Consider the following 56,770-nt stretch of genomic DNA (forward strand, 5'->3'; position numbering starts at 1 on the left):
GCCCCGCACCCGATATCCCGAAGGGAACGCCTGTGCGCGCCCATCACCGCGTTGCGCCCCTTTGCCATAGCATAGGCACGGCATGCTATGGCGCAGTCGCGCGCCTTGTGCTGGGCGCGCACAGGCGTTCTGAATACGGCAAATACCCAGGGCAGGACACTGAACTCTAGGAGGATCCGCTGCGACCGGAACGCAGTCGATGGCGACGCCGCAGGGCCATGATCGGTCCGGACAAGGCGTACGCCAGAAAGCCCAGGAACAGCACGCGCGGCGGATCGAGCATGATCAGTACAAACGCAACCACCACGAACAGAATGTAGCGAAACGGCACGCGGTCGCCGATATTGAAATCCTTGAAGCTGTTGTAGCGCACGTTCGAGACCATCAGCCCCCCGGCGCCCACGGTGAACAGGAACACCGGAATCACCAGATCGCCGCCGGGGATGCCGAAGTCGGCCCCGACCCAGACGAACCCCACCAACAACCCCGCCGCCGCCGGGCTCGGCAGGCCGAGAAAGACTTTCTTCTCCAGCGCGCTGCCGCGGGTGATATTGAACCGCGCCAGGCGCAAGGCCGCCGCGGCGGTATAGAAAAACGCGGCCAGCCAGCCCAGCTTGCCGGCGACATTGCTGTAGGCGGCCAGCGTGTGGAGGCTGTACATGTAGGCCAGCAGGCCGGAGGCGAGCCCGAACGACACCAGATCGGCGAGGCTGTCGTACTGAATGCCGAAATCGGACTCGGCGTTGGTCAGCCGGGCCACGCGTCCATCCAGCATATCGGTGAGCATGGCCACGAATATGGCAATGCCCGCCACCGCGAACCGATCCTGCGTGGCCGCGATGATGGAATAGAATCCGGCAAACAGCGTGCCGGTCGTGAACAGGTTCGGCAACAGATAGATGCCGCGCTTGCGGCGGCTGCCAGGTTCGCTGGGGGATTCAGACATAGGCGCTAGTCTAGCGTATCGGCCGCCGGTCTCGCTCGGCCGAAATGGGCAAACCGATCAGGCGGCGCCGTCCAGCCGGGCCCGACAGCTGCCGTTCTTCTTGTGCACGAGCTTCGCCAATACGCAGGCCCCGGCACGCACATGATCGCCGAGCTCAACTTCCATGCGGCAATTCACGGGCAGGAACAATTCCACTCGCTGTGCCAGCCGACGCTTGCCGCAGCAGCGCCCCTGGCCCACCCGCTCGCCATAGCTGTTCCGGCACGGGCGTTCGCCCAGCAGGCTGCCGCGCCGGATCGCCATGACCAGTTCATCGCCCTCGTCGGTGCGGATCATCGAGGCCACGCCGCCGAGCCGCTCGACGGTTTCCCCGGCCAGCTCCAGCACCGTGCCCTCCACTGGCGAGCGCAGCAGATAGGCGCCGAACGGATTCACCCGAATGGCCACCTTGACCGCCTCGCGATCAAGATAGGGGTCGTAGCATTCACGCCGGTGAATGACGGTGCCATCCACCGGCGCAACCACCGACAGCGGTTCCGCCGGCGCATGCCGCGGCGAATCCCGGAAAAACAGCACGCAAATCGCCATGAGTACCAGCACCGGCAGTGCCACCCACACGCCGATGGCCGCATTGACGATCAGAAACACGATCGCCAGCACGAACAGCGCAGCCCAGCCTTCCGGGACTATCTGAAACAGCGTTTTGCGCTGCATACCGATCGCTCGCTTGAACTCGCGTTCGGGGCGGACACGTAATCAGTTACGTGTCTTGTCGACGATCTTGTCCTTGGCGATCCAAGGCATCATGCCGCGCAGCTTCTCGCCCACCTGCTCCAGTTCCGAGGCGGCGGCGTTGCGCCGGCCGGCCTTGAGCATGGGGCTGCCGGCCTGGTGCTCGGCCATGAACTCGCGCGCGAAGCTGCCGTTCTGGATCTCGGTGAGCATCTTGCGCATCTCGGCTCGGGTTTCGTCGGTGATCAGACGCGGGCCGCGCGAGATATCGCCGTATTCGGCGGTGTTGGAGATCGAGTAGCGCATGTTCGCGATGCCCCCCTCGTAGATCAGGTCCACGATCAGCTTGACCTCGTGCAGGCACTCGAAATACGCCATCTCCGGCTCGTAGCCGGCCTCGGTCAGCGTTTCGAAACCGGCCTGGATCAACGATACCAGACCACCGCAGAGCACGGACTGCTCGCCGAACAGGTCGGTTTCGGTCTCGGCCTGGAAGGTGGTCTCGATCACGCCGGCACGGCCGCCGCCGTTGGCCACGGAATAGGCCAGTGCCACGTCCTTGGCCTGGCCGGAGGCATCCTGGTAGACCGCGATCAGGCTCGGCACACCCCCGCCGTTCTCATAGGTCGTCCGTACCAGATGGCCCGGGCCTTTCGGCGCGATCATGATCACGTCGAGATCGGCACGCGGTTCGATCAGCTGGTAATGAATATTGAAGCCGTGCGCGAAACCGAGGGTCGCACCCTGCTTGATGTTCGGCTCGATGAGGTCGTTGTACAGAGACAGCTGGTGTTCATCCGGTGTGAGGATCATCACCACATCGGCCGAGGCGGTGGCCTCTTCGATGCTGGCCACGGCCAGGCCGGCGTCGGTGGCCTTCTTGGCCGAGGACGAACCCTCGCGCAGGCCGACCACGACGTCCACGCCCGAATCCTTGAGATTGTTGGCGTGGGCATGGCCCTGCGAACCATAACCGATGATCGCAACCTTCTTGCCCTGAATCAGGGACAGGTCGCCATCCTTGTCGTAATACACGGTCATGCTCACGGTTTTTCTCCTGCTGATGGTGTCGGCTCGGCTGGCGGGAGGTGCCAGCCGTTTCATTACAAATTCGCGGTATCGTTGCCGCCCGGCGTATCAGGACGCCGCGGCTTGCTCGTCTTCGGTGTGATAGCTCAGCCCGCCGCTGCCCGGCGTCATGGTCACGGCCCCACTGCGCGCCAGCTCGACCAGCATGCCGGCGTCCTCCAGTACCGCCACGAACCGATTGAGTTCGTCGCCACTGCCCAGAAAGCGCAACAACGTCAGGCCTTCCTCCTCGCTGATCACGCGCACATCGAACCCGGCGGCCATGGTCTCGACCGGCGTCGCGGCTGCGCCGCGCTGGATCTTGATCAATGCCAACTCGTATTCCAGATGCTCATCGCCGGTCATGTCCAGCACGTCGATCACATCGACCAGCTTGAGCAGCTGGCGGTTGATCTGCTCGACGACGTTTTCCGTGCCCCAGGTCACCAGCGTCAGGCGCGACATGGTCGGGTCCTCGGTGGGACCGACGTTGAGTGTTTCGATATTGAAGCCGCGCTGCGAGAACAGCCCGGCCACGCGTACGAGAGCCCCAGCCTCGTTGGCCATGAGGACGGATATCACATGTCGCATCGTGATCACCTCGCACGCACTGATTGGCAAAGCGCGCAAAATACGCCGATCCCCGGGGTGAAGCAAATCGATTGGCGCAACCGCAGGGGGAAAGCCGTACTTTCGGTTACAATCAGGGTTTTTCCACGTCGTTCGGAAAACTGCCATGACTGAACTGCACACCGCCCCCGCAACCCGCACGCCCCATCCGTTGACCGGCCGCGTCATGACCGGCGCCGAGGTGCTCGTGCAGGTGCTGGCCGACGAGGGCGTGGATACGGTATTCGGCTATTCCGGCGGCGCCATTCTGCCGACCTACGATGCCATCTTCCGCTTTAACGAAGAGCATCACGATCTGATGCCCTTGATTGTACCCGCCAACGAACAGGGCGCGGGCTTCATGGCCGCCGGTTACGCGCGCGCCTCGGGCAAGGTCGGCGTGGCGCTGGTGACTTCCGGCCCGGGCGCGACCAACGCGGTCACGCCGGTGCGCGACTCGATGGCCGATTCCGTGCCCATGGTGCTGATCTGCGGCCAGGTCGCACGCGCGGCCATCGGCACCGATGCGTTCCAGGAAGCGCCGGTCACCAACATCATGAGCTCGGCTGCCAAGCATGTGTTCATGGTCACCGACCCGGACAAGCTGGAAGCCACCGTGCGCACGGCGTTCGAGATCGCGCGCTCCGGCCGCCCGGGCCCGGTCGTGATCGATGTGCCCAAGGACGTACAGAACGCCGATTGCCGCTTCGCCGGATCCGGCGTGCTGCCGGTGCCGGGCTATCGCCAGCGCATGCGCGATCTGCGTTCGAACAAGCTCTCCGACGAAAAATGCGCCGAGTTCTTCCGCCTGCTGGGTGAATCCAAGCGCCCGCTGATCTATGCCGGCGGCGGCGTGATCAACTCCGACTCCGCCAACGAGTTGCGCGCCCTGGCCCAGGCCTATGGCATCCCCGTGGTCACCACGCTGATGGGTATCGGCGCCTTCGATACCACCGATGTCCTGTCGCTGCACATGCTGGGCATGCATGGCACGGCCTTCGCCAACTATGCAGTCGAGGACTGCGATTTCCTGATCGCGGTGGGCGCGCGCTTCGACGATCGCGTGGCCGGGCGCCCGGATGATTTCGCGCCCGAAGCCAAGGCGATCGCGCACTTCGATGCCGATGCCTCGGAAATCAACAAGGTCAAGCAGGTCGACTGGCATCACGTCGGCCTGTTCGCACCGAGCCTGGCCCGGGTACTGACCTATGGCCGCGAGCACGGCTTTGCCAACGATCTGGCCGACTGGCATCAGCATATCGCCGCGCTCAAGCACGACTATGCGATGAACTACGATCGCGACAGCACGCTGATCCAACCCTATGCCGTGATCGAAGAGATCAACCGGCACACCGATGGTCGGGCCGTGATCGCGACGGGCGTCGGCCAGCACCAGATGTGGGCCGCGCAGTATTTCGATTTCCGCGAGCCGCGCCTGTGGCTGACCTCCGGCTCGATGGGCACCATGGGCTTCGGCCTGCCGGCGGCCATCGGCGCGGCCTGTGCACGCCGCGACAAGCTGGTGATCGATATCGACGGCGACAGCTCGATCCGCATGAACATCGGCGAGCTGGAGACCGCGACCACTTACAACCTGCCGATCAAGGTCGTGGTGCTCAATAATGTCGGCGACGGCATGGTGAAACAGTGGCAGAAGCTGTTCTTCAAGGGCCGCCTGTCCGCCTCGGATAAATCCTTGCACAAGAAGAACTTCATCAAGGCGGCCGAGGCCGACGGCTTCGAGTTCGCCCGCCGCGTAACCGACCCGGCCGAGCTGCCGGCTACCGTCGCCGCCTTCCTCGACTTCAAGGGCCCGGCGTTCCTGGAAGTCATGGTCGATCCGGATGCCGGCGTCTACCCGATGGTCGGCCCGGGCAAGACCTACAAGCAGATGATCACCGGCGACTTCATCAACAATCGCTACAGCGACGATGCCGGCGATACCGACGTCGGGCCATCCGAGATGTTCTGATCGGTTCGCCGCGCTGACGTGAAAAGACCGGCCCTGAAAGGCCGGTCTTTTTTGGGCGTGCGCGTTCACGGCAGAAGATCGGGCCAAAAAGCATTGTCCGCAGATCGACGCAGATTCACGCAGATTCACGCAGATCAGGGACGACGGATTCGAGCGGCGGGGCCGTCGTCGTCATGTCGCCGGGCTTTCGATTCTCAGCCGGCCGACAGGACGGCGTTTGATCTTACCCCCCAATCCGCCCGCTCGCTCAAAACCCATTTGATTTCATTTGCGTCAATCCGCGTTCATTTGCGGACTGATTCCGTGGATATGCCGATCAACGTTTTTCGTACTGCTTGTTGCCGAACATGTTTTCCATGGCCTCGCTGTCCTGGCTGAGATCCGTGTGGTGATCGGCCAGCACCTGCAGACCTTTCTTCACGTTCTCGCGGTCGCCGATCATCTCGAACCAGCGCCGGACGTTCGGATAGTCGTCGATGTTCACGCCCTGGGTTTCGGCGGGTCGCAGCCACGGCCAGGTGGCGATATCGGCAATCGAGTAGTCGTTGCCGGCCAGGAACCTGGTGTCGCGCAGCCGCCGGTCCATCACGCCGTACAGCCGATTGGCCTCGTTCTCGTAACGCTTGACCGCGTATTCGATCTTCTCGGGCGCGTATCTGTTGAAGTGATGCGCCTGGCCCAGCATCGGCCCGATGCTGCCCATCTGGAACATCAGCCACTGGATCGCGTCATAGCGCTTGACCGGATCCTTCGGCAGCAGACGGTCAGCCTTGTCGGCGAGATACATCAGGATGGCACCGGATTCGAACAGCGCATACGGCTTGCCGTTCGGGCCATCCTGATCGACGATCGCCGGGATCTTGTTGTTCGGGCTGATCTTGAGAAACGCGTCGGCGAACTGGTCGCCCTTGCCGATATTGATCGGATGCGCGGTGTACGCCGCACCGATCTCCTCGAGCATGATGTGAACCTTGTGCCCATTGGGCGTGGTCCAGGTATACAGATCGATCATGGATGTCTTCCTCGGAGGACCGTAGCGATCCCCCTTGTAAAAAAGCGTCACACGCCAAAGGTTGTGAACATCGACACGGATTCAAGCCGCCGCACGATCGTCGGCTTGTCGACTCATTGAAGGAGCAATCATGCATGTATTGGTCGTAGGCGCCCACGGCAAGATCGGCCGTCGCTTCATCCATGCCGTCGACGGCAGCGGACACACCGCCCGCGCCATGATCCGAGACAGCGGCCAGATGGACGAAATGAAGGCCATCGGCGCCACCGATGTCGTGGTGGCCGATCTCGAGGGCGATTGCAGCGCGGCGCTGGCCGGCTGCGATGCTGTGGTTTTCACTGCGGGTTCCGGCGGCCACACCCCGCCGGAGAAGACCGAGGACGTCGATCGTAACGGCGCCATCTCCATCATCGACCAGGCCGTATCGGCCGGCGTACGCCGATTCGTGATGGTGTCGTCGATGAACGCCGACACCCCGGAGAAAGGCGCGGAGAAGATGCAGCACTACTTCCGGGCCAAGGGCGCGGCCGACAATCACCTGCGCTCGACCGACCTGGAATACACCATCGTGCGCCCGGGCAAGCTCACCGAGGACGACGGTACCGGCCACGTGGATATTGCCAAGGATCTCGGCCGCTACGGCGAGATCCCGCGCGACGATGTGGCGCGCGTGTTGCTGATGACGCTGGATTCGCCCAACACCATCGGCCAGCACTTCGAAGTGCTGTCGGGCGATACGCCCATCGACAAGGCCCTGCTCGGTGTCTAGCGCCACCCATCCCACGGCGCCGCGCGACACGCGGCTGGCCTTCGACGCGGACGCCGCCGTGGCGCATCTGGCGGCGGCGGATCCGGTGCTCGGCGCGCTCATGCAGCGCGCCGGGCCGTATCGGCCGAGCACGAACGCCGCGCCGGACGTGTTTCATTCGCTGGTGCGCGCCATCGTGTACCAGCAGCTTTCCGGCAAGGCCGCCGGCACCATCCACGCCCGCCTGCTCGCGGCGTTGAACCACGGCGACGCGCCGGGCGCGGCCGCGATCCAGGCGACCGACGACGCCACGCTGCGCAGCGCCGGCCTGTCGGCCAACAAGCTTGCCGGCCTGCGCGCCCTGGCCGCGGCCCAGCTTGCCGGCGAACTGCCGGACGAGGCGCGCATCGACGAATACGACGATGCCGAACTGATCCAGCGCTATGCCGCGATCCGCGGCATCGGCCGCTGGACGGTCGAAATGCTGTTGATGTTTCATCTGGGCCGGCCCGACGTGATGCCGATCCACGATCTGGGCGTGCGCAAGGGCTACGCCCTGACCTACGGGCTCGACGATCTGCCCAAACCGAAGGCGCTGGAAGCCGCCGGTGAAATCTGGCGGCCCTATCGCTCAGTGGCCTGCTGGTACATGTGGCGCGCACTGGAGGCCGAGGGCGCCACGCCGCAGCCTCAGTAGGATCGCGTTCTACGCGGCCGCACCGGCGGCGCGCAGGAATGCCTCGACCCAATCGAAGGCATTGTGGCCCCGGATGATCTCGCGCATGGCCTGCATGCGCCGACGCCGTTCGGCGACCCGCATGCGGCAGGCCGCGTGGATACACTCGGCGGTCGAAACCACGTCATGCGGGTTGACCAGCAACGCATGCTCGCCGAGTTCGGCCGCCGCGCCGGCGAACTCGCTGAGGATCAGCACGCCGTTGCCGTCGCGCTTGGCCGCGCAGAATTCCTTGGCCACCAGATTCATGCCGTCCTTGAGTGGGATGACCAGCGCGATATCGGCCACTTGACTGATCGGCACCGTGCCGATACGCAGCTATCGTTGATGGCGCGCCAGGCCCGGGGCGCCGATCCGGATATCGATACCGCGCTCTCCAGCCTCGGTCTCGACATGCTCGAATGGCTACCCAGATATCGACCCGGCACGAAAATAGATGATTTTTCGGGTTGATACCGCGAGCATGCGATCGCATGCTCGCCGCGGCCACTGGCCGCGAAGCCGGATTAATAGCGCAGCGCCGGCGCATCACGGGGGTCCAGCGCCGATACCCGGCCGTCGGCGGCCGGATGGGCCCGCCAGCCGTTGTCTCCGGCTCCTGCCAACGACACGGGCAGCCGATTCGATACCATAATCAGACGATCACCACCGACTTGGCTGACTGCGTTGGACTCGCTATCTTGGCTCGCCATGACAAACCTGCCCGCCCCGGACGAAAGCTGGGCCCTGTTCCTGGATGTTGACGGCACCCTGATTGATACAGCGGGCCACCCGGACTCCGTTCAACCCTCGCACCGCCTCGGGGAAATCCTCGGCCGCACCGCCGACGCGCTGGACGGCGCCCTGGCATTGATTTCCGGCCGGCCGATCGCCGAGATCGACCGGCTCACCGAACGCGTCGCGCCGGCGGCTTCGGGCCTGCACGGGCTCGAACTGCGGACGCCTGCCGCCGGCTATGAAGGCCCGCAGGTCGACGTCGAAGATCTGCGCGCCGCGCGCGACCGGCTACAGCGGCTCGCCGCCGGGCACCCTGCGCTGTATTTCGAGGACAAGCAGGCCACGCTCGCCCTGCACTATCACAAGGCCGACAACACGACCCGCGGCGAGGCCGAACGCGCCGTGCGCGAAATCGTGGCCGAGGCCGACGGCGCATTGTCCCTGCTGGCGGGCAAGGCCGTGTATGAGATCAAGCCGGCACGCGGCGATAAGGGCCGCGCCCTGCAACGCTTGATGAGCGACCCGCCCTTCGCCGGGCGCTGCCCGGTGTATGTCGGCGACGATGTCACCGACGAAGCGGCGTTCGTGGCCGTGAATTCGCTCGGGGGCGTATCGGTACGGGTGGGCGGCCCCGGCTCGAGCGCGGCACGGTATCGGCTGGACAGCGTAGACGAGGTACTGGAATGGCTCGAGCAGATCGCCACCACGCTGAAGACCCCGAGCCCGCGGCCGACCTGAATCTGGGCCTGACCGACAACGGCCGGATCGCGGCTCCGGTGGGTGCGCGGGCTCGCATCGTCTGGGGCTGTTTCCCCGATTTCCAGGGCGGCCCATTGTTCAGCCGGTTGCTCGACGACCGGGAACGCGGCTACTCGGCGATCGACATCGACGATTGCGTTGCGATAGAACGCGAATATCTGCGCAATACCGCCATCCTGCGGACCACTGGCGGCGCGGTCCAAATCGGCCATCGGGCGTACGGACGAGGCCCGGCGCCTGTTCGACAACATGCTCGAACATCGCAGCGATCCCGGCATGCTGTCCGAGGGTATGGATCCCCAGACCGGCGAACTGTGGGGCAACTATCCATAGACCTACAGCGTGGCCGGCATCACCAACGCCGCGCTGCATTTGTCGCGGCGCTGGGAGGAAGTGTTCTGAGTGGCCGCAGCCGGACGCCCCACGACGCCCGGCCCCGCGGCTCGGCGACGTCAGCGATTGCGCACCAGCAACAACTTGCCCAGGTGGCTGCCCGACTCCATCGCCGCATGGGCTTCGTTCGCCTGTGCGAAATCGAAGGTCTGGTCGATCATCGGCCGCAACCGACCGAGCTCGAACAGCGGCCGCAGCCGGTCGTCGAACATACGCGCCATCGCGATGCGGCGCTCCAGCGGCAGGCTGCGCATGGTCATCGCCACCAGCGACAGTCGACGCATAAGTAGCGTGGCCATGTTCAACTCGGTCTTGGCGCCGCCCATGATGCCGATCTGAACCTGGCGCCCTTCGTCACGCAGCGCGGCCAGATTATCCTCGAGCACCGCCGCGCCCACGAAGTCGAGTACCACATGCGCCCCGCCGGTCTGGTTGTGCACCCGTTCGGCCACGCCATCGACACCGTCGACGGCGCCCAGGTCGAAAGCCGTGCCCAGCCCGAGCGACTTGAACCGCGTGGCCAACTCATCGAGCCGTTCCTGAGCACGACTGGTCGCGATCGAACGACTGCCCAGGGCCGCGATCAACTGCAACGCGGCCACGCCGACGCCGGAGGTGGCCCCACGCACCAGCGCCCACTGGCCGGGCGCCAGCCCACCCTCGAGAAACAAGCCGCGGTAGGCCGTGAGAAACGCCTCGGGAACCGCGGCCGCCGAGGCATGATCGTAGTGCGCGGGCGGCATCATGGTTTCACGCTCGTGCACCACGACCTGTTCGGCGTAAGCGCCACCGCCAATCAGCCCCATGACCGGATCACCCACCTTGCGCGTGGTCACGCGCTTGCCCACGGCGGCCACCTCGCCCGCGTACTCCAGCCCCGGACGAAGCGGATCGAACCCCGCGGGCGGCGGATAGGCCCCCCGACGCTGCATGATGTCGGCACGATTGATGCCGATGGCCCGGATATCGACCAGCACCTCGTCTGGCCCGGGCTTGGGTGACTTTATATCCGCCAGGACCAGCTTCCGCGAGTCGTCCTTGTCGTCGATCAACCATGCGCGCATAGCGTTATTGCCTCGATGGATCAGTGAACATGCCCGCTCCGCGACAACCTGCCTGCGATGCCGCCGCGCCGGAGGAGCACAATACACATCCCGCGCCGCGCGGTGAACGGCTTGTTGACACACCCTCGGCAGCTCGCGGATAGATCGGGCCGGTTGCCGCAGGCACACGGCCGCGACGAAGCACCGTTCCAAGGGCGCCCCTCCGGAGCGCAAGCGATGATTCCACAAGGGCAAAGTTGTTGCCGTTGCCCGACCCACGGCGCGCGGCATGAAACGGCAACCGACCATAACGCGGGCTGAATGCTCACCGCGGATATCGCCCTTCTACCACCCGACGATTACGTTAAACTGCCCATCGAAATTCTTTGCAGAACGCCCGCCAGGGAGGATCGCATGTACAAGACCATCACCCTGTTCAGCGCACTTGTTCTGGCCGTCTCCATGATCGGCGGCTGCGCCAACTGGAAAAACTCCGATACCGGCACGCTGCTCGGCGGCGCGGCGGGCGGCGCCCTGGGCTCGCAGATCGGCAGTGGCACCGGGACCACCATCGCCACAGTGGTTGGCACGCTCGCCGGCGCGGCGCTCGGCAACAAGGTCGGCCAGCACTTCGACCAGAAGGATCGCCGGCAATTCGGCACTGCCCTCGAATCGAATCAGACCGGCAAGACCACGAGCTGGCACGATCCGAACAGCAACCAAAGCTACTCGGTGACGCCCACCCGCACCTATAAGCAGGGCAACCAGCCCTGCCGCGACTTCACCATGGACGCGAATATCAATGGCCAGCCGAAGAAGGTTACCGGCACCGCCTGCCGCCAACCGAATGGCACATGGAAGGTCGTGAACTCGTAACGGCGGCGATCACCATCGTATGATTCGAAAGCCGGGCCGGGTGCCCGGCTTTTTCATGTCCGAGGAGAATGCTGCATGCCCGAACGCCCTGCGCGCGATGCCTATGCGTGGTTCTGCGACATACCCACGCGCTGGATGGACAACGACATCTACGGCCACGTCAACAACGTCACCTATTACTCGTATTTCGATACCGCCGCCAATCGTTATCTGATCGAAGCCGGCGGCCTGGATATCCACGCCGATCCCGTAGTCGGCTTCGTGGTGTCGTCGAACTGTCGCTACCACGCGCCGATCGCCTTCCCCGAGGCGCTCGAGGTCGGGTTGCGTGTCGACCGGCTCGGCAACCGCTCAGTGACCTACGGACTCGCGATTTTCGCCGCCGGCGCCGAGACCGCCAGCGCCGACGGCGAATTCGTGCATGTATTCGTCGACCGGGCCAGTGGCCGCTCGACCGCCATGCCCGACAAGCTCGCTCGTGCGCTCGGCGAGCTCTGTCGGTAATACGGCTGCGGGGCCACGCTGTTCATTCGAACCACGGGGCAACACAGACGCTGGTTTCGCACTGATGTGCGAAACCGAGCCCGACCCTCGGCGCTTAAATCGACACATCTATTCCGAACCACACGCCAGGAATCAGTCGCCGAAACGAACCACCAGTCCAGTGACGCCCTGAGAAGGCAGTCCGAAATGGCCCACCACAGAAATCCGGCCTGCCCAACCCCTTCCATGTCGTCACAGCATTAACAACCTCAGTCGGCCGCGAAGCGCGCGATACAAAAAGCCGGACAGGTTCACCCGGCCCGGCTCGTCATTCACAAGCGTCGCAAACGGCTTCAGCCAATCGGCGGAATGATCCGCTCGGCCGCCAGCCGATCAAACAGATCCAGGAACGACGCCCGCGTCTCGCGGTGCGCGTAAAAACCAAAGTCCCGGCACTTGTTCACGTCGTTGACGCATTCCTGCGTCCGGCCGAGATCGCCATCGGTATGCCACCAGGAGGCCAGCCGGGTCACGTCCGGCTCGATCAGGTCGTAGCGCTCGGCGATTTCGCGCCAGGTGCTCTCGATGCCGGCCATCTGCTGTTCGAGCGGCTGCGGCGTTTGCGGGCAGTCCGCCACTTCGAGGCCGAAGTGTTCGCCGATCTCGGTCCACATCCGGCGCCAGCGAAAGGTATCGCCATTGACGGTATTGAACGCCTGATTGGCCGCCCCCGGCGCGAGTGCGGCCCATTCCATCTGGCGGGCCAGCAACAGCGCATCGGTCATGTCGGTGAGATAGTGCCACTGTTCGGTCGAGCCCGGGAAGGTAAAGGTGCGACCGGTCTCGCGGCAGATCGAGGCATAAACGGCCAGCGTCGTGCCCATGTTCATGATGTTGCCGGGCGCATAGCCGACCACCGTATGCGGCCGGTGCACGTTCCAGGCGATGCCGTAGCGTTCGGCCACGTCACGCATGATGTCTTCGAGGGTGTAGTAGAAGTTCGGGCCCGGTACACGCTCGGCCGACTCGCGGAACGGCGTCTCGACCTGCCCGCTGCCATAGGCTTCGAAGGAACCGAGATACTGCTTGGTACCCGTGACCAGCGAGACATGCGTCAGGCGCTCGGGATCGAGCGCGGCGAACAGGTTGTTCATCATTGCGCCGTTGGCCTTGACGTTCTCGTCCTCCGAGTCGCGCTGGGTCCATGTGCAATAGAACACGTGCGTGATGGGCAGCCCCTTCAATGCTTCGGCACTGGCGGCTTCATCCAGCAGATCGGCCGATACGGGTACCACGCCCGGCGTCTTGGACGGACGGCGCGACAGACCGTAGACGGTCCAGCCGCTGGCCACCAGATACTGGGCGAGATTGCCGCCGGTGATGCCGGTGGCGCCGACGACGAGTGCGTTTCCCTTGCGCATAAACGTTGTTCCCGGCGGGCACGCCGCCGTGCTGGAAATGACACCGGCTATTGTGATCGACTGAGTGCTTGCAACAAGCGCGAACATCGCAAATATTTATTGCATGAAACGCAACCTCGACCTGAATGCGCTACGTACGTTCCGGTTGGTGGTCGACAGCGGCGGTTTTACCGCGGCCGCCCGTCGCAGTCACCGTGCCGTGTCGTCGGTTTCACGCCAGATCGCGGCGCTCGAGTACGGCCTCGGCCAGCCGCTGTTCCATCGTCACACGCGAGCGGTCGAACTCACCGAGGCCGGCGCCCGCTATATCGAGACGATCCGCCCGATGCTGGATCAGCTCGATGCGGCGACCGAAACCGTGTTCGAGCATGGCGACGAACCCGCCGGCGTGCTGGCGATCAACGCCCCGGTGGCGTTCGGCGAGCGCCAGGTGGTGCCGCTGGTGCACGGATTCACCCAGCGCCATGCCACGATCAAGGCCGAGCTGCGGCTGACCGATACGTTCGTCGACCCAATCAAGGCCGCCAGCGATATCACCTTCCGCGTCGGCCCTCTGTCCAACGCCGGCCTGGTTGCCCGGCCGCTCGCGCCGATGCAGTACCTGGTGGCCGCCGCCCCGCGCTATCTCGAGCGCCGCGGCGCGCCCCGGCGACCGGCCGAACTGCTCGATCACGACTGCCTGTTGTATCAGGGCGAATACGGCCGCCAGCGCTGGTACTGGCGCGAGACTGGCACGGCGCGCTTCAATCGCCTGGATGTCGACGGCCCGCTCTACAGCGACGATGCCACCAGCCTGCGCGCCGCCGCCAGCCTCGGCCTGGGGCTGGTCCTGTTTCCCAGCTGGCTGATCGAGACCGAATTACGCAGCGGTGCCCTGGTGCCCGTCCTGCCCGGCTGGCAATGGGAAGTGGCCGCCGAAACCCGCTCGATTCACATGCTGTACGCGCAGCCTCGGTTCTGTCCGCCCAAGGTCCGGGCCTTCGTCGACTACGTGCTGGAGACCATCGGCGACCCGCCGCGCTGGGACCGCTGGGCGGCGCCGGATTGAATCCTCCGGCCGCCGCCGGCCGTATAGCCACCTGTTAAGCTTGTTCACTCACCGATACAAGGACGCCCATGTCCGCCCTCGCCGTCTTCGGTACCGGTCTGCTGACCGCCGTCGCACTGCTCTTCATCGTCTGGCTCATTCAGTTGTTCACCCGCAACGCCGGCCTGGTGGACGTAGTCTGGTCGGCCGCCCTCGGCCTGATCGCGCTGGAATACGCACTGGCCGGCGACGCGCCGGTCGTCGCCCGCCTGCTCATGGCCGTACTCGCCATCACCTGGTCGTTCCGGCTGGCCGGTTATCTCGCGGCTCGCATGAAAGGGCAGCCGGAGGATTCGCGCTATACCGCGGCACGCGAATCCTGGGGCGCCCGGGCCGATCTTTACATGCTCGGGTTTTTCCTGTTGCAGGCCGTGATCGCGGCCGTGTTGTCGATTCCCCTGCTCGTCATCGCCTACATGGACGCTGGCCCGTCGGTTGTCGCCGGCGCGCTGGCTGTCGTCGTGTGGTTCGTGTCGGTGGTCGGCGAAGGCACGGCCGACGCCCAGCTCAAGGCCTTCAAGAGCAAGCCCGAAAACCGGGGCAAGGTCTGCCGCGAGGGCCTGTGGTACTACTCGCGTCACCCGAATTATTTCTTCGAATCCCTGCACTGGGTGAGCTACGTCGTGCTGGCGATCGGCGCCGGCTGGTGGTGGGCGACGTGGATCGGGCCGGTGCTGATGGCGGTCCTGCTGCTCAAGATCTCGGGCATCCCGACGGTCGAAGGAAAGGATGCATCCCAAAAGCGTGAAGGCCACGATGAGTACCTGCGCACCACGAACGCGTTCATCCCCTGGCCGCCCAGGAAATAGAATCCACCCGCCAACACGCCAAGCGACAAGGAGCCGAGCGATTGGATAGTCTGCCCATTGAGGCCTGCGAACGCGGGCTCGTCCCGGATTTCATCGCCCGCGCCGGCATGCGCCGCCTGATCGGCCAGCGACTGGCGACACCGGAAGCGAAAAACGCCGACAAGCGCCACGCAGCCATGCGCGCGTTTCTCGAACGCGCGAACTCGGGGCCGATCGCCCAGCACACCGCCGACGCGAATGCCCAGCACTACGAACTGCCGCCCGCGTTTTTCGAACAGGTCCTGGGCACGCACCTGAAATACAGCGGCTGCCTGTTCGAGCCCGGTATCGACGATCTCGATACGGCCGAACACGCCATGCTGGCGCTGACCGCCGACCGGGCGCGGGTGCGCGATGGTCATCGCATCCTCGATCTCGGCTGCGGCTGGGGCTCGTTCTCGCTCTGGGCGGCGCGGCGTTTTCCCCATGCCAGCGTTCGCGCGGTGTCCAACTCGAACACCCAGCGCGAATGGATCGCGGCGCGCGCGGCCGAGCGCGGGCTCGACAATCTCGTGGTCGAAACCTGCGATATCAATCACTTCGACCCGGGCGAACAGGTGTTCGACCGGATCGTGTCGATCGAGATGTTCGAACACATGCGCAACTACCGCGCGCTGTTCGCCCGATGTGCGCGCTGGCTGGACGACCACGGCCGCCTGTTCGTGCATGTCTTCGCGCACAAGCATCTGGCCTATCGTTTCACCGACGACTCGGCCAGCGACTGGATGGCGCGTTACTTCTTCACCGGCGGCGTCATGCCGAGCGAGCACCTGTTCGCCCACTTCCAGCAGGACCTGCTGTTACGCGACAGCTGGTGGTTGTCCGGCGCGCATTATCGCGATACCGCCAATGCCTGGCTGGCCCGCATGGATGCCAACCGCGATTCGATAATGGCCGTGATGCGTGAAACCTACGGCGACGCCGATGCCGAACGCTGGTTCAACCGCTGGCGCATGTTCTTCATGGCCGTGGCGGAATTGTTCGGTTATCGCGGTGGCAACGAATGGGGCGTCGGCCATTATCTGTTCACGCCGCGTCGGGCACTGGACGACGTGCGTACGTAAGCGATGCGCGGATAACAACCAAGGAGCGCCCCATGCGCCGATCGCTTTATCTGACTTCGAGCGCCTTGCTGGCCATTACCCTGGTCTGGGCCGCGGCGGCAGCGCCCGCACTGGCGCAACCCCACGCCGACCGCGTCAACGTCAACGACAACGGCCTGACCTGCTTCAACGGCTACGCCTACACCCGCAAGGGCGGCGACTACCGTTACACCGAGCACCACGAAGTCAGGCGTAGCCACGGCCGGATCACGACCTGGAACGTGACCTATATCGGCACGCACGGGCAGGTCATCGCCAGGAAACACATGAATTTCTCGGCCAACCCGACCGTGCCCACCTATCGCATGGTGATGCCAAAATCCGGCTACGCGGAAGGCATCCGGCACCACAATGGCCGCTGGACGATGTTCAAGCGCGAATCAGCCGATGCAAAGACCCAGACCAAGGCGTTCACCATCGACGAACCGATGGCCGCCGATTCCGGATTCAATCCGCTGGTGCAGCAGCACTTCGACGACCTGAACAGCGGCCAGACGTTCACCTTCAATTTCGTGGTCGCCGGGCGCCAGTCGGTGCTCGACCTCAAGGCCTACAAGACCGGCAACACCACCTTCGAGGGTCGGCCGGCGGTGAACTTCAAGGTCGAGCTGAACATGTTTCTGATCGGCAATTTCGTGCCCTCGCTCAAGCTGACCTACGATCCCAGGACCGAGCGCCTGCTGGAATACCGCGGCATCGGCAATATGCACAACGACCAGGGCAAGGTTTATCCGGTGCGCGTGCGCTACGACAGGCAGATGCCGGCGGTGGCGAAGGCGCACGGCGCGCCGGCCGCGCGTTGCGGGTCGACGGCCGCCAGCGCCTCCTGAGTCGTCAGCCGGGCGCCCAAGAAAAAAAGCCGCCCGGAGAAACCGGACGGCTTTTTCGTAACACGCGATGGCGGGCCGCGTCAGCCGTAGCGTGCGAACTCCGGCTGGCGTTCCAGCCAGGGCCGCATGCGCGCGAACGCTTCCTCGATCTTGTCCATGGAAGTGGAGTAGGAAATGCGCAGCAGATTGGACGAGCCTTCGCCGAAGGCATCGCCCGGAATCACGCAGACACCGGTTTCCTCCAGCATGCGCATGGCGAGCTTGCCGGCATCCACACCGGTCGGCAGCGACGGCGCGATATAGAACGCGCCCTGTGGCCAGTAGCCGGTCAGGCCGGGCATGTCGCTCACCAGATCGACCACGCGGTCGCGACGACGCGCGTATTCGGTGACCATTTCCGTAATGCAGGACTGGTCCCCGTAGAGCGCGGCCACACCCGCCCACTGTGCCGGCGTACTCGCCACCGTGGTCGTGAACATGTGATAACGGCGCAGCGTGCGAATGGTGTTCTGGTCGGCCACGATCCAGCCCACGCGCAGCCCGGGCATGGCGTAGGTCTTGGAGAAACTCGAGACCACAGCCACGCCGTCGAGATCGATCGCGCAGGACAGCACACTCGGGTAGTCGATATCGTCGAGAATGAGGTTGTCGTACACCTCGTCCGAGAGGATCTCCACGCCGCGGTAGGCCGCTTCCTGGCACAACCACTCGATGGTCTCGCGCGGATAGACCGTGCCGGTCGGGTTCGACGGCGAATTGAGGATGATGGCGTGCGTGTTCGGCCCGATCATGTCGATGATCCGCTGGGGATCGATCTGATGGCCTTCGCTGGCCTTGGTCGGCACCGTGCGCACCTGGCCACCGTTCATGCGGATCAGCGGTGCGTACAGCAAAAACGTCGGGTCGGCGATGATGAACTCGCGCCCGGGCGCCGCCATGGCGGTGATCATCAGATAGATGCCTTCCGTCGCCCCCGTGGTGACCAGGAAGTTGTCCTCGTCGAGCGTGCTGCGGTACTTGGCGTTGTAGTACTCCTTCAACGCCGTGAGCAGCTCCGGCAGGCCCGCATCCATGGTGTAGCCGGTCTGGCCGTTCTGCAGCGCATGGATATGCGCGTCGATGATGTGCTGCGGAGTCGGAAAGTCCGGCTGGCCGATCGACAGATGCACCACGTCGTCCAGCTCCGCGGCCCGGTTGACCATGCGCCGGATGCCCGAAATCGGGATCGCGTGCATGGCCGGATTCCAGACCATCCGATCGCGGACATAACGCTTGCCGGGTTCCGGCGGCAGAACCTGCTCGCTGGATTCCAGATTCACAGCCATGACAACCTCTTGGTGGCGACTACCAGGGACATTCCCGGGGGATATCGATTCGAGCGTAGGCACCCCCACAGCCCCGGTCAAGCGGTGTTTTCACCACGAGTGACAAACCGTGTTGACGCGTGCTCCGGGCGCTGGGTACCGTGGCTTGACTATTCACCGAATCCGCGTCGCTCGCGGCGATCACAACATGGCAGACAACCGGGCCGATTCGAGCCGCGGCGCGCATGATTCCGCCGCCCTGCGCATCACGGTATTGAGCGATGCGCCCGATGGCCCGCCCGGTGTCGAGCGTCTGCGCGAGCACGCGGACGTGGCCCTCGCGCACGACGAGGCCAGTCTGCGTGCCGCCCTGCCCGGCAGCCGTATCCTGGTGGTCACCGATTTCCGCACCGACGCGCTCGAAGCCGCCTGGGATACCGCCGACCGCCTGGAATGGATCCACGCCACCAGCGCCGGCGTCGACCAGCTCATGTTCGATGCGCTGGTGGCGTCCGAGATCCCGGTCACCAACGCCCAGGGCATCTTCGACCGCAACATCGCCGAATATGTGCTCGCGCAGATTCTGATGTTCGCCAAGGACAGTGCGAACAACCTGCGCTACCAGCAGCAGCACCGCTGGGTGCATCGCGATACCGAAACCATCGAGACCAAACGCGTGCTGGTGGTCGGCGCCGGCTCCATCGGCCACAGTATCGGTCGCCTGTGCCGGGCCGCCGGCATGCAGGTGTCGGGGGTGGCACGGCGCGCGAAGGACGGTAACGAGGTGTTCGACCGGATCCACGCCCAGGACGATCTCGACGCCCTGCTGCCCAATGCCGATTATGTCGTGGTCGCCGCGCCGCTGACCGAATCCACCGAAGGCCTGTTCGATGCGCCGCGCTTCGCCGCCATGGCGCATCATGCGCGCTTCATCAACATCGGCCGGGGCCCGATCGTGGTCACCGAAGACCTGGTCGCCGCACTCGTGGCTGGAGAAATCGCCGGCGCCGCGCTCGATGTATTCGAGACCGAACCGCTGCCCGCCGACCATCCGCTTTGGGATATGGACAACGTCCTCATTTCCGCGCACATGGCGGGTGATTTCATCGGCTGGCGTGAAGCGCTGATGGATCAGTTCCTGGACAATCTCGAACGCTGGCGTGCGGGCGAGTCGCTGTTCAATCAGGTGAGTAAGCGCCATGGTTATGCCCCGGGCGGCGGCTGATGCGCGCCGACGACTGAAAACGATTGAAAACGGGCCGTGCGTCCCCGATCTTCGAGGCACGAAAGAATGCGGCGGGCTGATCGCCGACCCCTGACCAAGCAAAGGACTGCAAATGATCGAATCGTATCTGCTCAAACATGTCGCGGGTTACATCGACGGCCAGTGGGTCGAGGCCGACTCGAAAGAAACCGCCGAAGTGCTCAACCCGGCCAACGGCAAACGGCTTGCCGACGTGCCGTACATGGTGGCCGATGAAACCCAGCGCGCGATCGCCGCGGCCAAGGCCGCCCTGCCCAACGTGCCCGACGTGGCCACGCGCCGCGAATGGCTCGAGGACATGCGCGACGCGCTGATCGCCGAAAAGGAAGAGATCGGCCGCATCCTGTGTCTGGAGCACGGCAAGCCGTGGAAGGAAGCCCAGGGCGAAGTCGAATACGCCGCCAGCTTCTTCGACTACCACGCCGGCATGATGGAACAGGCCCTGGCGCCGGAAGTCCTGCCCGAAAAAGCCAAGAACTGCACCTGGACGGTCCACAAGCGCGCCATCGGCGTGGCCGGCCTGATCACGCCCTGGAACTTCCCCATCGGCATGATCGCCAAGAAGATCGCCCCGGCGATTGCTGCCGGCTGCCCGACGGTGACCAAGCCGGCCACCGAAACGCCGCTGACCATGATCGCCATGTTCCAGCTCATGCACGAACGGCTCGACCTGCCCCGCGGCATGGTCAACCTCGTGATGGGCAGCTCCAAGGACATCGGCGGCGAACTGATGAGCTCGCCTGACGTACCCATGATCTCGTTCACCGGCTCCACCGGCGTCGGCCAGCTGCTGATCGAACAGTCCAAGGACTGGGTCAAGAAACTCGGCCTCGAGCTGGGCGGCAACGCGCCGTTCATCGTGCTCGACGACGCCGACCTGGACTCGGCGGCCGATCACCTCATCGCCAACAAATTCCGCGGCGGCGGCCAGACCTGTGTCTGCGCCAACCGCATCTACGTGCAATCGTCGGTCTACGACGCGTTCTCGAAAAAAGTCATCGACCGCGTCAAGGCGCTCAAGGTCGGCGACGGCATGGACGAAGACGTCGACGTCGGACCGCTGATCAATGCCGCCGGCTTCGACAAGGTCAAGGACCACGTGCAGGATGCGCTGGCCAAGGGCGCCCAGCTGGAAGTGGGCAAGAACCCGGACGAACTGGACTCCGGCAAGAGCCTGTTCTACGCACCGACGGTGATCACCCAGGTCACGCACGACATGAAGTGCTGCACCGACGAAACCTTCGGCCCGCTGGTGCCGCTGATCAAGTTCGACACCGATGACGAAGCGCTCAAGCTCGCCAACCAGACCGAGTTCGGCCTGGCCTCCTACGTCTTCGGCAAGGACGCGAGGCGCGCCCACAAGATCATCGCCCACCTGCACTTCGGCCACTGCGGGCACAACACCGGCACCGGCCCGGCAGCGCACGCGCCGTTCGGCGGCATGCTGCAGTCGGGCATCGGCCGTGAAGGCGGTCATGATGGTCTGATGGAGTACGTGGAGTTGCAGACGGTGCCGAGCGCCGACTGATCGGCTTCGACGCTTCACGAGTACTGAGAGGCGGCCTTCGGGCCGCTTTTTTTGTGTTTGTTGTTCGGGGTTTTCTGGTCGGGTTTACTAAGACCGGTCGGAAAACGGCGTCGTGATTTCAGGCGATTACACCTCTACGGCGTACTGAATCAGCTATTCCGAATGCATCTGGCTTGGGGTTTCGCACTGATGTGCGACTCCCTTTCGTTTGCTTGTCCAAACGAAAGGAAGCAAAGGAAACGACACCCGCATCGGCGCCGGCTACGCCGGTACACTCCGATGCTCGCGACGACGGGATGCGGCAAAAACTCGGACGGCTTTGGCCGTCCTCAAACATCTTGCCGCACCGGCGCCGTGCGCCGGACACCCGTCGCCGCTGCGCGTCTCCGTCGCCTCAGACGGGCCCGAATACAGACCCCACCCCGCATACCTCGCACGCCGCATCTGTATTCGGGCTCCCTTGAGCGCAGCCATGCAGGTCGGATTAGCGAAGCGTAATCCGACGGGCAAGCTCAAGCCTGATTCCGTACGCATGGCAGTCGCGCTCGTATTCCGCCCCGTTAAGCGGCGCGACCATCGGACTGCACCGGCGTAGCCGGCGCCGTGTCCGAGTGCCCTTTTATTGATTCCTTCGTGTGGGCACGCAAACGAAGAACCCCACACCGAAGCGCAGCGCGAAACCAAACGCGCCCCACCCCGTGACCAGAAACAAACACCGCCCCTACGGACCGCCCCACCAATAACCAATCCGGCACACCGCACAACCAACAGCGCGAACCCGAATCCCAGGCCCGTCATCAAGGCAACATCCCAACCGCCGAAACGCCCACGCCTCAGCGTTTCGCCACGCAATTAAAACCCGGGCCCAATCACCCCATTGCAGCCCCAAACACCCAAAGCGTATGTTGCCTACACGCGTTTCATTCAGCGGCCAGGCAAGGCCGCCAAATCCACCTCGGCAACGGACCCGCCCTGTGAAAGCCTACTTCGACGAAACCCAGAACCAGCACCACCCCAAGAGCTATCTCACCCGCGGCGCCATGCGCTCGCCGCAGGAAGTGCCGGCGCGTATTCCGCCCCTGCTGGCCGCGCTGAAAGGCCTGGGCGTCGAGCTCGATACGCCGCGCGACCACGGCATGAACCCCATTTCGGCCGTCCACGACATGGGCTATCTCCGCTATCTGGAATCCGCCCACCGCCGCTGGCCGGAAGACTGGGGCGAGGAAGTGATGTCCAACATCTACGTGCGCGAAGGCAACCCGATGAAGGGCATCCTCGCGGAGACCGCCTTCTACATCGCCGACGGCAGCTCGCCCATCGGCCCGAATACCTGGAAGGCCGCCTACACCAGCGCCCAGTGCGCCCTGTCCGCCGCCGACGATATCGCCGCCGGCCAGAAAGCCGCCTACGCTGTGTGCCGCCCGCCGGGCCACCACGCCCGCCCGGACGCCGCCGGCGGCTTCTGCTTCCTGAACAACGCCGCCATCGCCGCCAATTACCTGCGCGAAACCTACGACAAGGTCGCCGTGCTCGATCCCGACATGCACCACGGCCAGGGCGTGCAGGAAATCTTCTGGGAACGCGACGACGTGCTCTACGTCTCCATCCACGGCGATCCCACCAACTTCTATCCCGTCGTCAGCGGCTACGAAGAAGAACGCGGCGCCGGCCGCGGCTACGGCTTCAACCTCAACCTGCCCATGCCGCACGGTTCCAGCGAGCGCTTCTTCTTCGAAAAATTCGACCAAGCCCTCACCGCTATCCGCCTGTTCGAGGCCGACGTCATCGTTGTTGCTCTGGGCTTCGATACCTACTACGAAGACCCGCAGGCCAAGGTGTCCGTCACCTCCGAAGGCTTCCAGAAGATGGGCGCGCTGCTGGCGGCGACCGGCAAACCGATTTGTGTGATCCAGGAAGGCGGATACGACGTCGACCATTTGCAGGTCAATGCGACGCATTTCTTTACCGGGCTGCTGAAGGGCGGATAAACCCGCCGGGTCGTTCGCGCCGGGGCCGCCGGCAGGAAGCGGCGTTCCCGCCCGCCCCGGCGGCTCCGGTCCGACAGCGGCTTGCGCGGGCATTTCGGCATGACAGGCGCGTACCACTTACACTCCCTTTGGGGGTGTCTTAAACTGACTGCTGGTGTCATGGCGGTCATGGCGGGACTGCCGTGAGGCTGATGGAGTCATCAAACCAGGCCCGCCGCCCCAACGAGCCAGGGGATATCCAGAGTCGGAAACCAAGAATACGATGCGCCGTTCACGCTTTTCCGCTTTCGAGCTCATGTTGCTGCGAACGCATCGCCAGTGGGATACGGCGTCGCTGCTGTTGCTGGCATGGGTGTTCGTCAACAAGCGCATCGCGCTGGAAGAGGACCGGCGCTATCTGGAAGGGTTGGCCGGCAGCTACCGGCATACGGACGATCTCGATACCTTGCTGGCGATCGCCTCGAGTGGCGATTCCGCCGCTATCCAGCTCGCCGCCGAAGTATTGCGTGCCGAAGGCCACGATACGCCGTTGCACCCCCTGCTGCGCCAGGCGATCGGCCTCGCCACCAGCGCCGGCGAGCTCAGCCCGCGCAACCATCATATTCTGCGTTTTCTGGCCGACCTGTCGGCGGCCACGTCCGCGGTCTTCGCACAAATCTTCCAGGAAGTCACGGGCAGCGCCCTGACATCACCGGGCGACCCCAGCTGCGCGGCATATTGGCAAACCGGTGACGCCGAAGCCACAGCGGCGCGGCGGCCGGCCTGGCAGAACTGGCGTCGGCGCCGCCGCCGTCAGGTCGTCCGCGCCCGGCGACGCTGGCGGGCGCACCGCCGGGCCCGGGAACAAACCAGGGCGCGCGCCCGCCAGGCAGAGGCACAGGCGCGTCAGGAGCGGGCGCGGCAGCAACAGGCCCGCCAGGAAGACGCCCGGCGCGAGGAGCACTCGCATCGACGGCAGGAGGAGGAGCAGCACCGCCAGCAACAGCGCGACGAAGCCAGCGCGGCCGCCCGGCCCAACCACCGCATCCGCCTGGCCCTGAAAGTCCTTGAGCTGGACGAGACGGCCTCGCCGCCGGAAATCAAGCGCGCCTATCGCCGCCTGGCGCAACGCCACCACCCGGACCGCTTCCACGGCCAGGGCGAGCTGCGCATGGCGATCGCCTCGCGGCGTTTCCTGCGCATCAAGGATGCCTACGAATATCTTATGAGGCCGGTCTGACCCCGCTATGCGCGATCTCTACCGTCGTCTGGGCATTCCGGCAAACGCGGCCCGACGGGCCATCGCCCGCAGCGCCGCGCGCTGCGACAACCGCGCGCTCCAGACCGACGCCCGGCGCGTCCTGGGCGACCCGGCCCGACGCCAGCAATACGATGACCTGCACCGCCTGCTCGGCGAACTCGGCCGCCTGCGGGCCAACCTCGGCATGACCCACACCCCACATTGGCAAGGCGACGTGGCCAACGATTTCTCGGTGCCCGCCGAGCGCGCGCCCGCACGACTGAAACGGCTCGACGCCAAGCTGGCTGCCCTCCTGCGCCGGCATCAACGGCGCCGACAACGAACACTCGCCAGGGCGCTCGCCATCGCCCTGGCTCTGGCCGCGGCCTACGCCGCCGGCCGGCTGCTCAGCTGAGGAAACGGCCACAGGCCTCGCCTGCCTCGGCGGCAACTGACTTCGGCGTAATGTCCATGTCCAATACAGGCCAGGTTCGAAGGTTCTACGAAGTGTTATGGGACGCGCATGATAAATCTGCGATCCCATCCGTGCTCCATGAGTCATTTACGTTCCGTGGCTCGCTTGGCCAGGAAAAGAAAGGCCACGATGGCTTTGCGCAGTACGTCGACATGGTCCACGAAGCGCTGGGCGATTATCGCTGTATCACTCAACAACTTGTTTCCGAGGACAACAAGGTCTTCGCGAAAATGCTGTTTACCGGCATACATAAAGGCGATTTCATGGGCTTTTCGCCGACCGGTAAGCGAGTCGAGTGGCACGGCTGTGCGCTGTTTACATTCACTGGCCATCTAATCAGTGACGTTTGGGTTCTCGGCGACCTCAAGAATCTGGAATTGCAGTTAGAGCGGAATGCAATATAAAGGCGCCCTGCCGCGGACCGCCTAAAGCGCTGCCGCACTTTGCCTTCCCTCCACACGCTGCGCCGCTCCGATGTACTCGACCGTCGGCACGCTGCAAAGCGTTCGCCTTGACGTACGTACCCGAAGGCGTACAGTTGATGAAAGCCGAACACGCAAGAGGTGTGTCATGACCGGAATCACAGCAACTGAGGCGCGTAGCAACCTTTATCGGTTGATAGATGAGACCGCCGAATCCCACGAACCAATCGTCATCATGGGTAAGCGGAACAGAGCCGTTTTGGTATCCGAAGATGACTGGTCGGCCATTCAGGAAACGCTTTACCTGCTCTCCGTGCCCGGTATGCGCGAGTCTATTCGTGAGGGGATGAATACCCCCGTGGATGGATGCGATGCGGAGCTCGACTGGTGACATGGAAGCTGGTTTACACCAAGCAAGCACAGAAAGACGCAAGGAAACTTGCCTCCAGCGCCCTCAAGCCAAAGGCCCAGGAATTACTGACACTGATCGCGGAAGACCCCTACCGCAAGCCGCCTCCGTTCGAAAAGCTCATTGGCGATCTTGCTGGGGCTTATTCACGCCGCATCAACATTCAGCATCGCCTGGTATACCAAGTGCTCGAAAACGAGCGAGTGGTCAAAGTGCTCCGGCTCTGGAGCCACTACGAGTAAATCCATAACCCGTCACGGTTGCCGGACGATTTCCGCGCAGCGTCACGTTCGGCGAAACGGAGTTTGTCTCGATGAGTACGTTTGAGCCCTACGTAAAACGGCCGGTGAGATTCATTCGGCAACTCGACGCTTATGATTGGCGTTTGAAGGTCTATGGGCTTTCCGTCGTATCGGATGAGCTTATCGATACGGTGATCCAAGCCATTCCCGGCTATCTTCCAAGCCCGGCCGTAAACCGACATCGCTATGGCGTCGGTTTTTTAATTATCCACCGTAGTACCTTGCGTAACTGGTTTCTCTTGGACTGGTGGGAGCACGGGGACATTCTTTTTCACAAGTTGTTTTCTTCGCCATGGGATGAGCCGAAATCAATCTCTGCTGAGCAAGAAATGCCGGCCTTAGCTTGTGTTCACGAACTCCGCGTCATTGATTTTGAGAGTAAGGCCTGGATCAAGGCGCTTCTTCGAGAAAACCCACAGCCGAGTTTAGCGGAGTATATGAATTACAGATTCGATAATGACGCTGAAGCCTAGCAAATTCGGTCATACGCTCGCGCCGGTATGCGCCCCTCTCTAAGCCCCGTTTACATGAATCCGGGAGCTGTCGCCGGCGCGAGGCCGCGACCGCGATAGAGCGATAAGCCGCTGGTTTGCGCCGGGCTCTAAAGCACGATGGTGCGCTTGCCACTGATCATGACCCGATCTTCCAGGTGGTGTCGCAGGCCACGGGCGAGCACCGCCTTTTCGATATCCTTGCCGTAGCGGATCAGATCGCGCACGGAGTCGGTATGGTCCACGCGGGTGACATCCTGATCGATGATCGGCCCGTCATCCAGTTTGGCGGTGACGTAATGGCAGGTGGCGCCGACCTGCTTCACACCCCGTCGATAGGCCTGCAGATACGGGGCGGCGCCGACGAAGCTGGGTAGAAAGCTGTGGTGGATGTTCAGCACCCGCCCGCGCAGGCGCTCGCAGAGCGAGGCGGGCAGGATCTGCATGAAGCGCGCGAGAACCATCACTTCGCCTTCGGCCTCTTCGAACAACCGCTCGATTTCGGCGAAACCGGCCGCCTTGTCGGACTTGTCGATCGGCACGTGGTGGAATGGAATATCGTGCCATTCGGTCAGCCCGCGCGCATCCTCGTGGTTGGAAATTACACAGGGGATGTCGATGTCCAACTCACCCGACTGCCAACGCTCCAGCAAATCGTAGAGGCAATGCATCTGCCGCGATACCAGGATCACCACGCGCTTTCTGACCGCGCTATCGCTGATATGCCAGTCCATGTCCATTTCCCGCGCGAGCGATGCAAAGCGCCGCTGCAGTGCGTCCAGCTGGAACGGCAGTGAGTCGGCCCGCACTTCGACCCGCATGAAGAAGCGACCGGACTCCTCGTCGGAATGCTGGCTGGAGCGCAGAATCCAGCCGCCATGCTCGGCAATGAAGGTGGCAACACGCGCGACAATGCCGGTGCTATCCGGGCAGGAAAAACGCAAGGTATAAAAACGACTACGACTCATAACACATTACGCTCGAAACAGGATTATCTTGAAAGAAGCCCGGATACGGCCGACCTGGAATAACCCCGGCCCACGAGCCTCGCCCGCCGGCCACGCATTCGGGTCTTGCGCTGCGAAGCTCGACAGTCCGATCCTCGACTGTATGCAACCCGCAGGATCGCCGTCACCAAGCGCAGCCGATCGGCGTTGTGGATTCGCGCGCCAGTCCTGCGGTCGGGATGAACCGTATCGCATAAGTCAAAACACATACCATACCCTGCGAGAGACGCATGCCCCCTGCTTCGCTCGGCTGTTGTGTTGATGCGGCGGAGCCCACCGGCATGACCGAGGCTCGACTGTGGCCCGCGCGCTTTAGGCCGGCCAGGCACCCACGGCCAGAACGATCGGGAAGGCGCGTGTGGTTCCATCGTCCAACGTGCGTTCCATATGGTGGGTGGTGGTGAACTGAACGTCGGTGAATCCCGCCGCCCTCGCTGTTGTGCGCACCATTCTCGACAAACGCCGCGATTACCTCGCGAACATGCGCACGTTTGGACGCGCGGCATTGTATTGCTCGCTCGATTATAGGTTAACGCTATTGATTTTATTCTAATAATAGATTTAATCTTGCGCCGAATTCACGCCAGAATACGACCTTCGTTTTAGTCCGTTCGCATTACAGGAGTGGATATGTCGCTGATCAATACGTTCGTCAAACCCTTCAAGGCTACCGCTTACCATAACGGTGAATTCGTCGAGGTCACTGAGGAGACGTTGCAAGGGCATTGGTCTGTGCTGTGCTTCTACCCCGCCGACTTCACGTTCGTGTGCCCGACCGAACTGGAGGACCTGGCGGACCTGTACGAGGAGTTTTCCTCGCGCGGCGTGGAGGTCTACGGCATCTCCTGCGATACCCACTTCGCGCACAAGGCCTGGCACGACACCTCGGATGCCATCAGCAAGGTGCAGTACCCACTGATCGGCGACCCGACGGGCACCCTCGCCCGCAACTTCCAGGTGATGGTCGAGGATCAAGGCGTGGCCCTGCGCGGGACCTTCCTGATCAACCCCGAGGGCCAGATCAAGCTGTTCGAGGTCAACGACGAAGGCATTGGCCGCGACGCCAACGAGATGCTGCGCAAGGTGCGCGCCGCGCAGTACGTGGCCGCCCACCCGGACGAGGTCTGCCCGGCCAAGTGGAAGGAAGGCGAAGAAACGCTGAACCCATCGCTGGATCTGGTCGGCAAGATCTGACCAGTCGATAGCGAACCCTTTCCGGTTCCCCGCGGCCGGCCCGGCGTGGCCGGTCGCTTTCGCAGTAATGGAGCGACCCTTTCATGCTGGATGACAACATCAAGCAACAGTTGACCGCGCACTTCGACAAGATCGCGCACGACATCGAAATCGTGGCATCGGTCGATGACGGCAAGGGCTCGGCCGACATGTTGTCGATGCTCGAGGAGCTCGCGGCTCTGTCGCCGAAGATCGCCCTGCACGAATCGCGCGATGACGACGAGCGCAAACCCTCGTTCAACGTCCGTCGCGCCGGCAGCGACATGCATATCCGCTTTGCCGGCATTCCCACCGGCCACGAATTCACCTCGCTGGTGCTGGCCCTGCTCCAGGCCGGCGGTCATCCGGTCAAGGCGAGCGAGTCGGTGATCGCCCAGATCGAGAATCTCGACGGCGAGTTCCACTTCGAGACATATATCTCGCTGTCGTGCCAGATCTGCCCGGATGTGGTGCAGGCCATCAACGTGATGGCGGTCCTGAATCCCAATGTGCGCGCCACCATGATCGATGGCGCCCATTTCCAGGATGAGGTCGAGTCTCGCGAGGTGATGGCGGTGCCGACGATCTTCCTGAACGGCGAGCCGTTCCACTCCGGCCGCATCAGCCTGGAAGAGATCGTCAACCGCATCGACGACAGCGCCGCCGAGCGCGATGCCGCCGAAATCGATGCCAAGGACGCCTTCGATGTGCTCGTGGTCGGCGGCGGACCGGCCGGCGCCTCGGCCGCGATCTATGCCGCTCGCAAGGGCATTCGGACCGGCGTGGTGGCCGACCGTTTCGGCGGACAGGTGCTCGATACCGCGGGGATCGAGAATTTCATCTCCGTGCCCGAAACCGAAGGCCCGAAACTCGCGACCCAGCTGGAACAGCATGTGCTGTCCTACGACGTGGACATCATGAAGCCGCAGACCGCGGCCGAACTCGTGCCGGGCGAACTGTTCGAGGTGAAACTCGATTCCGGCGCCACCCTGCGCTCGCGTTCGGTGATTCTTTCAACCGGCGCGCGCTGGCGGCAGATGCAGGTGCCGGGCGAAGCCGAATACCGCAACCGCGGCGTGGCCTACTGCCCGCATTGCGACGGCCCGCTGTACAAGGGCAAGCATGTGGCGGTGATCGGCGGGGGCAACTCCGGCGTCGAGGCGGCGATTGATCTGTCCGGTCTCGTCAAGCACGTCACACTCATCGAGTTCGAAGACGAACTGCGGGCGGATGCGGTGCTGCAGCGCAAGCTGCACAGCCTGTCCAACGTCTCCATCCTCACCCACGCCCACACCACGGAAGTGGTCGGCGACGGCAAGAAGGTCACCGGTCTGAAGTATCTGGACCGTGGCACGGACGAGCGGCACGAGATCGCGCTGGAAGGCGTGTTCGTCCAGATCGGCCTGATCCCGAACACCGATTGGCTCGAGGGCGTGGTCGATATGACCGATCGCGGCGAGATCATCACCGACGAACGCGGCCAGACCTCGGTGCCCGGCGTGTTTGCTGCGGGCGACGTGACGACCGTGCCCTACAAGCAGATCGTCATCGCCATGGGCGAAGGCGCCACGGCTTCACTGGGCGCCTTCGACTATCTCATCCGCCATTCGGCGCCGGCCGAACAAGCCGAAACCGATGAACGCCAATCCCGGGTGGCCTGATCCGCAGGCAGACGCCCCGGCCCGGCGGCCCGCGGTGACGCGGGCCGTTTTCATGGCCGGCACGCCAACGCGGTAGCGGGCCCATCCGGCGTCGGGCGGGTCATCCCGGGCCCCTGGTTATTACTGTTCGTGTCTCTGCCGCTACAGGCCGCGGCCAGTCAGCTGGCCTGCTCGCTGACGTGGCCGTTGTCGCAGGCCAGCAGGCGAGCATCGACGTCGGCGAGCAACTGATTGTAGACCTCCTCGCCCACCAGATCGCGGTCTCGTGCCTCGCGCAGGCGTTGGCGCTCGAATAACAGCAACCGCCGCCGGACACCGACGGTCTCCTGACGCAACAGATGTTCGCGGTCGAGTTCGGCCTGGGTCATCTGCGCTTCGGCTTCGCTGGCGCGCTGCTCGTATTCGGCTTTCACGGCATCCAGCGCCTCCGGTTCGACGAGTCGGCCGTGCTGCAAGCCGCTGATCTCGGCAAGCACCGCGTCGGCCAGGTGGCGGCGCGCGCGTGCGAGTTCGTAGTCGCGGAGCGCGCCGCCACCGCTGACCACACCGAGCCAGCGCGCGAGCGGAGTCATCGTCAGGCCCTGCACGAGGATCGAGACCAGCACCACGCCGAAGACCATATTGACGATGAGATTGCGTAGCGGCAGCGTGTCCGGAAGGCTCAGGACCAACACCATCGACAACGCGCCGCGCAGCCCGCCCCAGGTGAGCACCAGCGTCCAGGCCCGCGGGATACGCGCCCGGGTCATCGCCAGCACGCCGGATATACCGAAAATCACCAGACCGCGGGCCAGTGTGACCGCGAGATAGGCCACTACGATGATCGGCCAGATCTCCAGAAGCGTCCGCAGATGGATCGCGAACCCCATGAACAGAAAGATGAGTGAGTTCAGCGCGAACCCGAGGTAATCCCAGAACGTGCGGACCGCGATATAGGTCGTGGGCGACATGCCCCGGCGCGCACCGTAGTTGCCGCAGACCAGGCCGGCCGCCACGGTGCTGATCACGCCCGATACCCCGAGCTGATCGGCGGCCAGGAAGGAGCCGTACGCGGCGACGGTCATCAGCATGACTTCCACCATCGCGGCGTCCACATAGCGAACCACCTGCGACGCCGCCAGACCGATAGCCAACCCCACGACGACGCCGCCACCGACTTCGCGCGCGAAATCGACCACCAGGGCGCCGCCGGAGGGAACCTGTCCCATCAGCACCGCGAGTATCAACGAGAAAAAGACGATGGACGTGCCGTCGTTGAGCAGGCTTTCGCCTTCCACGAGCAACGTCAGCCGGGCCGGCGCGCCCAGTTCACGGAACAGGGCCACCACGGAGATGGGATCGGTGGCCGCGATTGCGGCCCCGAAAAGCAGCGCAAGCGCCCATCCCACATGGGGCAGATACGACGTCAGCGCCCCGGCGAAAACAAGTAGCGCCGCGGTCAGGGCAATGGCCAGCAGCACACCGGGAATCGCCAGCGCAAGAACGGCCAGGCGATCCCGCCAAAGATTCTCGAAATGGATATGGAACGCGGCCTCGAACACTAGGCCCGGCAGAAAGATCAGGAACAGCATTTCCCGCGTGAGCGCGGGCGCGTTGAACAGATGCAAGGCCCCCAGCAGCAGGCCGACAGGCACCAGCGCGACGGTGTACGGGATATTCAAACGCCGCGCCGCAATCGCAACCCCGGACGCAATCAGAAACATCAACAGAACGACGGATTCGGTGCGCATCCCGGTTCGAATCCCCGCTAACTTGAACTACCGGCGCCTCGGGGTATGACTGGCGTTGCCATAGGTCATGCTCCCTGCCCGGTCAGCCAGGCACTGCGATGGCTGGCGCCGTCACCGAGCAGTTTCGCCACCGTCTTGAACGTATCGTCCAGGCGTTGATCGAGCTGCCACGGCGGATTGAGTAGAACGAGCCCGCTGCCATGCATGCCGTATTCGGCGGGCGGGGTGCCGAGGCGCAGTTCGCTATGCCAGAGCTTGGGAATACCGGATTGGCGCAGACTGGCCAACAGGCGTTCGTGGCGCCGCGCGCCCAGTAACGGATACCAGATGACGACCACGGCGTGGCGCGCCTTGCGCACGATATGGCGCAGCGCCTTGGCGACGTCCTGGTATTCATTCCTGAGCTCGTAGCTGGGATCGATCAGCACGCACAGGCGCGGCGTGTTCACGGGCAGCATTTTCCGCAACCCTTCGAGCCCGTCGGCATGCAGACGCTGCTGGCGCTTGCCCGCGGACAGCGCTTCGGCCTCGAGCGCCTGGTGCTCGGCCGGGTGCAGTTCGAACAGAGAGAGCTGGTCCTGTTTTCGCTGCAGATCGGCGAACCACCAGGGCGAGCCCGGATAGCGACGTAATACGGCCCCGCCCTGCAACGTCGCGAGCCGCCCCATCCAGTCGCCGAGCGGCGAATCCACGGCCACGGCATCGCGCTGCTCCCACAGGCGGGCCACGCCGTTGCGATATTCGCCGTTTTTCTGCATGGCCTTGTCGGCCAGTGGATACAGCCCCCGGCCGGCGTGGGTGTCGACCAGCGTGATGGCCGATTCCTTGCGCTGCAGCGTGCGGAGCAACGTATACAGCGTCAGGTGCTTGTGTACGTCGGCGAAATTGCCGGCGTGATAGGCGTGTTGGTAAGAGAGCATGAGAACGCGTTACGAAGCAGACCGCACAGCTTAGGTCTTGTTGCCGTTTCATACGAGGCCTGCGTTGGCAAAGCTACCGCCTGGCAGGCGACGATTCCCGGCTCTGGCAGGCCACAAGGGCCTGTCGTCCGGTATCGCCGGAAGATCACCGATCAGGCGCCCGCAGCGATCCCGTCGCTCCTTGGATCGGCGCCGCCCTCGAACCAGCCGTCCGGGCGGTGGATCACGGCGCCGGCGTGGCCCATGGTGTCGCTGAAGGCTTCGGGCAGGATTTCCGTGTCGTGGCCGGCGGCTAGCAGTTGCTCGACCAGGGCAGCACTGAAACGCGATTCGAGTTTCAGCGTGGTGCTGTTTTCGCCCCAGGTCCGGCCCAGAAGCCAGCGCGGGGCGCTGATGGCCTGCTGGATCGGCTGGCCGAATCGAGCGTAGCGAGTAAAGACTGCGGCCTGCGTCTGAGGTTGCCCTTCGCCGCCCATGGTGCCGTACACCATGGTGCGTCCGTCGGCGAAGCGAGCGAGCGCCGGGTTGAGTGTATGGAACGGGCGACGGCCCGGCGCCAGCGCCTGGCGACCCTTCGGATCGAGACTGAAGCTGATGCCGCGATTCTGCCAGAGCACGCCGGTGGACGGCGACACGACACCGGAACCGAATTCCCAATAGATGCTTTGAATGAAGCTCACGGCGCAGCCGTCGCGGTCGATGCAGCCCAGCCAGACGGTATCGCCGGGGGCGTCCGGTTGCGGCCACGGCAACGCCTGGGCCGGATCGATCCGGTCGGCGAGCGTGTCGAGATGGGCGTCGGTCAGCCAGGTCGCCGGGTCGCGGGTCATCCAGGCCGGATCGGTGACTTCGCGATCGCGGACGAGAAACGCTTGCTTGGTGGCTTCGACCAGCCCGTGCAAGTGGGCGAAACCCTCGCCCTCGGCCACGCCCAGACGGTCGAACAGGCCGAGAATCATCAGCGAGGCCAGGCCTTGCGTCGGCGGCGGCAGGTTGTACACATCGGCATCGTGCAGGGCGAGCGCGAGCGGCGCGACCTCGCGGGCGGCGAAGTCAGCCAGATCGCGCCGGCGCAACGGGCTGCCGGCGGCTTCGAGGTCGGCGGCCATGGCATCGGCGAGTTCGCCGCGGTAGAAGTCGTCCAGGCCGGCGCGCGCGAGCTGGTCGAGTGTATCGGCAAGCCGGGTCTGCTTGAGGACAGTACCGACGCCCGGCGGCCGGCCGTCGATGAATAAATGCTCGGCAAAGCCGGGCACGCCCACCAGTTCGTCGTGCTTGGCGGCGCCGAGCGCGGCCTGGCTTCGAGTGACGGCGATGCCGTGGCGGGCATGTTCGGCCGCGTCGGCCAACAACCGTGACAAGGGCAGTCGCCCGCCCCATTCCTGGCTGATGGCCTGGGCACGCGCCCAGCCGCCCACGGTGCCGGCGACGGTGAGCGCGGCCAAGGGCCCACGCGACGGAATGGTGTCGTGGCCGGCATAGAAGGCCCTGTCGGCCTGGGCCACGGCCGGCCCGCAAGCGTCGATGGCGCGCGGTGCCTCGCCGGGGCGCGAGATCAGCCAGAAGCCGTCGCCGCCGATGGAATTCATATGCGGATAGACGACAGCAATGGCGGCAGCGCTGGCGATCATCGCCTCGATGGCATTGCCGCCATCGCGCAATACATCCCGCCCGGCCTGGGCGGCCAGATGATGCGGCGCGACCACCATGCCGCGCCGACTCCGAAGGGTTTCCCGCACGATTTCTTCCTTTTCTAGTTATCAGCCACCAAACAAGTCCACAAACATACGCAAAGACGTGAGCAGGAGGAATAGCGCGAACACCTGACGTAGCCGCAATGGGTTCACACTATGCGCCAATCGCGCGCCGACCGGGGCCATGAGCACCGTGACGGGCACGATCAGCGCAAAGCCGATCAGATTGACGTAGCCGAGGCTGCCCGGCGGCCGGTGGGGCGCGCCGAGCCCGCTGATGACCATGCCCAGCGCGCCCGGCACGCTGATGATCAACCCGATGGCGGCGGCGGTGCCCACCGCCCGGCGCATGGGAACATCGAACAAACTCAGCAGCGGCACACTCAAGGTCCCGCCGCCGATACCCATCAGGCTGGAAAACCCACCGATCACGGCGCCGAGCGCCCACCGCGCCGGCTTGCCGGGCAAGCCCTCGGCCAAGGCGGCGCTGGAGACGCGCAACGCCATGTTCAGAGCCACGATCAACGCCACCACGGCGAACACGCCGGTGAGCACCGCGCCGCTGACCCACCCCGCCAGAGCGGTACCCACGAACACGCCGGCCACCACGCCGGGTGCCAGCGAGCGAAGCAGCCCGGGGTCGAGACTGCCGTGCTGATAATGCGCGCGCGCCGACACGATCGAGGTGGGAATGATGGTCGCCAGCGAGGTCGCCACGGCCACGTGCATGCGGACACCGCTATCGATGCCGAGCCATGCGAACAGGTTGTAGAGCACCGGCACGATCACGATACCGCCGCCGACACCGAGTAACCCGGCCATCAGGCCAGCCACCAGGCCGGTCGCGAGCAGCGCACCGGCCAATGCGGCCAGCCAGAGCAGGCCGTGGATGTCCATTGCGTGAATCATGACCGGCTACCAGCCGATGGCGTGCGGCAGCCAGATCGCGAGCGCCGGAAACACGCACAGCGCGATCACGGCCACGACCTGAATGCCGATGAAGGGCATCACGCCCCGGTATATATCCCGCGTGGTGATTTCCGGCGGCGCCACACCACGCAGATAAAACAGCGACCAGCCGAATGGCGGCGTCAGAAAAGAGGTTTGCAGGATCATCGCCACCAGGATGCAAAGCCAGGCCAGATTCACGCCGGACTGGGTGAAATACGGCAGGAACAGCGGCAGCACGATGTACGAGATCTCGATCCAATCGAGAAAGAAGCCGAGTACAAAAATCAGTAGGCCCATGAAGGCGATGCCGCCCCAAACGCCGCCGGGCAGCAGCGCGAACAGCTGATCGACCAGCACATCACCGCCCAGACCGCGAAAGGCCAGGCTGAACACCTGGGCCGCGATCAGAACGAACAGGGTCATGCCGGTGATCTTGAAGGTGGACAGTACCGTCTCGCGCATCACCTGATAGCTCAGCCGGCCGGAACAGAGCACAAGCACGATCGATCCCAGCGCCCCCATCGAGGCCGCCTCGGTCGGCGCGGCCACGCCGCCGATGATCGACCCGAGCACCAGGATAATCAGCGCCACCGGCGGCAATACCACCTTGACGAGATCGATCGCCAGACGGCTGGCACTCATCCCGGCTCGCTCGTCGGCATCGATCGGCGGCATGCGCTGCGGTTGCCTTATCGCCACAACGGTGAGATACACCAGATACAGCCCCGCGAGCATCAGGCTCGGGATCAACGCCCCGGCGAACAAAGTGCCCACCGAGACACCGGAGATATCGGACAGGATGATCAGCACCAGGCTCGGCGGGATGATCTGGCCCAGCGTGCCCGACGCGCAAATCGTGCCGCAGGTGATGCCCTTGTCGTAGCCACGCGCGAGCAGTGTGGGCAGGCTGATCAGCCCGACCGTGACCACCGTGGCGGCAACGATGCCGGTCGAAGCCCCCATCACGACGCCGAACACGATGATGGCCAGCGCCATGCCCCCCGGCCGGCTGCCCGACAGATGGCCGATGACTTCCAGCATGCGCTCGGCGAGCCGGGACTTTTCCAGCATTACCCCCATGAACACGAACAGCGGAATCGCCAGCAGTGTGTAGTTGGTGACCACGCCGTAGATACGCAGGGGCAACAGGTTGAACAGCGACTCCCCTGCGCCCGCGACACCGAACACGAGGCCGGCCGCGGTCAACGCAAAGGGCACGGGGATGCCCACCAGCAGCAGCGCGAACAGCGCACCGACCATGACCAGCGCCAGATATTCAACGCCCATGGGCGGCCTGCTGACGGGGGATGAGCGCACGAATCCCGAGCGCCATGCCTTCCAGCGCGATCAGAGCGAAACCCAGCGGGACGAACGCCTTGAGCAGAAAACGGTCGGGCAGGCCGCCGGGCGTGGCCGAGCCCTCGCCCATTTGATAGGCCATGGTGACGAATCTCATCGAGACATAGGCGATAAACACCGAGGTTGGAACGACGATCAGGAAGCACACCAGGATGTTGATCCAGCGACGGGCGCGCTCGGAAAAACCCTGGTAGAAGATGTCGACCCGGACGTGCTCATCCTGCTGCAGGGTGAACGGCGCGCTGAGCATGGCAATCACCGCCAGCAGATGCCATTCGAGCTGCTGCTCGGCAACCGAGCCGATGTGCCAGATGTAACGGGCCAGCACATCGCCGGCCACCAGCAGCACCAGCACGAGGGTAAGCCACGCACAAACGCGGCCCATCCAGTGGATGCCCCCGTCGATGCCGTCGGCGAGGCGGCCGATCGACCGCAGGAAGAAGTGGATCGACATGTGCATCAAAGGTTCTTGTCGAGCACCATCTTCTCGCTGATATTCAACCAGGCGTCGGCTTTCTTCTTGAAGTCGAAGTACGACTTGTTGACCTTCGCGACCTGCGGATCCTTCCTGACGTAATCGCTGAGGATGTCGTTGCTGGCGGTACGCAGATGTTCGAGCACACCGTCCGGCAGCTGCTTGACCTTCACGCCGTCCTTGTCGACGAGATCGCGCAGCGCATCCGGATTGTTGGCGTTGCACCAGGCGAAGCTGATCTCATTGCAGGCCGCCGCACAGTTTTTGACCACGGCCTGCAGATCGGGCGGCAGACTTTCCCAGGCCTGCTTGCCGATCAGCAGCTCGGTCACGGTGCCCGGCTCGTGCCAGCCCGGGGTGTAGTAGTACTGGGCCGCGTTCTGCAGCCCGAGCTGTCGGTCGAGATAAGGGCCAACGAATTCCGCGGCATCGATCACGCCACGATTGAGCGCCGGGAAGATGGAGCTGCCGGGCAGCAGCTTGACGCTGACGCCCAGCTGCTCATAGACCTTGGCGGCCAGGCCGGGAATACGCATGCGCAGCCCCTTGAAGCTGTCCACGTTCTCGATCGGCTTCTTGAACCAGCCGGTCATCTGCATGCCGGTATTACCGCACGGTAATGCCTTCAGCCCGAAATCCGAATAGATCTCGTCCCAAAGCTCGATGCCGCCGCCGTTATACAGCCAGGCATTGACGCCGAGCGTGCCCATGCCGAACGGCACGGCGGCAAAATACTGGGCCGCAAATACTTTGCCGGACCAGAAATACGAATTGCCCCAGTTCATGTGCACAGTGCCGGAACGCACGGCGTCGAATCCGCCGAAAGCCGGCACCAGCGACTTGGCGGCATAGAAATCGATTTTGAGACGCCCGTTGGATGCGGCTTCCACGCGTTTGCAGAAGTCTGTCGCGCTGCCCGGGCCGGTGCTGTAGAACGGCGCCCCCGGACCGTACGCGCTGGTCATCCGCCAGTGGAATGTCTTTTTTTCGGCCGCACTCGCAATCATCGGCGCGGATGCCGCCCCGGCCAGCGCACCGGCCCCAGTCTTTAGAAAATCACGCCGCTTGATAGTCATCGCTTATCTCCGTTGTCCCGATTGCAATGTCAAAAAAGGAATCGCTATCCACCAGGCGCCAGGAGCAAGGTACGTGCCATGCCGAGAAAAAAAGATAACTGTCTGTTTTTTATGATTAAAAAAAGAACTTTCGGTTCGGATGCGGACAAATGCCGCGCACCGGGATGCACCCGGTTGGTGCCGTGCCGCCGGAAGGCGAAATGACAATCGGAGCCGATTGACGGCCACCGCTCGCGTTTGTGCGGTACCGATCACCGGATGGCAGGGAAACTGCATGACGATGGGACGTGTGCTTCATCGTTTGTCAAAAACGCATCGAAAAAGCGCCCGCCCCCTTTCAGTGCGACTTCGAGGTGACCCATGGACGATCTGGACCGGCGCATTCTCGGCCTGTTGATCGAGGACGGCCGTCTTTCCTTTGCCGAGATCGGCCGACGGCTGGCGATCTCGCGTGCGCACGCGCGCGACCGTACCGCCAGCCTTCAGGCACGCGGCGTGATCGAGCAGTTCACAGCAGTGGTGAATCCGGAAAAGGTCGGGGTGGGAATCTCGGCGTTCCTGGACGCGAAAGTGGCGCCCACGCTGGTCGAGACGTTATGCGCCGAGTTGGCGCCGCTTTCGGAGGTGGTCAGTCTGTACTTGATGAGCGACATGCGCAGCCTGCACATTCACACGCTCACCCACACCGAAGCGGATCTCGACGCCTTCGTACGCGAACACTTCTTCGCCCGTGAGGGGGTGCAGTCGATCGACTGCACGCTGCTGCTACGGCGCATCAAGAACCGGCGCGGCGGACCGCGTATCTAGACCATATGGATTGCATCGCAATCCATATCAGGGGCCTGTTGCCGTTTCATACGGTACCGCCCCGGCATGGAAAACCCGCTCATGCCGGCTTGTGCCGTACTCAAGGCAACCCCGCATACGGATATGATCCGCGGCGCCCCCCCCCCCGGCCATCCGGACACCGGACAAGGCGTTCGCGTATCAGCGGCCGCCTTCGTCCACGGCTCGCAATGCCTGTTCGGGAACGCGGACCGTGACGATCATGCCATCGTCGGTGTAGGTCTGTAATTCGGCGTCGATGCGCTCGCCGAGCAGGGCGATCAATTCATGCCCGTTGCCCTGCGCCGTCACCGTAGGCGGCATACCCCGGCCGTTGTCGGCCACGGTGATGGTGAGATAGCCCCCTTCGCGCCGGAGCCTGACCTGCACGGTGCCCGACTGCCCTTGCGGAAAGGCATGCTTGGCACTGTTGGCGATCAGTTCATTGACGATCAGGGCGAGCGGGATAGCCCGGTCGAGATGGGCATGGGCGGATTCGATATCGGCCTCGATGCAGACATCCGAATGCTCGTTCTTATAGAACTGGTTGAGGTTGTCGCACAGTTCCCGGAGGTACTTGCCAAACTCGACGTCACGCGCCTGGCCGGACTGGTACAGATGCTGATGCAGGCGACCGAGCGTCGTCACACGGTTACGCACCGCGCGAAAACGTTGCTGGGCGAGCGAGTCTTCGAGGCGGGCGGTTTCGATCGACAACAGGTTGCTCACGACCTGCAGGTTGTTCTTGACCCGATGATTGAGCTCGTCGAGCAACGTTTCCTTTTCGCGCAGCAACACATCCTTGTCGTGCACGGCGCGCTCGAGCGCCTGCTCGGTCTGTGCGCGCTCGTGGGCGGAAGCCAGAACGTTGGCAAGCGATTGCAGGAACGCCGCGTCGTCCTCATCGAACACACGGTTGCGCACCGACGTGTCGGCCTCAAGCACGCCGAACGGCTCGCCATTACCCTGGATGATGACGTTGATCGCCTTGTCGACCCCGTGATCCGCCAGCACCCGGGGCGTACGAAAGCGTTGCTCGCCCAACAGGTGGTTGGCGATGACCGGCCGGCCCGTATGCAGGGCGTACCCCGCGGGCGAGTCGAGCCCGCCGCCGATCGTGGCATGGCCGACCACCCCTTCATGCCAGCCCACGCCGGCATATACGAGAAAATGGTTCTCGGCCGGCTGGTAGAGCAGAACCTTCGCCAGGCGCGAATGCACGCCTTCCGCGGCCAGACGCGAGGCCTCATTCGCCAGGGCCGCGAAGTCGCGGTTCTTCAACGCATACAGGCCGAACTCGGAGATCAGGGATTGCTGTCGCAGGCGGTATTCAATGGCTTGGTCTGTCATGTCACGCAAGCGGGCCAAAGTTCGTGGAACATGGACTCGATTCACGACCAGCGTACGCAGGATAGCTTACGCACGCTGAACGTCACCGGCTCGAATTCCCGCATTCGAAGCACGTCTGCCCGGTCGCCGCCCCGGAAGCCGCCGACGCCGGCTTCCAGACTCAGGGCGTACTGGCAACCAGTGTGGGTGCCGGGGCGCCATCGCAGTGCAGATATCGCGAATGCTTGATCCACGACGGCTTGGGGAAATACGCAAACACATACTGCCCATTCTTGAGACTGTTGATCAGCGGCTTGACCACGGCCGGCCGAACGGCCGGACAGCCCAGGCTGCGCCCCAGCCGTCCGACGCGATGGATGAAGGCAGGCGTGGCGTATGGCGCGCCGTGGATGACGATCGCGCGGCTGTAGGCGTTATTGTTGATGCCGGGTTCCAGACCTTTCAGGCGCAGTGCGTAGCCATCGTGCCCCTGGTAACTGTGCAGCGTGCGGAACAGACCCAGGCTGGACTCGTGGCTGTCCGGGACGTTGGAGAAATGCTCGGCCTCGTTGGCGCCGGTGGCCCGGCCATGCGCGACCCATTCCTTGAACAGCAGCTGCGGCTGCGATAGATCGAACACCCACAGGCGGCGCCGGGTTGACGGCAGCGAATAATCGATCACGGCCAACCGATCCGCGTCAGGCTGGCCGTGGTGCTCGGCACAGGTCATGGCCGAGGCCGCCAACGCCAGCACACGCGGATTGGCGCCCGGGGCCAGACGTTCGAGCATGGCGGTCAGACTGCCGGCGTGGGCCAGGCCGGCGCAGGCTGCCCAGCCGATCAGCACCCGGCCGAGCATCAGGGCCGGTCGCCACCGGCCGGCCGCATTTGGAGTAAAAAACCAGGCAAGACGCGACAGCAGCTTGATCAGCATCGGCATTGGATCCCGTGTTGGCACACGCGGCAGAGACCTTGATCCCGATCAATCCGTGCCGCGGCACAAGCGGCCATTATGGCGAAATGATGATCGGCGACAAGCATTTGAGGCAATTTCGCGTGGCGATCCGGCGCGATCTGACGGCTTTCGGCCTTGCCCTGCTGCTGTGGGCGCCGCAGGGCACGGCCTGGGCGCAGGCCGTGACTGAGCCGGCGATCGCCGCGCAACTGCAGGCCATGCTGCCCCATGTGACGGCCGAGCGCTCGCCCGCCGATGCCGGCATGGCACAGGTCCGGAATTTTTATGCCGCGCGCGATTTTCGCCCGGCCTGGGACGGGCCGGCAACGGTGCCCGCCTTCGTGGCGGCACTGTATACATTGGTCGACGACGGTCTGGCGCCGCGCGATTACGGCGCCGATCGACTCGTCGCCGCTTATCGTCGGGCCGATGCATCGAACCGCGCGACAGCCGTAACCCGCGCACGCTTCGATCTGAACGCGACCCGACTGTATCTGAGCGTGCTCGACGACCTGAACCGTGGCAAGGTCGAGCCGGCACTGCTCGGCCCCAGCTGGGGTCTGCCGGTCGAACGCTACCGTCCCGACATGAGGTTATTGTCGCAGGCCGTGGACGCGCTGGACTTCGAACAGACGTTTGCCCGCGCGCGCCCGGCCCATGCCACTTACCAGCGGCTGCGGGCGGCACTGGCACGTTATCGTGATATCAAAAGCCGTGGCGGCTGGCCACAACTGCCGGCGGACTCGACTGTCCTGCATCCGGGTGATGTCGATCCTGCCGTGGCGGCGCTCCGTCGTCGGCTGGCGGCCATTGGCGAACCGGTGGCCGCATCGGCCCGGCCCGATCGTTACGACGCGATCCTGGCCGGGGCGGTGCGCCGGTTTCAGGCCAACCATTATCTGACGGCCGATGCGGTTGTCGGCGCGCAGACACGTTCGGCATTGAATGTCGGGGTCGATGCACGCATCGACCAGATTCGCGTCAATCTCGAACGCGCGCGGCTGCTGCTGCATGACCTGCCCAGGTCTTTCGTGCTGGTCGATATCGCGGGTTATCAGCTCAGTTACTATCGTCCCGATGGCCGGATCTGGCGTACCCGCATTGTCGTGGGCCGGCCCTATCGCCGCACCCCGTCGCTGCGTTCGCAAATCACCCGGCTGACGTTCAACCCGACCTGGACCGTGCCGGCATCGATCACCCGACGCGAAATGCTGCCGCGGATTCGGCACGACCCGGGCTATCTCGCACGCGAACATCTGCGCGTTCTGTCGCCGTCCGGCACGCCGCTGGACCCGGCGGCGATCGACTGGTGGCATCCGCCGTCGATCGTTCTGCGACAGGCTGCCGGGCCGGACGACGCGCTCGGCCGCGTGGTGTTTCGCTTCGCCAACCCGTATGCCGTCTATCTGCACGACACGCCGGCCCAGGCCCTGTTCGGCCGCACCCGCCGTGCTTTCAGTCACGGCTGCATACGAGTGCAGAATGCGCTCGAGTTCGCCCGGCTTTTGCTCGCCGACGACCAGCGCTGGCGCGCCGACGACATCGAGCGCGTCGTGGGCTCGGGCAAGACCACCCGCGTCACCTTGCCCCGGCCGGTACCGGTGATCGTTCACTACTGGACGGTCGACGTCGGCGAAAACGGCCAGCTCGCCTTCAAGCCCGATATCTACACCCGCGATCGGGCCCTGCTGGCCGCGCTCGATCGGCCGCTCGACCTGGTGGGTACTCTGCGCTGACCCCGGCCCGACAATCGGTTTCGTTGATGCGAGGTGCATCCGGCCGACGCACTTTCCCGCAGCAGGCGATGCCAGGCATTGCATGATGCATTGATGCCATGCCCGGGGCGACGGTTGGCCGGAGCGGCGATCATGATCGGCATGCCGGGCGATTGCCCGACATCCCCGTCTCCGGAATGCCCGTCAGCGCCCTTGCCCGGGCAGCCGCCGGCCGCTTCCACGCATGGGGCTTGCCGGCACCGGACACGCGCGTTCCGGTAAACTCGCAGGCATCCCGCGCGGCAGCGATTCACGACGACCGGAATCGCGAGGGACCGGGAAGGCGGGGTCGGACTGGATCGATAGTGCGCAACACCCCGAACCGAAACCATACCGTCTCCGGGGTGCCGATCGGCCGCTCGCTCGACGAAACCATCGGCGTCCCCGGCCATTCCGCGCATCGCGCGGCCGTGCTCCGCCTCCTGCTGTGGATCACGACCGCGGGCTCACTTTTATTCACGGCATTGAACCTCGCCCATCACCACTGGGCGCTGGCCGTGATCGAGCTCGGTCTGGCGATCTATGCCCTGATATTGCTCAAGGCAAACCGCAACCGGAGTGACCCCGGCCACTACGCACTGGCCTATGTCATTCCGCTCAGCGCGGTGATCCTGTACGGCTATATCACCGTACCGCTCGACGATTCGATCTACGTCTGGATGCTCGTGGTGCCGATGGTGTCGTACATCCTGCTCGGCCAGCGGCAGGGGTTCGCTGTCACCCTGGGCTTTTTCACGCTCGCCGTGGTCGCTTCGCTGTTCAAGCTCGAAGCCACCGCCATCGACTGGGATACGGCGGCAATCAACCTCGTGGTCTGCTTCGTATCCGTCGCCGGCCTGGCCCATGTATATGAAGTCGTCCGCTCGGACGCCGAAGAGCGGCTGCGCACTTCAGCGCTTCGGGATTCCCTGACGGGCGTGTTCAATCGCACCGGCGTCAACATGCGCTTCGACCACCACACGCGGACGGCGGACGGCGAGTCCGCGCCACTCGCCTTGATCCTGCTCGATCTGGATCATTTCAAGCGCATCAACGATAGCCACGGCCATCAGGCGGGCGACGATGTACTGCGCCGCGTCGCACGCTGCATCGATGCGCAAACCGAGGCCCAGGACACCATCGGCCGCCTCGGCGGTGAGGAGTTCGTGGTCCTGCTGCCCGATCGCGGGCTCGAACAAGCCCGAGACATCGCCGAGCGCATCCGTTGTGCGATCGAGTCATCCCACGGCGCATTCGACATGGCACCGATCGAAGTCACGGCAACCCTCGGCGTGGCCGCGCGCGATCGTGATGAAAGCCTGGATACGCTGCTCGAACGCGCGGATGCCCGGCTGTATCGCGGCAAGCTCAATAATCGCAACCAGGTGGTCGCCACGGCATAGCACCACGCGGGCCGCGCTCCGGAAAATCGCCGGCGCCGGTTGCACCGAGCCGTTCGTGGCGGCATATATGCCGGCATGAGTACCCCAGGTTCAAATACCGTACGCAAGATCGTGCACGTCGACATGGACGCGTTCTATGCGTCGGTCGAACAGCGCGACCACCCCGAGCTGCGCGGCAAACCGGTGGTGGTCGCCCAGCGCAGCCCGCGTTCGGTCGTCACCGCCGCGAGCTACGAGGCCCGACCGTTCGGCATTCATTCGGCGATGCCGGCGTTGCGCGCGGCCAAACTATGCCCCGAAGCGGTGTTCGTGCCGCCGGATTTCGCGCGCTACAAGGCCGTTTCGGCCCAGATCCGCGAGATCTTCTTTCGCTATACGCCGCATGTCGAACCGCTGTCGCTGGACGAGGCCTATCTCGATGTCAGCGAGCCGCTGATCCCCTCGCCCTCGGCCACCGATACGGCGCGCGCGATCCGGGCGGCGATCCGCGAGGAAACCGGGCTGACGGCTTCGGCCGGCATCGCGCCGAACAAGTTCCTGGCCAAGATCGCCTCCGACTGGCGCAAGCCCGATGGCCAGTTCGTGATCAAACCGCATCAGATCGAACGCTTTCTGGTCGATCTGGCGGTCGGCAAGATTCCGGGCGTGGGCCGCGTGATGCGCGCCAAGCTTGCCGAAATGAATATCGCGACCGCGGGCGATCTGCGGGCGGCGGGTGCGGCGGTGCTCGTCGAGCGCTTCGGGCGTTGGGGCCAGCGCTTGTCCGAGCTGGCCGAGGGCATCGACGAGCGCCCGGTGAAAGCCCATCGCGAGGCGGTGCAGATTTCGGCCGAGGACACGCTGCGCGAGGATCTTCTGCTATCGGAACTGGCGCCGCATATCCAGCGCATGGCCGACAAGACCTGGGCCAGTTATCAACGCAAGGCCGAGCGCGTGGCCTGCACCGTCGTACTCAAACTCAAGACTTCGGACTTCCAGATCCTGACGCGCAGCTACACGCCGGTCGCCCCGCCCCGCAGCGCCGCCGAACTCACGGCCATCGCCTGCGCCCTGCGCGACCGGGTCGAGCGTGGCCCGAGCGAACGCTATCGGCTGGTGGGCGTGGGCCTGTCCGGATTCGTCGCGGATCATGAAGCCGTGCGCCAGACGGCGCTGTTCTGAATCGCCCCACCGCATCATCGCGCATTGACGCGGGCCGATCCCTTTGCTGCGATAGCAGGATAACTCGCAGCGGTACCAACCATGAGCTACAGGCTCTATTACTGGCCGAGCATTCCCGGTCGTGGCGAATTCGTGCGTCTGGCGCTCGAGGATGCGGGCGCCGAATACGTCGATGTGGGCCGCGACCAGGGGGCGACGGCCGTCGCACAGATGATCCACAACGGCGCGCATTTCGCGCCGCCGATTCTGGCCGACGAATACGAATCGGTCTCGCATGTGGCGCATATCCTGGCCTGGATCAGCCGCCCGCTCGAACTCGCGCCCGGCGACGAGCGCGATTTCCGGCGCATGCATCAGATGCAGCTCACGCTGACCGACTTCGTCGGCGAGATTCACGATACCCATCATCCGCTTGGCCCGAGTCTGTACTACGATGAGCAGAAAGAGGCCGCGGCCCGACGCAGTGCCGTGTTCATCAGCGACCGGCTGCCGAAGTTTCTCGATTATTTCGAGCGCATGCTGACCGACAACCCGGACAGCGACGAATGGGCCATCGGCCGGCGCTGCACCACGCTCGATCTGTCGCTGTTCCAGGTCATGCGTGGCTTACGCCATGCCTTTCCGAACGCCCTGTCGGCGAACGAAACACCGGCACTCGACGAACTCACGCGCCGGGTCGCCCGGCGACGGGGCATCGCCGCTTATCTCGATAGTGAGCGTTGCATCGACTTCAACCCGGACGGCATATTCCGCCACTACCGCGAACTCGACGGGCCGAACCGATGAAGCAGGACTTCTGGCTGGAACGCTGGGAAAAAAAACAGATCGGATTCCATCAGCCGGACGGCCATCCCTTGCTGCGCGAACACTGGCCGCAATTGTCGCTGGTGGAAACCAGCCGCGTACTCGTGCCCTTGTGCGGCAAGTCCCAGGACATGCTCTGGCTCGCCGAACAGGGGCATCGGGTCACCGGCATCGAGTTCAGCGCCATCGCCGCCCGCGAGTTCTTCGAGGAAGCAGGCCTGGGTTGGCGGCGCGAACGCAGCGGCGTCTTCGACTGCTTCATCGGCGATCGCATCGAGATTCGCGTGGGTGATTTCTTCGACCTGCCGCGCGCGGACCTGGCGCGTTTCGAGGGCTTCTACGATCGCGCCGCCCTGATTGCCCTGCCGGAGGGCATGCGCCGCGCCTACGTCGATCATCTGATGTCGGGGCTGCGTCGTGGCGCCACCGGCCTGCTGATCACCTTCGGCTACGACCCGGCGATCATGGACGGGCCGCCCTTCAACGTGGACGACGAGGACGTCGGCGAACTCTACGGCCGCTATGCCCATGTCGACCTGCTGGCCGAACGGCGCGGCCTGCCCGAGAACGATCACCTGCGCGGCCGTGGCCTGACCGACGCGCGCGACGCCGTCTACCGCATCGTAAGGCGCTGACGAAAAACCGACAAAAACGAAAAGAAGTCTTGTCGAATATCGCGATTCATGCTGAGACCGCGCCATCGCCCGTGCAAGAGCCGGTATGCCGCCCGCGTACTCAAACATCTCATGAACGTCTGGCCGCCTTTCGCCGCCCCCGGGCGGGAAACGGTACAGGCGACATTCGTGTTCGACGACGCCCTGCGCGCCGAAGCCATCGTCGCCACCGAAGACGGTGAAAAGTTCCTGCGCTGGTAAGAAAATGACATCACCACCGCCGACGGCGCGGTGATCGCTCGCGTGCGCAAGCAGCTCTATATCCGCCGCAAGCGCCACGACCGCTGATCGGGCCTCGGCGGGCGCCCGATGCATGTTTCGCGAATCACGATGCGCCCAACGTCTACGCTATTAATCCGGCATCAAAACAGCTGACTTCATCCGCTGTTTTCAACGCCTTCAAAAATAAAAGCCGGCGCCTGTCCGTCTTTTATTTTTGAAGGCTTCGCGGCCAATGGCCGCGGCGAGCATGCTCGCGCTATTAACCCGAAAAATCATCTATTTTTGTGCCGGGTTAATAATGAACGTGAGCCGCGCAAGAACGAAAAACGTTCTTTAATATCTGCGTAAATCTGCGTTGATCTGCGGATAAATGCTTTCAGAGAAAGGCAAAGTCCCCATGACCTGTTGCACCACGCGCTAGAACGCCGCCCGCCGATAACGCCGATAGCGCGGGAACCAGAAGTTGCGCTCCACCGACGCCCGGATCGCCTCGTCGGAAGACGACAGGGCCACGCCATCCTTCTGTGCCTGCTTGGCGACGGCAAATGCGAGCGCCTTGGACAGATCACGCACATCGGACAGCGCCGGCAACAGGGCCCCGGTGTCCGAGTGGGCCAGCGGCGAGTTCTCGGCCAGCGCGCGCGAGGCGGCCATCAGCATTTCGTCGGTCACCTTCCAGGCATTGGCCGCGATCACGCCGAGCCCCACGCCGGGGAAGATATAGGCGTTGTTGCACTGGGCGATGGGAATCGTGCGGCCGTTGATCTCGACGTCGTCGAAGGGGCTGCCGGTGGCGACCAGCGCATCGCCGTCGGTCCAGGTCAGGATTTCTTCCGGGGTGGCTTCCACGCGCGAGGTCGGGTTCGACAGCGGCATCACGAACGGATGCTTGCACTGGCTGTGCATCTGCTTGATGACCTTCTCGGAGAACAGGCCGCGCTGACCGGACACGCCGATAAGCACGGTCGGCTCGGCGTTCTCCACCGTCGTCATCAAGGCCTCGTCGCCGAGATCGCCCGACCAGTCCGACAGATCGGCCTTGTTCTGGGCCAGTTTCCGCTGGAAGTCGTAGAGACTGTCCATGTCGTCGGTCAGCAGGCCCAACTTGTCGATCATGAAAATACGCTGGCGCGCCTCGGCGTCCGACAGCCCCTCGTCGACCATGGCCACGATGATCTGCTCGGCGATGCCGCAGCCGGCCGAACCGGCGCCGACGAACACGATGCGCTGGTCGGAGACCTTTTCCTTTTTCGCCTTGCAGGCGGCCAGCAGCGAGCCGACGCAGATCGCCGCGGTGCCCTGGATATCGTCGTTGAAGCAGCAGATTTCATCGCGATAGCGCTTGAGCAGCGGGTTCGCGTTGGTCTGGGCGAAATCCTCGAACTGCAGCAGGATTTTCGGCCAGCGCCGCTTGACCGCCTGAACGAACAGATCCACGAACTCGGCGTAGGCCTCGCCGGAAATCCGTTCGTGGCGCCAGCCCATGTACATCGGATCGTCCAGCAACTGCTGGTTGTTGGTGCCCACATCCAGCACCACCGGCAGCGTATAGGCCGGCGACACACCCCCACAGGCGGTGTACAGCGACAGCTTGCCGATCGGAATCCCCATGCCGCCGATGCCCTGATCGCCCAGACCCAGAATGCGCTCGCCATCCGTGACCACGATCACGCGCACGTTGTCCTTGGTGGCACTGCGCAGCATGTCGTCCATGCGATGGCGATCGGGGTAGGAAATGAACAGCCCGCGGTGATTGCGATAGATCTCGGAGAACTGCTCGCAGGCCTCGCCGACGGTCGGCGTGTAGATGATCGGCATCATCTCCTCGAGATGCTCCTCCAGCAGACGGAAGAACATGGTCTCGTTGTCATCCTGAATGCCGCGCAGGTAGATATGCTTGTCCAGCGCCGTGTCGCAGGCCTTGTACTGCTTGTAGGCGCGCTCGACCTGTTCCTCGATGGATTCGACGTTCTGCGGCAGCAGACCGATCAGGTTGAAGTCGACCCGCTCATCGGCCGAGAAGGCGCTGCCCTTGTTCAGAAGCGGCATTTCGAGCAGCGTCGGGCCGGCGTAGGGGATGTAGAGCGGGCGTTTTTCGCGATCGGTCATGGCGTCGGATGCGGGCGGCAATGAATGGGGTGCCTAGGATAACCTCTCTGCCCGGCTTGGCCACCCGGCCCAGCACAACAATCAACGCCCCGGTTCATCGTTGCGACAGCCGGCGCCGCCGACTATGGCCGGACCGTACAATGCCGTACGTCGCCCGCCAGCCTCCGTTTCGATGTCGATCCATGCCCTGATCACGCTCGTGGTGCTGACCGCCGTTCTGGTCACGCTCGCCCTCAGTTCGCTCGGCGCCGATCTGGTGCTCATGGCCGGCCTGGTGGTGCTGCTGGTGTTCGGCATCGTCTCCCCGGCCCACGCCTTGTCGGGTTTTTCCAACCCCGGGGTCGTGACCATTGCCGCGTTGTACATCGTGGTGGCCGGGCTGCGCGATACCGGGGCCACCGAATTACTCATCGGCCGCCTGCTCGGCCGCCCGCGTTCGATCCGCCATGCCCAGGCCCAGGTCATGCTGCCGACCACGCTGATGAGCGCATTTCTCAACAACACCCCGGTGGTGGCCGCGCTGATTCCGGTGATCGGCGACTGGGCCCGCAAGTACCAGTTGCCGGTATCGCAACTGCTCATGCCGCTGAGCTTTGCGGCGATTCTCGGCGGCACCTGCACGCTGATCGGCACCAGTACCAACCTGGTGGTGAATGCACTACTGATCCGCCAGACCGGCCACGGCCTGGGCATGTTCGAACTGGCCTGGATCGGCCTGCCGATCGCGCTCGCCGGTCTGGCGCTGATCATCGGCGCCAGTCGCTGGCTGATCCCCGACCGCCGCACACCGGCCGCCCAGCTCGACAATCCGCGCGAATACAGCGTGGAGATGATCGTGGCCGCCGACGGTCCGTTGCCGGGCCAGACCATCGAACAGGCCGGTCTGCGCCACCTGCCCGGCATGTTCCTGGCCGAGATCGAGCGCGACGGCGCGCTGCTGCCGGCGGTCTCGCCGCGCCAGCCGCTGGCGGCGCACGACCGGCTGGTGTTCGTCGGCATCGTGGATTCGGTGGTCGAACTGCAGCGCATCCGCGGGCTGATGCCGGCCACCGAGCAGATCTTCAAGCTGGACAGCCCGCGCCGCGCCCGCGTGCTGATCGAAGCCGTGGTATCGCCGAGCTGCCCGCTCATCGGCTCGAGCATCCGCGCCGGCGGTTTCCGTACGCGCTATAACGCGGTGGTGCTGGCCGTGGCCCGCGACGGCGAGCGGGTCCGGGCCAAGATCGGCGACATCGTGCTCCGCCCCGGCGATACGTTATTGCTCGAAGCCCGGCCCGCCTTCGTGGCCCAGCAACGCCATTCGCGCGATTTCTTCCTGGTCAGCCAGATCGAGAACTCGCAACCGCCCCAGCACCACAAGGCCTATACCGCGATCGCCGTGCTCGCGGCCATTGTGCTCAGCGTGGCGTTCGGGCTGATCGATATTCTGGAGGCCTCGTTACTCGGCGCCGGCGCGGTGCTGGCCTCGCGTTGCAGCACGGCGGAAGCCGCGCGGCGTGCGATCGACTGGCCGCTGCTGGTGGCGATCGCCGCGGCCATCGGCATGGGCGAGGCAGTGCAGAACACCGGGCTCGCCGCCGACCTCGCGCAGGCCCTGACCCACCTGGCCGGCCAAGGCACCCACGAAACGCTGGCCGCCCTGTTCATCACCACGGTGGTCATCAGCGCCGTGATTACCAACAACGCCGCCGCCGTGATCGTGTTTCCGGTGGCCGTATCGCTCGCCCACGGCGCGGGCGAGAACGTCATGCCGTATGTGATCACGGTGGTGATCGGCGCCTCGGCGAGTTTCCTCACGCCAATCGGCTACCAGACCAACCTGATGGTATACGGTCCGGGCGGCTACCGCTTCATCGACTTCGTCCGTCTCGGCCTGCCGCTGACCGCGATCATCGGCGCGCTCACCGTGGTGCTCGTGCCGATGATCTGGCCCACCGGCGGCTGAGCCGGGCCGCGGCTCAGCGTTGACTGTGCTGCCAGTTCTCGGGCCGATACCAGGCCTTGTCCTCGACGATCGGCGTGCGGCCGCGCACCGCGTCGGCGATCTTCTCGGCGATCATGATGGTCGGCGCATTGAGATTGCCGGTGGTGATGCGCGGCATGATCGAGGCATCGACCACACGCAGCGATTCAACGCCATGCACCCGGCCCTCACCGTCGACCACAGCTTCGTCGTGATGGCCCATGGCACAGGTCCCCGACGGGTGGTAGGCGGACTCGCCCATCCGGCGCACCCAGGCATCGATCTCGTCGTCGGACTGCACCTCGGGGCCCGGGCCGAGCTCCTTGCCGCGATAACGGTCGAACGGCTTCTGCTCGATGATCTCGCGGGTCAGGCGGATCGAATCGCGCATTTCGCGCCGATCGCGCTCGGTGGCCATGTAGTTGAACACGATCTTCGGCGCGGCCTTGTAGAACGACGAGGCCAGCGTGACCTCGCCGCGCGACTCCGGCCGCATCGGCCCGACGTGGGCCTGGAAACCATGGCTGGTCGCCTTGGCACTGCCGTCGTAGGACACGGCCATCGGCAGGAAGTGATACTGGATGTTCGGATATTCGACGCCCGGCTCGCTGCGGATGAAGCCGCCGGATTCGAAATGGTTGGTCGCGCCCAGGCCCTTGCGCGTGAGCAGCCACTGGGCACCGATCCTGCCCATGGCCGTCGCGCTCTGCGCCGAATACAGCGTGATCGGTTCCTTGCACTCGTACTGAACGTAGACTTCCAGATGATCCTGCAGATTCTGGCCCACGTTCGGATTCTCGTGCACCGGCGTGATGCCGTGCGCCCGCAACTGATCCACCGGGCCGATGCCCGAGAGCATGAGGATCTGCGGCGAATTGATCGCGCCCGCACACAGCAGCACTTCGCGCTCGGCCTCGACCCTGGAGCGCGTGCCGAGATGATCGACCTCGATGCCGACCGCCTTCTTGCCGTCCATCAGGATCTTGCGCGTATACGTACGCGTCATCACCGTCAGGTTCGAACGCCGCATCACCCCGCCGCGCAGATAGGCGTTGGCGGTGGACCAGCGCACGCCGTCCTTGGTGGTCATGAACATCGGGCCCACGCCTTCCTGCTGGAAGCCGTTCATGTCTTGGGTGTAGGGATAACCCGCCGCCATGCCCGACTCGATGAAGGCGTGGTACAGCGGGTTGCGGCCCGGGCCGGTGGTGACGTGCAGCGGGCCGCCGGCGCCGTGATAGTCGTTTTCGCCCTGATCGAAATCCTCGGCCTTGCGGAAATAGCCGAGCACATCCTTGTAGCGCCAGTCCTCCAGGCCAAAGTCGTTGGCCCAGCCCTCGAAGTCGAGCGCGTTGCCGCGCACATACGCCATGCCGTTGATCGAGGACGACCCGCCCAGCACCCGCCCGCGCGGGCAATGCATGACGCGGTTGTCCATGTGGGGATCGGCTTCGGTGTGATAATTCCAGCTGTAGGTATCGCCGTTCATGGGATAGGCGAACGCCGACGGCATGTGGATGTAGATGGAGCGATCCATCGGGCCGGCCTCGACCAACAGCACCGAGACATCCTTGTCTTCAGAAAGCCGGTTGGCCATCACGGCACCGGCCGAGCCGGCACCGATGATCACGTAGTCGTATTTCTTCTTCGGGTTGCTCATGCGCTAGAAACCTCGTTTGAACCGGGCGTATCGATGATTCGCGTCAGATCGCGACGTAATCGTCGCAGCCCTCGCCGGGGCGCGTCGCCATCGACGACCCCGCGCGATCGCGGGGCCATGGCCGAACCACGCCCCGGCGCAACCGTACGCGTTAGTAGGGCGCTTCCACCGCACCGCGGGCAACGAACACACTCTTGATCCGTGTGTAGTGCTCAAGCGCACGCCGGCTGTTTTCCTTGCCGATGCCCGAGCCCTTGATGCCGCCGAACGGCATCTCGATCGGCGTGATGTTGTAGTGGTTGATCCAGCAGATACCGGCTTCCAGCTCGCCGATCACCCGGTGGGCGCGCTCGAGATCACGCGTGAACAATCCGGCCGCCAGACCGAACTCGGTGTGGTTGGCGCGCTCGATCACCTCGGCCTCGTCGGTGAACGACAGCACGGACATCACCGGACCGAAGATTTCTTCGGTGACGATCTTCATGTCATCGCTGCAGGCGTCGAACACGGTCGGCTGGATGAACACGCCGTATTCGCAGCCGTCCACCGCGACCTGTTCGCCGCCGATCACCAGCTTCGCGCCGCCGGCCTTGCCGGCCTCGATATAGTCGAGCACGATCCGGCCGTGTTCGGGGCTGATCATCGGGCCGACGTCGGTCTCGGCATCGGCCGGATTGCCGATCCTGAGTTTTTTCACCCGGGCGACGAGCTTGTCAAGGAACGCCTCGCGCACCGATTCGTGCACGAATACGCGTGTGCCGTTGGTGCAGATCTCGCCCTGGGTGAAGAAGTTGGCCAGCAGCGCCCCGGACACGGCATTGTCGAGATCGGCGTCGTCGAAGATCACCAGCGGCGACTTGCCGCCGAGTTCCAGCGACACGGTCTTGAGCGTACCGGCGGCATCCGCCATCACCTTCTTGCCCGTGTCCGCACCGCCGGTGAGCGAGATCTTGTCGATGCCGCGGTGGTTGGACATCGCCTGGCCGGCATCACCGAAGCCCTGCACGATGTTCAGCACGCCGTCCGGCAGCCCCGCTTCCTTGGCCAGCTCGGCCAGACGCAGCGCCGAAAGCGGCGTCAGTTCGGACGGCTTGAACACCAGCGTGTTGCCGGCCGCCAGCGCCGGCGCCGACTTCCAGCAGGCAATCTGCAACGGATAATTCCAGGCGCCGATCGCGCCAACCACGCCGAGCGGCTCGGGCCGGGTATAGAAGAAGCCGCCGTCGACTTCCTGATATTCGCCCTGAATCGAGCTGGCCTGGCCGGCGAAGTATTCGAGGCAATCGGCGCCCGAATCGACGTCGGCTTCCGGCGTCTCGGCGATCGGCTTGCCGCCGTCCAGCATCTCCAGCCGCGCCAGTTCGTCGCGGTGCTCGCGCAGCAGGACCGACAACCGATGCAGAATCCGCCCCCGCTCGACACCACTCATGGCCTTCCAGGGGCCGAGGGCGGCGCGTGCCGCGGCCACGGCGGCATCGATATCCGCCGCGCCAGCCTTCGCCACCTGCGCCAGCGACTCGCCGGTCGCGGGATTCACCGTTTCGAAGAATTCGCCCGATTCGGCTTCGACGTATGCGCCGTCGATCCAGAGAAGTTTCCGCTCGCCCGCTGCTGTCATGCCTACCTACCGTGCCTATGACCGTGGAAAACCGACAATATTAACATGCGCCCATGACCGTTCTCTTGCGCTGCAATCTGCCCGCGCCCGGGTTTTCAACATCGCCCGGGGATAAGCCTGTGGATAACATCGGGGAGAAGCATCCCAGCCACCGTGCAACGAAGCCCGGAGCGGAATGAACATTTTATGACCAGCGCGCAGGCAGCAATCGACGCACGGCAAAATGAGACATCGCACCCCGCCCGGGCTGCCCCCCGGGGTTTTGCACACGGGGCCTGAACAAGCCTGTGGACAGCTCGGTGACAAACGCCGGGAACGCCTGCGATACGGGGGCTGCGAACGGTTTGATCAAATCCTGACCAGATCGCCATCGCCCCGGGCGCGAGCGCTGGCGGTGCCCCACACCGCGGCCGGCGACCGCGATCGGAACGGCTTGTCGCAGGAACGTGCATGCCCCGGCGCAAGGCGCTGAGCCGGCGCGCTTTTTCACAGACGCGCTGGACAAGCCTGTGTATAACTCTGTGGTAAACGCCGCAATCGCCGTCTCCACGCGCATTGCAGCGGACTGAGCAGTCCTTGACCAGTCGCCGCCCGCGCGCGGCTTCGCGACCGCCGGACGCGAAAAACCCGCGACCGGCAACCGGCCGCGGGTTTGGCAGCACGACAACGACTATGCCCGGATCAGGACGGCGCGTCGCCGGTTTCCTCCGGGGCCGCGTCGTCGCCGCGCCGCCGCCGCTTGGGCCGGTCGTTCGGGTCGTCGGCATCGATATCGGCATCGGCTTCCAATACCCGGATATTCGCCGCCGGTGCCTGCCCCTGGCGATCCTCGCCGAACCAGAGCGTCTGATGCGGGAACGGGATCTCGATGCCGGCCCGGTCGAAGTGGATCTTGACCAGGCGGTTGAACGCGCGGCCCACGCCCCACTGCGTGCCGGGCTTGGTCTTGATCATGATCCGGATGTTGACGGCACTGTCGGCCAGCGCGGTCACCCCCGGCACGGTCATGTCCTCGAGGATGTTCGGCCCCACGTTCGGGTCGGACTTCAGATCCTCGAACGCCTCGCGCAGGTAGTAGATCGCGTTGTCGATATCCTCGCGATAGGCGATGCCATACTCGGTGCGGAAGTATGCCCAGTCACGCATGAAGTTCGACACCACGCTCGCCGAGGAGAACGGCACGATGTGGTAGGCGCCGTCGATGTCCCGAATCGACACCGAGCGGATGGTCAGGCGTTCGGCGGTACCGGTGACCCCGCCCACGCTGACTACGTCGCCCGTGTTCATGGCGTTTTCCAACTGGATGAATACGCCGGTGATGATGTCCTGCACCAGCTTCTGCGCACCGAAGCCGATGGCCAGGCCGAACACGCCGGCACCGGCGATCAACGGCCCGATGTTCACACCGATCTGCGACAGCGTG

General features: G+C 64.3%; 54 protein-coding genes (1 of these 54 cut by a window edge). 30 read left to right on the top strand and 24 right to left on the bottom strand.

The genetic code is table 11. The features are described from left to right. Positions 1 to 166: 166 nt before the first annotated feature. The 4 genes from ACS8Y6_RS12970 to ilvN all read right to left on the bottom strand — a co-directional run bounded on the left by ACS8Y6_RS12970 (position 167) and on the right by ilvN (position 3,337). Positions 167 to 946, bottom strand: coding sequence for a CDP-alcohol phosphatidyltransferase family protein (locus ACS8Y6_RS12970; RefSeq protein ID WP_440849802.1), 780 nt, complete (start codon positions 944 to 946; stop codon positions 167 to 169). Positions 947 to 1,003: 57 nt separating this feature from the next. Continuing rightward, entirely contained in the window at positions 1,004 to 1,660 is a 657-nt protein-coding gene (locus ACS8Y6_RS12975) for a hypothetical protein (RefSeq protein ID WP_440849801.1), read from the bottom strand. 42 nt (positions 1,661 to 1,702) lie between these two features. Then, the gene (ilvC, locus tag ACS8Y6_RS12980) at positions 1,703 to 2,719 is read right to left on the bottom strand and encodes a ketol-acid reductoisomerase (RefSeq protein ID WP_440849806.1); all 1,017 of its coding nucleotides are present in this window, start codon (positions 2,717 to 2,719) and stop codon (positions 1,703 to 1,705) included. Between the two features lie 96 nt (positions 2,720 to 2,815). Next, positions 2,816 to 3,337: an acetolactate synthase small subunit gene (gene ilvN, locus ACS8Y6_RS12985; protein WP_440855715.1), complete on the bottom strand. Its 522-nt coding sequence runs from the start codon at positions 3,335 to 3,337 to the stop codon at positions 2,816 to 2,818. A 145-nt stretch (positions 3,338 to 3,482) separates the two neighbouring features. On the opposite strand from ilvN, the gene ilvB reads away from it, so the two are divergent. Further along, positions 3,483 to 5,327: a biosynthetic-type acetolactate synthase large subunit gene (gene ilvB, locus ACS8Y6_RS12990; RefSeq protein WP_440849799.1), complete on the top strand. Its 1,845-nt coding sequence runs from the start codon at positions 3,483 to 3,485 to the stop codon at positions 5,325 to 5,327. A gap of 316 nt (positions 5,328 to 5,643) precedes the next feature. Here the strand turns inward: ilvB and ACS8Y6_RS12995 are convergent, their stop codons facing one another. Next, positions 5,644 to 6,339, bottom strand: coding sequence for a glutathione binding-like protein (locus tag ACS8Y6_RS12995; RefSeq protein WP_440849798.1), 696 nt, complete (start codon positions 6,337 to 6,339; stop codon positions 5,644 to 5,646). Positions 6,340 to 6,469: 130 nt separating this feature from the next. On the opposite strand from ACS8Y6_RS12995, the gene ACS8Y6_RS13000 reads away from it, so the two are divergent. Together ACS8Y6_RS13000 and ACS8Y6_RS13005 are read left to right on the top strand one after the other, a co-directional pair. Next, positions 6,470 to 7,108 (top strand): SDR family oxidoreductase, encoded by a 639-nt coding sequence (locus ACS8Y6_RS13000; RefSeq protein ID WP_440855716.1) that lies wholly within the window; start codon positions 6,470 to 6,472, stop codon positions 7,106 to 7,108. Then, on the top strand, positions 7,101 to 7,784 hold the full coding sequence (locus ACS8Y6_RS13005; RefSeq protein WP_440849796.1) for a DNA-3-methyladenine glycosylase family protein: 684 nt from the start codon (positions 7,101 to 7,103) through the stop codon (positions 7,782 to 7,784). The genes ACS8Y6_RS13000 and ACS8Y6_RS13005 overlap by 8 nt, the downstream gene beginning before the upstream one ends. A 9-nt stretch (positions 7,785 to 7,793) precedes the next feature. Here ACS8Y6_RS13005 and ACS8Y6_RS13010 read toward each other — a convergent pair whose 3' ends face one another. Beyond that, positions 7,794 to 8,111: a trehalose-6-phosphate synthase gene (locus tag ACS8Y6_RS13010; RefSeq protein ID WP_440849795.1), complete on the bottom strand. Its 318-nt coding sequence runs from the start codon at positions 8,109 to 8,111 to the stop codon at positions 7,794 to 7,796. On the opposite strand from ACS8Y6_RS13010, the gene ACS8Y6_RS13015 reads away from it, so the two are divergent. Continuing rightward, positions 8,112 to 8,276: a hypothetical protein gene (locus tag ACS8Y6_RS13015; protein ID WP_440849794.1), complete on the top strand. Its 165-nt coding sequence runs from the start codon at positions 8,112 to 8,114 to the stop codon at positions 8,274 to 8,276. 53 nt (positions 8,277 to 8,329) lie between these two features. Here the strand turns inward: ACS8Y6_RS13015 and ACS8Y6_RS13020 are convergent, their stop codons facing one another. Then, positions 8,330 to 8,515 carry a hypothetical protein gene (locus tag ACS8Y6_RS13020; protein WP_440849793.1) on the bottom strand — a complete coding sequence of 62 codons (186 nt, stop codon included), beginning with the start codon at positions 8,513 to 8,515 and terminating at the stop codon, positions 8,330 to 8,332. Here ACS8Y6_RS13020 and otsB point away from each other — a divergent pair. Beyond that, on the top strand, positions 8,514 to 9,278 hold the full coding sequence (otsB, locus tag ACS8Y6_RS13025; RefSeq protein WP_440855717.1) for a trehalose-phosphatase: 765 nt from the start codon (positions 8,514 to 8,516) through the stop codon (positions 9,276 to 9,278). The two genes, ACS8Y6_RS13020 and otsB, sit on opposite strands and share 2 nt — an antisense overlap. 473 nt (positions 9,279 to 9,751) lie before the next feature. On the opposite strand, the gene ACS8Y6_RS13030 is transcribed toward otsB, so the two are convergent. After that, positions 9,752 to 10,756, bottom strand: coding sequence for an NAD(P)H-quinone oxidoreductase (locus ACS8Y6_RS13030; RefSeq protein ID WP_440849791.1), 1,005 nt, complete (start codon positions 10,754 to 10,756; stop codon positions 9,752 to 9,754). Positions 10,757 to 11,149: 393 nt separating this feature from the next. Here ACS8Y6_RS13030 and ACS8Y6_RS13035 point away from each other — a divergent pair, with 393 nt between their 5' ends. Then, the gene (locus ACS8Y6_RS13035) at positions 11,150 to 11,611 is read left to right on the top strand and encodes an RT0821/Lpp0805 family surface protein (RefSeq protein ID WP_440849790.1); all 462 of its coding nucleotides are present in this window, start codon (positions 11,150 to 11,152) and stop codon (positions 11,609 to 11,611) included. Between the two features lie 75 nt (positions 11,612 to 11,686). Then, a complete protein-coding gene (locus ACS8Y6_RS13040; RefSeq protein ID WP_440849789.1) occupies positions 11,687 to 12,115 on the top strand; it encodes an acyl-CoA thioesterase in 429 nt (142 codons plus the stop codon). Positions 12,116 to 12,447: 332 nt separating this feature from the next. Here the strand turns inward: ACS8Y6_RS13040 and ACS8Y6_RS13045 are convergent, their stop codons facing one another. Then, entirely contained in the window at positions 12,448 to 13,515 is a 1,068-nt protein-coding gene (locus ACS8Y6_RS13045) for an SDR family oxidoreductase (RefSeq protein ID WP_440849788.1), read from the bottom strand. Positions 13,516 to 13,618: 103 nt separating this feature from the next. On the opposite strand from ACS8Y6_RS13045, the gene ACS8Y6_RS13050 reads away from it, so the two are divergent. The 4 genes from ACS8Y6_RS13050 to ACS8Y6_RS13065 all read left to right on the top strand — a co-directional run bounded on the left by ACS8Y6_RS13050 (position 13,619) and on the right by ACS8Y6_RS13065 (position 17,383). After that, positions 13,619 to 14,563, top strand: coding sequence for a LysR family transcriptional regulator (locus tag ACS8Y6_RS13050; protein ID WP_440849787.1), 945 nt, complete (start codon positions 13,619 to 13,621; stop codon positions 14,561 to 14,563). A gap of 68 nt (positions 14,564 to 14,631) precedes the next feature. Continuing rightward, complete coding sequence (locus tag ACS8Y6_RS13055) at positions 14,632 to 15,411, top strand: DUF1295 domain-containing protein (protein ID WP_440855718.1); 780 nt, start codon at positions 14,632 to 14,634, stop codon at positions 15,409 to 15,411. A 41-nt stretch (positions 15,412 to 15,452) separates the two neighbouring features. Beyond that, a complete protein-coding gene (locus tag ACS8Y6_RS13060; RefSeq protein WP_199678800.1) occupies positions 15,453 to 16,514 on the top strand; it encodes an SAM-dependent methyltransferase in 1,062 nt (353 codons plus the stop codon). Positions 16,515 to 16,546: 32 nt separating this feature from the next. Beyond that, on the top strand, positions 16,547 to 17,383 hold the full coding sequence (locus tag ACS8Y6_RS13065) for a hypothetical protein (RefSeq protein ID WP_440855719.1): 837 nt from the start codon (positions 16,547 to 16,549) through the stop codon (positions 17,381 to 17,383). 80 nt (positions 17,384 to 17,463) lie between these two features. On the opposite strand, the gene ACS8Y6_RS13070 is transcribed toward ACS8Y6_RS13065, so the two are convergent. After that, positions 17,464 to 18,708: a pyridoxal phosphate-dependent aminotransferase gene (locus tag ACS8Y6_RS13070; protein WP_440855720.1), complete on the bottom strand. Its 1,245-nt coding sequence runs from the start codon at positions 18,706 to 18,708 to the stop codon at positions 17,464 to 17,466. 187 nt (positions 18,709 to 18,895) lie between these two features. Here ACS8Y6_RS13070 and ACS8Y6_RS13075 point away from each other — a divergent pair, with 187 nt between their 5' ends. The 9 genes from ACS8Y6_RS13075 (at position 18,896) to ACS8Y6_RS13115 (ending at position 26,767) form a co-directional block, all read left to right on the top strand. Then, positions 18,896 to 19,912 carry a D-2-hydroxyacid dehydrogenase gene (locus ACS8Y6_RS13075; RefSeq protein ID WP_440855721.1) on the top strand — a complete coding sequence of 339 codons (1,017 nt, stop codon included), beginning with the start codon at positions 18,896 to 18,898 and terminating at the stop codon, positions 19,910 to 19,912. 112 nt (positions 19,913 to 20,024) lie between these two features. After that, positions 20,025 to 21,479 (top strand): NAD-dependent succinate-semialdehyde dehydrogenase, encoded by a 1,455-nt coding sequence (locus tag ACS8Y6_RS13080; RefSeq protein ID WP_440855722.1) that lies wholly within the window; start codon positions 20,025 to 20,027, stop codon positions 21,477 to 21,479. Positions 21,480 to 22,453: 974 nt separating this feature from the next. Next, positions 22,454 to 23,467 (top strand): histone deacetylase family protein, encoded by a 1,014-nt coding sequence (locus ACS8Y6_RS13085; protein ID WP_440855723.1) that lies wholly within the window; start codon positions 22,454 to 22,456, stop codon positions 23,465 to 23,467. 295 nt (positions 23,468 to 23,762) lie between these two features. Further along, the gene (locus ACS8Y6_RS13090) at positions 23,763 to 24,686 is read left to right on the top strand and encodes a J domain-containing protein (RefSeq protein ID WP_440849779.1); all 924 of its coding nucleotides are present in this window, start codon (positions 23,763 to 23,765) and stop codon (positions 24,684 to 24,686) included. Between the two features lie 7 nt (positions 24,687 to 24,693). After that, positions 24,694 to 25,101, top strand: coding sequence for a hypothetical protein (locus tag ACS8Y6_RS13095; protein ID WP_440849778.1), 408 nt, complete (start codon positions 24,694 to 24,696; stop codon positions 25,099 to 25,101). Between the two features lie 56 nt (positions 25,102 to 25,157). Beyond that, on the top strand, positions 25,158 to 25,565 hold the full coding sequence (locus ACS8Y6_RS13100; RefSeq protein ID WP_440849777.1) for an ester cyclase: 408 nt from the start codon (positions 25,158 to 25,160) through the stop codon (positions 25,563 to 25,565). A gap of 166 nt (positions 25,566 to 25,731) precedes the next feature. Continuing rightward, positions 25,732 to 25,974, top strand: a complete 243-nt coding sequence (locus ACS8Y6_RS13105; protein ID WP_440849776.1) for a type II toxin-antitoxin system Phd/YefM family antitoxin — start codon at positions 25,732 to 25,734, stop codon at positions 25,972 to 25,974. Then, entirely contained in the window at positions 25,971 to 26,234 is a 264-nt protein-coding gene (locus ACS8Y6_RS13110; protein WP_440849775.1) for a Txe/YoeB family addiction module toxin, read from the top strand. The genes ACS8Y6_RS13105 and ACS8Y6_RS13110 overlap by 4 nt, the downstream gene beginning before the upstream one ends. Positions 26,235 to 26,305: 71 nt before the next feature. Beyond that, positions 26,306 to 26,767, top strand: a complete 462-nt coding sequence (locus tag ACS8Y6_RS13115) for a hypothetical protein (protein ID WP_440849774.1) — start codon at positions 26,306 to 26,308, stop codon at positions 26,765 to 26,767. A 128-nt stretch (positions 26,768 to 26,895) separates the two neighbouring features. On the opposite strand, the gene purU is transcribed toward ACS8Y6_RS13115, so the two are convergent. After that, positions 26,896 to 27,753 (bottom strand): formyltetrahydrofolate deformylase, encoded by an 858-nt coding sequence (gene purU, locus ACS8Y6_RS13120; RefSeq protein WP_440849773.1) that lies wholly within the window; start codon positions 27,751 to 27,753, stop codon positions 26,896 to 26,898. Positions 27,754 to 28,422: 669 nt separating this feature from the next. On the opposite strand from purU, the gene ahpC reads away from it, so the two are divergent. Together ahpC and ahpF are read left to right on the top strand one after the other, a co-directional pair. Continuing rightward, a complete protein-coding gene (gene ahpC / locus ACS8Y6_RS13125) occupies positions 28,423 to 28,986 on the top strand; it encodes an alkyl hydroperoxide reductase subunit C (RefSeq protein WP_440849772.1) in 564 nt (187 codons plus the stop codon). An 83-nt stretch (positions 28,987 to 29,069) separates the two neighbouring features. Continuing rightward, on the top strand, positions 29,070 to 30,665 hold the full coding sequence (gene ahpF, locus ACS8Y6_RS13130) for an alkyl hydroperoxide reductase subunit F (protein ID WP_440855724.1): 1,596 nt from the start codon (positions 29,070 to 29,072) through the stop codon (positions 30,663 to 30,665). Between the two features lie 158 nt (positions 30,666 to 30,823). Here ahpF and ACS8Y6_RS13135 read toward each other — a convergent pair whose 3' ends face one another. From ACS8Y6_RS13135 to ACS8Y6_RS13165, 7 genes are all read right to left on the bottom strand, one after another. After that, complete coding sequence (locus ACS8Y6_RS13135; RefSeq protein ID WP_440855725.1) at positions 30,824 to 32,395, bottom strand: cation:proton antiporter; 1,572 nt, start codon at positions 32,393 to 32,395, stop codon at positions 30,824 to 30,826. A 65-nt stretch (positions 32,396 to 32,460) separates the two neighbouring features. Next, positions 32,461 to 33,315 carry a 23S rRNA (adenine(2030)-N(6))-methyltransferase RlmJ gene (locus ACS8Y6_RS13140; RefSeq protein WP_440855726.1) on the bottom strand — a complete coding sequence of 285 codons (855 nt, stop codon included), beginning with the start codon at positions 33,313 to 33,315 and terminating at the stop codon, positions 32,461 to 32,463. A gap of 152 nt (positions 33,316 to 33,467) precedes the next feature. After that, entirely contained in the window at positions 33,468 to 35,054 is a 1,587-nt protein-coding gene (locus ACS8Y6_RS13145; RefSeq protein ID WP_440855727.1) for a gamma-glutamyltransferase family protein, read from the bottom strand. Between the two features lie 21 nt (positions 35,055 to 35,075). Continuing rightward, complete coding sequence (locus tag ACS8Y6_RS13150; protein WP_440855728.1) at positions 35,076 to 35,918, bottom strand: sulfite exporter TauE/SafE family protein; 843 nt, start codon at positions 35,916 to 35,918, stop codon at positions 35,076 to 35,078. A 6-nt stretch (positions 35,919 to 35,924) separates the two neighbouring features. Then, entirely contained in the window at positions 35,925 to 37,247 is a 1,323-nt protein-coding gene (locus tag ACS8Y6_RS13155) for a TRAP transporter large permease (protein WP_440849767.1), read from the bottom strand. After that, positions 37,237 to 37,779, bottom strand: a complete 543-nt coding sequence (locus ACS8Y6_RS13160; RefSeq protein WP_440849766.1) for a TRAP transporter small permease subunit — start codon at positions 37,777 to 37,779, stop codon at positions 37,237 to 37,239. Before ACS8Y6_RS13160 ends, ACS8Y6_RS13155 begins: the two co-directional genes overlap by 11 nt. Further along, complete coding sequence (locus ACS8Y6_RS13165) at positions 37,779 to 38,870, bottom strand: TRAP transporter substrate-binding protein (RefSeq protein ID WP_440849765.1); 1,092 nt, start codon at positions 38,868 to 38,870, stop codon at positions 37,779 to 37,781. The genes ACS8Y6_RS13160 and ACS8Y6_RS13165 overlap by 1 nt, the downstream gene beginning before the upstream one ends. A gap of 360 nt (positions 38,871 to 39,230) precedes the next feature. On the opposite strand from ACS8Y6_RS13165, the gene ACS8Y6_RS13170 reads away from it, so the two are divergent. Beyond that, on the top strand, positions 39,231 to 39,677 hold the full coding sequence (locus ACS8Y6_RS13170) for an Lrp/AsnC family transcriptional regulator (protein ID WP_440849764.1): 447 nt from the start codon (positions 39,231 to 39,233) through the stop codon (positions 39,675 to 39,677). A gap of 180 nt (positions 39,678 to 39,857) precedes the next feature. Here the strand turns inward: ACS8Y6_RS13170 and ACS8Y6_RS13175 are convergent, their stop codons facing one another. Both ACS8Y6_RS13175 and ACS8Y6_RS13180 read right to left on the bottom strand, forming a co-directional pair. Next, positions 39,858 to 41,045: a sensor histidine kinase gene (locus tag ACS8Y6_RS13175; protein ID WP_440849763.1), complete on the bottom strand. Its 1,188-nt coding sequence runs from the start codon at positions 41,043 to 41,045 to the stop codon at positions 39,858 to 39,860. Positions 41,046 to 41,205: 160 nt separating this feature from the next. After that, positions 41,206 to 41,883, bottom strand: a complete 678-nt coding sequence (locus tag ACS8Y6_RS13180; protein WP_440855743.1) for a murein L,D-transpeptidase catalytic domain family protein — start codon at positions 41,881 to 41,883, stop codon at positions 41,206 to 41,208. Between the two features lie 182 nt (positions 41,884 to 42,065). Between ACS8Y6_RS13180 and ACS8Y6_RS13185 the strand changes: the two genes are divergently transcribed. From ACS8Y6_RS13185 to ACS8Y6_RS13210, 6 genes are all read left to right on the top strand, one after another. Then, complete coding sequence (locus ACS8Y6_RS13185; RefSeq protein ID WP_440855729.1) at positions 42,066 to 43,715, top strand: L,D-transpeptidase family protein; 1,650 nt, start codon at positions 42,066 to 42,068, stop codon at positions 43,713 to 43,715. Between the two features lie 344 nt (positions 43,716 to 44,059). Beyond that, complete coding sequence (locus ACS8Y6_RS13190; RefSeq protein ID WP_440849761.1) at positions 44,060 to 45,136, top strand: GGDEF domain-containing protein; 1,077 nt, start codon at positions 44,060 to 44,062, stop codon at positions 45,134 to 45,136. 75 nt (positions 45,137 to 45,211) lie between these two features. Further along, a complete protein-coding gene (gene dinB, locus ACS8Y6_RS13195) occupies positions 45,212 to 46,297 on the top strand; it encodes a DNA polymerase IV (protein ID WP_440849760.1) in 1,086 nt (361 codons plus the stop codon). Positions 46,298 to 46,378: 81 nt separating this feature from the next. Further along, the gene (locus tag ACS8Y6_RS13200) at positions 46,379 to 47,083 is read left to right on the top strand and encodes a glutathione S-transferase (protein WP_440855730.1); all 705 of its coding nucleotides are present in this window, start codon (positions 46,379 to 46,381) and stop codon (positions 47,081 to 47,083) included. Beyond that, complete coding sequence (tmpT, locus tag ACS8Y6_RS13205) at positions 47,080 to 47,736, top strand: thiopurine S-methyltransferase (RefSeq protein ID WP_440849758.1); 657 nt, start codon at positions 47,080 to 47,082, stop codon at positions 47,734 to 47,736. Before ACS8Y6_RS13200 ends, tmpT begins: the two co-directional genes overlap by 4 nt. Before the next feature lie 48 nt (positions 47,737 to 47,784). Next, positions 47,785 to 47,976 (top strand): hypothetical protein, encoded by a 192-nt coding sequence (locus ACS8Y6_RS13210; protein WP_440849757.1) that lies wholly within the window; start codon positions 47,785 to 47,787, stop codon positions 47,974 to 47,976. Positions 47,977 to 48,414: 438 nt separating this feature from the next. On the opposite strand, the gene ACS8Y6_RS13215 is transcribed toward ACS8Y6_RS13210, so the two are convergent. Further along, entirely contained in the window at positions 48,415 to 50,106 is a 1,692-nt protein-coding gene (locus ACS8Y6_RS13215) for an NAD-dependent malic enzyme (RefSeq protein ID WP_440855731.1), read from the bottom strand. Positions 50,107 to 50,278: 172 nt separating this feature from the next. Here ACS8Y6_RS13215 and ACS8Y6_RS13220 point away from each other — a divergent pair, with 172 nt between their 5' ends. Further along, the gene (locus ACS8Y6_RS13220; protein ID WP_440849755.1) at positions 50,279 to 52,051 is read left to right on the top strand and encodes an SLC13 family permease; all 1,773 of its coding nucleotides are present in this window, start codon (positions 50,279 to 50,281) and stop codon (positions 52,049 to 52,051) included. A gap of 13 nt (positions 52,052 to 52,064) precedes the next feature. Here the strand turns inward: ACS8Y6_RS13220 and betA are convergent, their stop codons facing one another. The 3 genes from betA to ACS8Y6_RS13235 all read right to left on the bottom strand — a co-directional run. Beyond that, on the bottom strand, positions 52,065 to 53,729 hold the full coding sequence (gene betA / locus ACS8Y6_RS13225) for a choline dehydrogenase (RefSeq protein WP_440849754.1): 1,665 nt from the start codon (positions 53,727 to 53,729) through the stop codon (positions 52,065 to 52,067). Positions 53,730 to 53,880: 151 nt separating this feature from the next. Then, positions 53,881 to 55,347: a betaine-aldehyde dehydrogenase gene (gene betB / locus ACS8Y6_RS13230; RefSeq protein WP_440849753.1), complete on the bottom strand. Its 1,467-nt coding sequence runs from the start codon at positions 55,345 to 55,347 to the stop codon at positions 53,881 to 53,883. 681 nt (positions 55,348 to 56,028) lie between these two features. Then, positions 56,029 to 56,770, bottom strand: partial view of a mechanosensitive ion channel domain-containing protein gene (locus ACS8Y6_RS13235; protein ID WP_440855732.1) — the 3' portion only. Its footprint extends 1,604 nt past the window's final position; the window shows 742 of its 2,346 coding nt (coding positions 1,605-2,346); the start codon falls outside the window, past its right edge — the gene reads right to left on this strand; its stop codon occupies positions 56,029 to 56,031.

It is taken from the genome of Salinisphaera sp. RV14 (assembly GCF_052044135.1).
Classification (GTDB): Bacteria; Pseudomonadota; Gammaproteobacteria; order Nevskiales; family Salinisphaeraceae; genus Salinisphaera.

Bases quoted from the DNA above. Each gene is read 5' to 3' on its own strand.
- ACS8Y6_RS13100 (WP_440849777.1), top strand. From the start codon at position 25,158: ATGTCCAATACAGGCCAGGTTCGAAGGTTCTACGAAGTGTTATGGGAC.
- ACS8Y6_RS13055 (WP_440855718.1), top strand. From the start codon at position 14,632: ATGTCCGCCCTCGCCGTCTTCGGTACCGGTCTGCTGACCGCCGTCGCA.
- ACS8Y6_RS13135 (WP_440855725.1), bottom strand. From the start codon at position 32,395: ATGCGCACCGAATCCGTCGTTCTGTTGATGTTTCTGATTGCGTCCGGG.
- ahpC (WP_440849772.1), top strand. From the start codon at position 28,423: ATGTCGCTGATCAATACGTTCGTCAAACCCTTCAAGGCTACCGCTTAC.
- ACS8Y6_RS13215 (WP_440855731.1), bottom strand. From the start codon at position 50,106: ATGACCGATCGCGAAAAACGCCCGCTCTACATCCCCTACGCCGGCCCG.
- ACS8Y6_RS12975 (WP_440849801.1), bottom strand. From the start codon at position 1,660: ATGCAGCGCAAAACGCTGTTTCAGATAGTCCCGGAAGGCTGGGCTGCG.
- ACS8Y6_RS13165 (WP_440849765.1), bottom strand. From the start codon at position 38,870: ATGACTATCAAGCGGCGTGATTTTCTAAAGACTGGGGCCGGTGCGCTG.
- ACS8Y6_RS13180 (WP_440855743.1), bottom strand. From the start codon at position 41,883: ATGCTCGGCCGGGTGCTGATCGGCTGGGCAGCCTGCGCCGGCCTGGCC.
- ACS8Y6_RS13050 (WP_440849787.1), top strand. From the start codon at position 13,619: ATGAAACGCAACCTCGACCTGAATGCGCTACGTACGTTCCGGTTGGTG.
- ACS8Y6_RS13115 (WP_440849774.1), top strand. From the start codon at position 26,306: ATGAGTACGTTTGAGCCCTACGTAAAACGGCCGGTGAGATTCATTCGG.
- dinB (WP_440849760.1), top strand. From the start codon at position 45,212: ATGAGTACCCCAGGTTCAAATACCGTACGCAAGATCGTGCACGTCGAC.
- ACS8Y6_RS13105 (WP_440849776.1), top strand. From the start codon at position 25,732: ATGACCGGAATCACAGCAACTGAGGCGCGTAGCAACCTTTATCGGTTG.
- ACS8Y6_RS13140 (WP_440855726.1), bottom strand. From the start codon at position 33,315: ATGCTCTCTTACCAACACGCCTATCACGCCGGCAATTTCGCCGACGTA.
- purU (WP_440849773.1), bottom strand. From the start codon at position 27,753: ATGAGTCGTAGTCGTTTTTATACCTTGCGTTTTTCCTGCCCGGATAGC.
- ACS8Y6_RS13040 (WP_440849789.1), top strand. From the start codon at position 11,687: ATGCCCGAACGCCCTGCGCGCGATGCCTATGCGTGGTTCTGCGACATA.
- ACS8Y6_RS13075 (WP_440855721.1), top strand. From the start codon at position 18,896: ATGGCAGACAACCGGGCCGATTCGAGCCGCGGCGCGCATGATTCCGCC.
- ACS8Y6_RS13155 (WP_440849767.1), bottom strand. From the start codon at position 37,247: ATGGGCGTTGAATATCTGGCGCTGGTCATGGTCGGTGCGCTGTTCGCG.
- ACS8Y6_RS13175 (WP_440849763.1), bottom strand. From the start codon at position 41,045: ATGACAGACCAAGCCATTGAATACCGCCTGCGACAGCAATCCCTGATC.
- ACS8Y6_RS13065 (WP_440855719.1), top strand. From the start codon at position 16,547: ATGCGCCGATCGCTTTATCTGACTTCGAGCGCCTTGCTGGCCATTACC.
- ilvN (WP_440855715.1), bottom strand. From the start codon at position 3,337: ATGCGACATGTGATATCCGTCCTCATGGCCAACGAGGCTGGGGCTCTC.
- ACS8Y6_RS12995 (WP_440849798.1), bottom strand. From the start codon at position 6,339: ATGATCGATCTGTATACCTGGACCACGCCCAATGGGCACAAGGTTCAC.
- ACS8Y6_RS13020 (WP_440849793.1), bottom strand. From the start codon at position 8,515: ATGGCGAGCCAAGATAGCGAGTCCAACGCAGTCAGCCAAGTCGGTGGT.
- ilvB (WP_440849799.1), top strand. From the start codon at position 3,483: ATGACTGAACTGCACACCGCCCCCGCAACCCGCACGCCCCATCCGTTG.
- ACS8Y6_RS13095 (WP_440849778.1), top strand. From the start codon at position 24,694: ATGCGCGATCTCTACCGTCGTCTGGGCATTCCGGCAAACGCGGCCCGA.
- ACS8Y6_RS13030 (WP_440849791.1), bottom strand. From the start codon at position 10,756: ATGCGCGCATGGTTGATCGACGACAAGGACGACTCGCGGAAGCTGGTC.
- betB (WP_440849753.1), bottom strand. From the start codon at position 55,347: ATGACAGCAGCGGGCGAGCGGAAACTTCTCTGGATCGACGGCGCATAC.
- ACS8Y6_RS13080 (WP_440855722.1), top strand. From the start codon at position 20,025: ATGATCGAATCGTATCTGCTCAAACATGTCGCGGGTTACATCGACGGC.
- ACS8Y6_RS13160 (WP_440849766.1), bottom strand. From the start codon at position 37,779: ATGCACATGTCGATCCACTTCTTCCTGCGGTCGATCGGCCGCCTCGCC.
- ACS8Y6_RS13210 (WP_440849757.1), top strand. From the start codon at position 47,785: ATGCTGAGACCGCGCCATCGCCCGTGCAAGAGCCGGTATGCCGCCCGC.
- ACS8Y6_RS13150 (WP_440855728.1), bottom strand. From the start codon at position 35,918: ATGATTCACGCAATGGACATCCACGGCCTGCTCTGGCTGGCCGCATTG.
- ACS8Y6_RS13035 (WP_440849790.1), top strand. From the start codon at position 11,150: ATGTACAAGACCATCACCCTGTTCAGCGCACTTGTTCTGGCCGTCTCC.
- otsB (WP_440855717.1), top strand. From the start codon at position 8,514: ATGACAAACCTGCCCGCCCCGGACGAAAGCTGGGCCCTGTTCCTGGAT.
- betA (WP_440849754.1), bottom strand. From the start codon at position 53,729: ATGAGCAACCCGAAGAAGAAATACGACTACGTGATCATCGGTGCCGGC.
- ACS8Y6_RS13090 (WP_440849779.1), top strand. From the start codon at position 23,763: ATGTTGCTGCGAACGCATCGCCAGTGGGATACGGCGTCGCTGCTGTTG.
- ACS8Y6_RS13070 (WP_440855720.1), bottom strand. From the start codon at position 18,708: ATGGCTGTGAATCTGGAATCCAGCGAGCAGGTTCTGCCGCCGGAACCC.
- ACS8Y6_RS13170 (WP_440849764.1), top strand. From the start codon at position 39,231: ATGGACGATCTGGACCGGCGCATTCTCGGCCTGTTGATCGAGGACGGC.
- ACS8Y6_RS12970 (WP_440849802.1), bottom strand. From the start codon at position 946: ATGTCTGAATCCCCCAGCGAACCTGGCAGCCGCCGCAAGCGCGGCATC.
- ACS8Y6_RS13200 (WP_440855730.1), top strand. From the start codon at position 46,379: ATGAGCTACAGGCTCTATTACTGGCCGAGCATTCCCGGTCGTGGCGAA.
- ilvC (WP_440849806.1), bottom strand. From the start codon at position 2,719: ATGACCGTGTATTACGACAAGGATGGCGACCTGTCCCTGATTCAGGGC.
- ahpF (WP_440855724.1), top strand. From the start codon at position 29,070: ATGCTGGATGACAACATCAAGCAACAGTTGACCGCGCACTTCGACAAG.
- tmpT (WP_440849758.1), top strand. From the start codon at position 47,080: ATGAAGCAGGACTTCTGGCTGGAACGCTGGGAAAAAAAACAGATCGGA.
- ACS8Y6_RS13045 (WP_440849788.1), bottom strand. From the start codon at position 13,515: ATGCGCAAGGGAAACGCACTCGTCGTCGGCGCCACCGGCATCACCGGC.
- ACS8Y6_RS13220 (WP_440849755.1), top strand. From the start codon at position 50,279: ATGTCGATCCATGCCCTGATCACGCTCGTGGTGCTGACCGCCGTTCTG.
- ACS8Y6_RS13000 (WP_440855716.1), top strand. From the start codon at position 6,470: ATGCATGTATTGGTCGTAGGCGCCCACGGCAAGATCGGCCGTCGCTTC.